Here is a 51,398-nt window from a genome sequence, read left to right on the forward strand (position 1 = left end):
AACCACCGGCTTAGCCGGTGGTTATGATTTAAAGGGAAGATTTTTATTTTTCTTTTGCTATAATTAGATTGAGGTGTTAAATGGTTTATTTTATTATTTTACTTATTTTAATAATTCTTTTGCTTCCGCAAATTCATTACAGAAAGTCAAACAATTTAAGTCAAAATGAAGGCGTGAATTTAAAATGTGATTTAATTTTTAAAGATGAAGAGGTCAGTGACCAAAGACAAAACCGTCAAAAATTTGGAAATGTAAAAGACTTTTATGAGCTTCCAAACTGCAAGAGCCTTAAGGTTAAGTCCTATGATGATTTTATTCTTAGTGCTGCATTTTTCCCAGTGGAAAATCCCAAGGCTCTTGTGCAAATTATTCACGGAGCCTTGGAGCACAAGGAAAGGTATTTTCATCTAATTAAATTTTTAAATGAAAATAATTACAGCGTCTTTATATCTGACAACAGAGGTCACGGGGCATCTCTTTCTGACAAGTACACCTTCGGCTACATTGACGGTGTTGAAAAAGTTGTTGACGATAATGTTGCAATTACAAGGGCTCTTAAAGAGAAGTTTCCAGACAAAGAAATTTATTTAGTGGGACATTCCCTTGGCACAGTTTTTGGAAGAATTTATCTTGAAGAGGCAGATGATTTAATTGATAAGCTAGTCTTGTCTGGTCCACCAAATTATATTCCAGAAGTTTCCCTTGCAATTTTTATTGGAAATTTTATAAATTTTTATTTTGGTGAAGAGAGAACAGTTTTTATCCTAAAAAAATTATACACTGGCGATAAATTAAATTGGGACTGGTTAAGTTACAGCCAAGATAACATTGATGATGCAAAGAGAGATCCCCTAATGCCAAAAGTTTTTAAAAATCGCGGCTATCTTGCAGTCTTTGAAGGTGTAAGGGAACTCAACAATTTAAAAAACTTTAAGTGCAAGAATCCAAGTCTTCAAATTTTATTCCTTGCTGGTAAGGATGACGTGGTAATCGGCGGAGAAAGTGGCTTTGAAAGTTCAATTGATGCCCTAAAAAAAGTTGGCTACAAGAATATTCAAGCAAAGCTTTATGAAAATATGAAGCATGAAATTTTTAGAGAAGAGGACAGGGACAAGGTATTTAAAGACCTTGTGGACTTTTTTGACAACTGAATAGAAAAAATTTTTATAAGACAAAAAAAGCTGACGCAAAAAAAATCTGCATCAGCTTTTATTTATTTTCATGAAAAGTTTTAAACAAAAATTATTAATCAAAATTTAGATCTTCTGTGTCGTCGTTGTCATTCATAAAATAAACTAAGAGTTCATTGGCCTTGTCAAAGTCATCTTCAGAGACATAGATGCCCTTTTCGTAAAGAGAAAAACCAGAGATTAGCCTCATATAATCGCCTTCGTCTTTAACAAAATATGGGATGGAATTGTCCTCTAGGAAGGCACAGATTTCATCAAATAAAAGTTTATTAGTTGAAGTAACAAGTTTTACATATTCAATGTCTTTATTCATATTATCACCTGCTAAAATTATACCCTTAATTGAAGAAAAATAAATTAAAAAATTTAGCTGGGAAAAACACTTTAGGACTTTTATCTATTTAAAAAAAACAAATTTTATGATACTATTTCTATTATATAAAAAAAAAGGAGGAGCGTATGTCAAAACAAAATGAAGGATTTTCATCAATCCTTGGATTTATTATGGTTGCCATTGGCCTTGCCCTTGGAATAGGAACTCTTTGGAGATTCCCCTATGTAGTTGGCGAAAACGGTGGAGCAATTTTTATATTTTTATATATTTTAATTATTTTAGTAATAGGCATTCCTCTTATGACTTGTGAAGTCACAATTGGTTATGCAACGGGGAATGCGGCAATAGATGCCTACAAGACTTTAAAACCTGGTACTAAGTGGTATTTAGCAGGCTATCTTCATACTCTAGCAGCAGTTATTATTGTAGGTTATACTTCACTTATATATGCCTGGATAATAAAATACATTGCAGGAGCTATTAGCGGAGATTTCGTAGGACTTACAAGCGAGGGAATACAAAATTATTTTGATACTTTTAATGCCAATAAGCCAATGGTATTTTTATTTTTCTTAATTAACTTTTTGCTCAATGATGCAGTAATTATTTTAGGAGTTCAAAAGGGAATAGAAAGAGTATCAAAAATTTTAATTCCAATCTTATTTGTAATTATGATTGTAATAATTATTTTTGGACTTAGACTTCCTGGTGCCAAGGAGGGACTTGCATTTTTATTTAAACCAGACCCTTCTAAATTCTCCATGAATTCAATAATAACTTGTCTAGGTCAAGCCTTCTTTGCCCTTGGACTAGCTATGCTTGGCTCCATGGTTTTTGGTTCCTACATCAAGGAAAAAGATGAAAACATCTTTAAGGATTCATCAGTAATTTGCCTTGCCCTTGTCTTTGCAGGAATTTTATCTGGACTTATGATTCTTCCAATTGTATTTGCAACAGGGCTTACACCAGGAGAAGGCGTTGGACTTACATTCTTGACTCTTCCACTTGCCTTTAATGTTGTGCCTTTTGGCAGAATCCTTTCAGTTTTATTTTACTTTGGATTTTACATTGCAGCCTTTACATCATCAGTTGGAGTATTAGAAGCAATAGTAGGACAATTTATGGAAAGATTTAAACTTGAAAGAATAAAAGCTCTTATGCTTGCAAGCATAATAATAATTGCAATTGCAGCTTTATCTATTTTCTATGATCCAGCCTTTGCCTTTATTGACAATGTAGAAAGTAATTACATCTTAGTAATAGGATGTCTATTAATTGCACTTTTCTCTGCCAGAGCTTGGAAGATGGAAAATTTGCTAGAAGCAGCAAACATTAAAAGTCCTTTTGTAAGAACATGGATGAATGTAAGTATAAAATATATTTCACCAATCGTAATTGTGATAATATTCTTTAGTCAATTTATAAAATAGTTTGTAGAAAATAAAAATCGCCTGGTTTTAAAAGCCAAGCGATTTTTTTAATATGTAATTAAAAATAGGCAAGAAAAAAGACCCATCTGGGTCTCTTTTTCTTTCATTACATGTTCTTTGAATAGAATTCAACGATTAATTGGTCTTCAATTTCTATTGGAACATCTTCTCTATTTGGTAGAGAAACTAAAGTTGCCTTAAAGTCTTCGTCCTTAGAAATGTAAGGATAGTTTACAACAATATTAGTGTTGTAATTTTCTTTAAATAGATCAACTTTTCTTCCTTTAGCAGATAATGCAATTACATCGCCAGCTTCACATCTGTAAGAAGGAATATTAACTTTCTTTCCATTTACAGTTAAGTGACCATGAGTAACCATTTGTCTTGCTTGTCTAATTGAAGATGCATAGCCCATTCTGTAACATAAACTGTCAAGTCTTCTTTCAAGGAATGTTACAAGGTTAGGACCAGTTTGACCTGGTGTCCTTTGAGCTTCTTTGAATAGATTAACAAATTGTCTTTCAAGTACACCGTAGTATGCTCTTAATCTTTGTTTTTCTAAAAGTTGCTTACCATATTCAGTAAGTTTTTTATCGCTTCTTGCAGTACCTCTTGTAGCTCTTTTCATAGCCTTTGGGTGACCGCATACATTTAGTCCAAGTCTTCTTGATTGCTTGAACTTTGGATCCATCATTTTTGCCATTTTTATCAAACTCCTATAAATTTTCGCCGCGATAATTTATAAGCCGATAGCATTATACTAGAAATAGCAAGCTTTGTAAAGGAAAAAATTTAAAAGGAGAAATTTTTACAGTCCAACAGTTATAATTTGTTTAGGAAGTATTTATTTGATGAATTTTTTTTAATAAATTATGTTATACTAAAAACATTAAAATTATCTTTTAATTAATAATTAGGAGGATTTATGAGAAAAATTGGATTTGTGGATACAATTCTTCGTGATGCTCACCAATCACTTATGGCAACACGAATGACTTATAAAGATATGGAACCTGCACTTGATAAGCTTGACAAAGTTGGATACAGGGCTCTCGAGTGTTGGGGCGGTGCAACTTTTGACTCATGTATTAGATTCTTAAATGAAGATCCATGGGAAAGGATTAGAAATATTAAGTCTCACCTTAAAAACACAAAGACTCAAATGCTTTTGAGAGGTCAAAACCTTTTGGGCTACAAAAATTATCCAGACGATGTGGTAGAAAAGTTCGTCGAATTATCTGTTAAAAACGGAGTTGACATAATTAGAATTTTTGATGCCCTAAATGATTTAAGAAACATTGAAACTTCACTTAGAGCTGCAAAAAAAGCTGGAGCAGAAGCACAAGTTGCAATTTGCTACACAACTTCAGAAGTTCACACAATCGAATACTTTACTGATCTTGCAAAAAAAGTTCAGGATATGGGCGCAGATTCAATTGCTATAAAGGACATGGCAGGAATTCTTACTCCACCTGTTTCAAGAGATTTAGTTAGGTCTCTTAGAAAGGCTGTAGACATTCCAATAGAACTTCACACTCACGAAACCACTGGCTGCGGTTCAATGACTTACCTCAAGGGAGTTGAGGAAGGCGCAGATATTTTAGACACTGCTCTTTCACCATTTTCTGGTGGAACAAGTCAACCTCCAACTGAAACTCTTGCCATAATCTTAAAGGAAGCTGGTTATAAAGTTGATTTGAATCTTGATATTTTAAATGAACTTGCACCTTACTTCCAAGAAGTTAAAAATAAATATTTAAACGACGGAACTTTGAGAGTAAAAATGCTTACTGTTGACCCTAAGGGACTTATATATCAAGTGCCTGGCGGCATGCTTTCAAACTTAAACTCACAACTTTCTGCTGCAAAGCAAGAGCATCTCTTTGATAAGGTTCTTGCAGAAGTGCCAAATGTTAGAAGAGACATGGGATTCCCACCACTAGTTACTCCAATGAGTCAAATGGTTGGTACTCAAGCCTCCTTTAATGTAATGACAGGCGCAAGATACAAGATGGTTCCAAATGAAATTAAGGATTACCTAAAGGGACTTTATGGAAAGACTCCTGTTGAAGTTGACGATGCTTTTAGAAAATCAATTATAGGCGATGCTGAAGTGATTAAAGATAGACCTGCAAATCACCTTGAGCCAGCCCTTGATAAATACAGAGCTGAAGTGGGAGACCTTGCAAGGACTGAAGAAGATGTGCTAACTTACGCACTATTCCCACAAGTTGCAAAGGACTTCTTAGTTAAAAAATATAACAAATAAATTTTTATACTATTGAAGATTATATGTCTTCAATAGTATTTTTTTGCAAATAAAAAATTTTTGTTGTATATTATTTTTTGTAACAAAAGATAAATGGAAAGGATGATAAAATGGAATACAAAGATTTTCGAGTTAATGATTATATAGAAAAATACGCAGAATTAATTTTAAAAGTTGGACTAAAAATAAAAGAGGGCGACAGACTTGTCATAAGATGCCCCATAGAAGCAAGGGACTTTGCCCTTACATCAACAAAAAAAGCCTATGAACTTGGAGCCTCTGAAGTAGTTGTAGATTATAGGGACCAAGAAATTTCAAGACTTAAATACGAAAATGAAAGCCTGGAAATTTTAACCGATGTGCCTAAGCACAAGGTGGACAAGGAAAATTACTACATGGAAAAGAAGGCTAAGTATCTTTCTGTAACAGGGTCTGATCCAGATGCCTTTAAGGGCGTAGATTCTGAAAAACTTTTTAAGGCAAATCTTGCAACATCAAAGGCACTAAAGGATTTCTCTGCAAAGATGATGGCAAATTATGTGTCATGGATAGTTGTGGGAGCCAGTATTCCTTCCTGGGCTACAAAAGTTTTTCCTGACTTAAGTGAAGATGAAGCTGTGAGAAAATTGTGGTACGAAATCTTTTCTTCAGTTAGACTTTTTGAAGATGACCCAGAAAAGGCACTTGAAGACCATGTAAACAACTTAAATAGATATAGCAAATTCTTAAACGAAAATAAATTTGAAAAGCTTCACTACAAGTCCGAAAAGGGAACTGACTTAAAAGTTTGCCTTCCAAAGGGATACATCTTTGCAGGAGCAGGCGATGTAAATAGTGACGGCGAAGAATTTATTGCCAATATGCCAAGCGAAGAAGTTTTTTCTGCCCCAAGACTAGATGGAGTAAATGGAAAAGTTTATTCAACTATGCCCCTAAATTACAACGGCAATTTAATTGAAGACTTCTATTTAGTTTTTAAAGATGGGGAAGTAATTGACTACGATGCAAAAAGTGGAAAAGAATATTTAAAAAATATTATTGAAACTGATGAAGGCTCAAAGAGACTTGGAGAAGTTGCCCTTGTGTCCCACAACACGCCAATTTCCATGAGGAAAGTTTTATTTTACAACACACTTTACGATGAAAATGCATCTTGCCACTTTGCCCTTGGCAAATCCTATCCATCCTGCATAGAAGGTGGAGAAAAACTTACAATAGAAGAATTAAAAGAAAGAGGCATGAACGATTCCTTAACTCATGTTGACTTTATGGTTGGCGATGCAAGGACAGAAATAATTGGCATAAAAGAAAATGGGGAAGAAGTCCAAATTTTTAAAGATGGAAACTTTGTAATTTAATAAATTTTTTAAAGTCAGACTTAGGTCTGGCTTTTTATTTTGCAAACGATTGATTAAAGGGATTAAAATTCTTATAATATAATTAAGAATAATATTATGAGATTTTTAAAATAGATGAGGAGGAATTATGTACTCTTGTACAAAAACTTGCACCTTGACTGGACTTAATGGCTATCCAGTAGATGTTGAAGTTGACCTTTCAAATGGAATGCCAAAAATTATACTGGTTGGACTTGCAGACACAGCAGTTAAAGAATCAACGGAGAGAGTAAAATCGGCTATAAAAAATTCTGGCTTTGACTTTCCAAAAAAGAGAATTACCATAAATTTAGCTCCTGCCAATTTAAGAAAGGATGGCACCCAACTTGACCTAGCCATAGCAGTGAGCCTTTTGAGCTGCGATGAAAGTTTGGAGCTTGACTACAGTCCCTATACATATATGGGCGAGCTTGCCCTAGACGGCAAGGTAAATAAAATTCAAGGCGCTCTTCCCATGGTAATATCCATGCGTGAAAAGGGCTACAGAAAGTTTATTGTGCCCTACGAAAACCGAAAGGAATGTGCCATAGTTAGCGATGTGGAAATTTATCCCGTAAAAACTTTAGAAGAAGTGATTTCTTTTATAAGAGGCGAAATTCAAATCGAAAGATGTATGGGATCTTTCACCAGGGAAAAGGTTTCTTATGATGTAGACTTCTCTGACATTAAGGGACAGGAAAATTTAAAGAGGGCTCTTGAAATTTCTGCCTGCGCCAAGTCAAATATTTTAATTTTAGGCTCACCTGGTTCTGGAAAGACCATGGCGGCAAAGAGATTTCCAACAATCCTACCAGAGCTTGACTTTGAAGAAGCAATTGAAGTGACAAAAATTTATTCCATTTCAGGACTCTTAGACGACAATGCTCTAATAACAAAGCCACCCTTTAGGGCACCCCATCACACAGCATCAGCTGTTTCACTAATTGGCGGAGGGCAAATACCAAAGCCAGGAGAAATTTCTCTTGCCAATAAGGGAGTATTATTTTTAGACGAGCTGCCAGAATTTTCAAAATCAGTCTTAGAAGTTTTGCGTCAACCCATGGAATCCAAGGATATAATAATTTCTCGTGCCAATGCAAGTGTAAGGTATCCTGCAGACTTCCAACTTATAGTTGCCCTTAATCCCTGCCCATGTGGCTATCACAATTCGAAGACTCACGAATGTAACTGCTCTCCTTATGAAATTCAAAGATATCTTTCAAGAATTTCTCATCCCCTTTTAGATAGAATCGACATTCACTTGGAAGTGCCTGAAGTTAACTACAAGGAAATTTCTTCTGAAAGGTCTGGGGAAAGCTCTGAAGTCATAAGGGAAAGGGTAAAAGCCATTAGGGAAGTTCAAAAGGATAGATTTAAGGATGAAATTTTTAAATACAATTCAGAAATTCCTGAGAAAAAATTAAAAAAATATTGTGCTCTTGATTCGAATTCTGAAAAAATATTGGAGCTTGCCTTTAGAAAATATGGCATGAGCGCAAGAACTTACAATAAAATTTTAAAAATCGCAAGGACTATTGCAGATATGGATGGCTGCGAAAATATTAAAGAAGATCATGTATTGGAAAGTATTCAATACAGGACTATGGACAAAAAGTTTTGGGGTAATTAAATGAAGGAAAGAGACTTACTAATTTTTTTAAATGGAATAAATTTTTCCAGTGAAAACTCCCTTAAAATTTTAAATTATCTTTTGGACAAAAATATTCCCCTTGAAGACTTTTCTCAGGTCGATTATTTGGAAGAAAATATCTTGTCAAAGAGAAGTTACGACAGGTTGATGGAAAAGGCAGGAGATTTTCAACTTATAATTGAAAAGATCAATGAAAAAATCACTTCAATTGGAGTTAAAATCCTTACGATTTTAGATGATGACTACCCAGAGTCCCTTAGATACATTGAGGACCCGCCTTCTCTCTTGTATGTCAAAGGCGACTTAAATATTTACAATCCCATTGCCTTTGTTGGGGCCAGGAGTCACTCTTCCTATGGCAATATGGCTGTAAATAAAATAATTGACGCCATAAGTTCCTTTGACTTTACTATTGTCAGTGGCATGGCCTATGGAATTGATTCTCTTTCCCACAAGAGGGCTCTTTTTAATAATTTAAACACAATTGCAGTTTTGGGAACGGGCATTGATGTAATTTATCCTAAGTCAAACAAGGCACTCTATGAAGAAATTTCAAATAAGGGCGCCATCATAAGTGAGTTTCCCCTTGGGACTGGTGCAAATAAGTTTACTTTTCCCATGAGAAATAGAATTATTTCTGGGCTTTCGAAGGTCGTTGTAGTAGTTGAAGCTAAAGACAAAAGCGGAAGTTTAATTACAGCAAGACTTGCTGCCGAACAGGGCAAGGAAGTTTTTGCAGTGCCTGGCAACATCACTTCAATTTATTCTGTGGGGACTAACAAATTAATTAGGGACGGAGCAATTCCTCTTGTTGAAGTAAAGGATATTTTTGATTATTATCCTGAGCTTTCTAAAAACAAAGTTTCTGAAGAGAAAATTCAAATGAATGGAGAGGAACTTTTGGTCTACAATTTGATAGAAAAGGGAATAAATAACACCAATGATATTTGCAATAATTTAAATAATGAGGTATTTTATATAAATAAGATACTGACGAAGTTGGAACTTAAGGGAATTATTGAAAGAATTTCTATGAATGAATTTCAAATTTTAAAATAGATTTTAGGAAGAAGGAGATGGTATTTTGGCAAAAAATCTTGTGATTGTGGAGTCGCCAACTAAGGCTAAGACAATAAAAAAGATGCTTGGCACTAATTACAATGTAATTGCTTCTGTTGGTCATGTTAGGGACCTACCAAAATCAAAACTTGGCATTGATATAGAAAAAGATTTTGAACCCCAGTATATGAATATATATGGCAAGGGACCTCTTATAAACGAGATTAAGGCTGAGGCTAAAAAAGCTGACAAAATTATTCTTGCAACCGACCCCGATAGGGAGGGAGAGGCAATTTCTTGGCACCTTTCATATATTTTGGGCATGGATCCAGAGGATAAAAACAGAGTTACTTTTAACGAAATTACAAAAGATACAGTTAAGAGAGAAATTAAAAATCCAAGGACAATTGATATGGACCTTGTAGATGCACAACAAGCCAGGCGTGAGCTAGATAGGCTTGCTGGCTACAAAATTTCTCCACTTTTATGGAAAAAAGTTAAGTCTGGTCTTTCTGCTGGTCGTGTTCAATCTGCTGTCTTAAAATTAATTTGCGACAGAGAAGAAGAGATAAATAATTTTATCCCTGAAGAGTATTGGACTATCCAAGCAGATCTCCGTGCAGGAAGGCGAAAACTTTTAGCCGATTATTATGGCGTAAAGGAAAAGGGCAAGGCAAAAAAAGTTGAACTAAAGTCAGAGGCAGACGCTGATGAGGTTTTAAATAATATTGACAGAGATAAATTTCTTGTTGATTCTGTTAAAAAAGGCAAGAGAGCTAGAAAGTCTCCTTTACCTTTTACAACTTCAACTATGCAACAAGAAGCTTCAAGGAGAATAAATTTTTCAACAAAGAAGACTATGATGGTTGCTCAAAGTCTTTACGAAGGCATAAAACTTCCAAAGGTAGGCTCTGTGGGTCTTATCACCTATATGAGAACTGACTCTACAAGAATTTCTGCTGAAGCGCAAAATGCCTGCCTCAATTTTATAGAAAAAAGTTACGGCAAAAATTTTATAGGAAAGAAAAAAGCAGCCAGCAAAAAGAAAAATGAAGGCGTGCAAGATGCTCACGAATCCATTAGACCAACAGATGTTACAAGAACTCCACATTCAATAAAGGATTCACTTTCAAGAGATGAGTTCAAGCTCTACTCACTTATATGGAATAGATTTGTGGCATCTCTTATGGCAGATGCAATTTATGACACAATTTCTGCTGACATAATATCTAAGACTGAACTTTTTAGAGTTTCAGGCTCCATGCTAGCCTTTGATGGATTTTTAAGAGTTTATGATTATTCAAATGAAAAAAATACTGAACTTCCACCTCTTAAAGAGGGACAAATTTTAAAATTAAAGGAAATAAATAAGGAACAACACTTTACAAATCCACCTCCAAGATACAACGAAGCTTCACTTATTAAAGAGCTTGAAGCCTTGGGCGTTGGAAGGCCTTCCACTTATGCACCAACTATTTCAACTCTTCAAAGCAGGTACTATGTAGTTCTTGAAGAGAAAAAATTTGTTCCAACTGAACTGGGACAAACTGTAAATGAAATTTTAGTGGAAAATTTTGACAACTTAGTTGACAAAAAATTTACTGCCCAAATGGAATTTGAATTAGATGAAATTGCTGCAGGCAAAAAACCATGGAAGGAACTTGTGAGAGCTTTTTATGGAGACCTCAAGAAAGATTTGGACAAGGCCTATGAAAATATAGAAAAGGTTCAAATAGAAGATCCAGTTACTGATGTCATCTGCGACAAGTGTGGCAGAAACATGGTTATAAAAATGGGAAGATATGGAAAGTTTTTAGCTTGTCCAGGTTTTCCAGAATGTAGAAATACAAAGCCTCTTGTAGAAAAAATTGGCGTAAAATGTCCAAAGTGTGGCAAGGGAGAAATTGTCGTCAAGAGAAGTAAAAAGGGCAGAATTTTTTACGGCTGCGACTCCTATCCTAAGTGCGAATTTGTTTCTTGGAACAAGCCAATTAATGAAAAATGCCCAAAGTGCGAAAGCATTTTGACAGAAATGAAGTCAAAAGGCAAAAAAATTATAAAGTGTAGCAACGACAAATGCGATTACAGGAGAGAGGAAAGTGAATAAATTTTCTTTTGAAATGAGAGATATTTTCGGCGAAAATTATTGCCGAAAGAATTTTATAGCTCCTGCTAGAGAAGAAGACGACAGCGTGGTCTTCTACTCTTTACATATTGATGAGATTTTAAAATATAATCTCGAGGATAGATTAGAGAAAAAAGTAATCTTAGAAAAAGCTTCTAAAGAAAAAATTTTAGAAGAATTAGATAAAATTTATAAGGATGAGGAAAATGATTTTCTCTTAGATGACATAGACACAAATTATGGGGAATTATTAATTAGTGAAAAGGGCGAAAGGGAAGACTCACCAGCAGTTAGACTTTTAGACTACATTTTAAGGGAAAGTATCGTGAAAAATGCCAGCGACATCCACATAGAGCCTGGCTTTCAAAAGGTTATTGTGAGAATAAGAATTGACGGAGCTCTAAATAAATTAATTGAGCTTCCAAAAAATATTTATCCTCAACTTGTGACCAGAATAAAAATTTTATCTGAACTGGATATTTCTGAAAAGAGACTTCCTCAAGATGGAAGATTTAGCTTTGATTTTAATGGCGACAAAATTGACATAAGAGTTGCTACTACGCCCACTGGAACTGGCGAAAAAATTGTCCTTAGAATTTTAGACATTCAAAGAATTTCCTACACTCCAGAGGGCATAGGTCTTGTGGGTGAAAATTATGAAAAAGTCATGAGTTTAATTAGCCAACCATCTGGCTTAATTCTTATTTGTGGACCAACTTCTTCAGGCAAGACTTCAACTCTTTATACACTTTTAAGAAAAATTCAAAGTGACGACATAAATATTATGACCATTGAAGATCCAATTGAATATAAAATTGACGGCATTAATCAAATTGAAGTAAATCCCAACACTGGTCTTTCCTTTGAAAAGGGATTAAAGGCAATTTTGAGAATGGACCCAGATAAGATTATGATTGGTGAAATTAGAAATGAAGACACAGCCCACATTGCCATTTCATCTTCTATTACTGGGCACTTAGTTTTATCAACTCTACATACAGAATCTTCACCTGCATCAATAGGAAGACTAATTGACATGGGAATCGAACCCTATTTAATTTCTGCTGGCTTGATTGGAGTAATTTCTCAAAGGCTTATAAGAAAATTATGTCCTCATTGTAGGGAAAAAATTAAAAACACAAACCCACTAATAGATAGGGAGTTTATTTATAGAGCCAAAGGCTGTGACAAGTGCAATGGGGGTTACAGTGGAAGAATTGCAGTATTTGAAATTATGATTGTAAATAGCGAAATACGCGACATGATTACGAGAAGAGAGAGCGTAAAAAACATAAAGAACTTTGCCATTGAAAGAGGAATGAAGACTTTATCTAATGAAATTTTAAACTTAATAGAAAAGGGCGAGACCACTTTTGAGGAGTACTATAAGAATATTCATACCGTTGGTGAATTATGATTTACAAGTATAAGGCCTTTAAGGGCAGCGAAAAAGTAAAGGGCAAGCTTGAAGCCACAAGCATTAAAGATGCCAAGGAAAAATTAAAGAGAGAGGGACTAAGACCAATAAAGATTGAAGAAAATATTGAGTCCTCTAATTCCTTTGATTTTAATAGAAAATTTAAAAATGAAGATTTGTATATTTTGTTTAGAGAACTCAGCCTACTTATAAATTCTGGCATAAATATAGAAAGTGCCTTTGAAATTTTAAGTACGGAATTTCCTAAGGACAAGGGCAAAATATTAAGCCAGGTGAGAGATAATCTCAGGAGCGGGATTTCTCTGTCCGAATCCATGAAAAAGACTCGTGCCTTTCCAAACCTTGTTATAAATATGGTCTTTGTTGGAGAAAACACATCTAGCCTTGGCAAAATTTTTAACTCCCTGTCAAACTATTACATAAAAAAGAGGGAGACAAACTCAAAAATCATTGAGGCCCTAGCTTATCCAATAATTCTCCTCATCACTTCAATTTTTGTAATTAATTTTTTAATTATAAATGTAATTCCAAGTTTTAGTGAAATTTTTGCTTCCAATGACAATTTGCTGCCATTGCCAACAAGAATCTTGATAAATTTTTCTAACTTTATCTATAAAAATTATATTTTCATAATTTTAGCAATACTTCTTGTGATAGCCATTATTTCTATTTACCACAGAAAAAATCCAAGGACTTTTCACAAGATACTCTTGAAATCAAAGTATTACAAGATGACTAAAAGTTTGAAATTTACTTTTAACATGGACCTACTCCTTGGGGCAGGCCTCACAGTTGATAAGAGTCTGGAAATAATTTCAAGTATGGAAGACAATGTGGTTTTAAAGAGTAAATTTTTAGAAGTTTTAAGGGATATTAAGTCGGGAGACTCCTTTTATATAAGCATAAATAAAATAAATGTATTTCCAAAAATTTTAGTTTCCATGATTCGCGTTGGCGAAGAATCGTCAAACCTAAAGGAAGTCTTTTCAATAATGTCTTCTTTTTATGACGAGGAATTAAATAACTACAACAAGAGATTTTTGGGAGTCTTGGGCCCGATTTTAATAATAATTATGGCTTTAATAATTGGCTTTATAGTGCTTTCAATTGCACTTCCAGTTTTCGATATGGTAAATCAATTTTAGGAGGTTTTTATGAAATTAAAAAAGAGACAAAGGGGCTTTACCCTTATTGAATTAGTTATTGTAATTGCCATTATTGCAATTTTAATTTCCATTGCAGCTATGAAGTACAGCACGACGAACCTAGCAGCTGAGGCAGCTGCCCACAATTCTAATGTTAAAGTTTTAAAGAGTGCAGGGATTTTATATTTAATTGACAATCCTGATGAAAAGGGAACAATAAGTGTAGACAAGTTGGCTCCTTATCTTGAAGGAGGAAAAATTCCTAAACCTGCAAAACACTTTAGTGGTGCAAGTGATTTTACAGTAACTTCAACTGACGACGGCGATGTGGAAGTTACACCAGGAATGTTAAAAGTTTCAGGAAAATCTTTAGTTGAAGATAATGGAAATTAAGATTTATAAAATTTTTATAGGCTTTTTGATTTTTATGCTGGGAGGATCTTTGGCATCCTTCTATGGTGTCTTCGTCAGCAGAAGAGAAAAAAATGAAAATTTTTTATGGGGGAGAAGTCACTGCGACTCCTGCCATAGGAATTTAAAGTTTTATGAATTAATACCAGTCTTTTCTTATATTTTTCTCGGAGGAAAGTGCAAAACTTGTGGAGAAAAAATAGGATCAGACAAATTTTTGGCAGAAATTTTTATTTCTATCCTCTCAGTCTTTGCTTTTTTAAAATATGACTTGTCCATCCAAAGTTTTTTAGTCATTGGAATAATTACAGTGGCAACTTTTATAGGAATAATAGATTACAAGACTGGGTTTATCTATAACCTAGACCTTTTTATAATTTTAATTTTTACAATAATTTTTAAATTATCTCAAGGAGAAAGTATTTTTAACTCACTAAAATTTTCCCTGGGCATGGGTCTGATTTTTTATATCTTATACAAATTTACAGGCATGATGGGCCTCGGAGATGTGCTCTATGCCTTTGTCATGGGAATTTTTGCAAATAATTTATTAGATGCCTTTGTTATATTTAAAGATGCCTTTGTAATTGCAGCAATTTTTTCTATAATTTTAATTTCCTTAAAGAAGAAGAATTTTAAAGATTCAATTGCCTTTGGACCCTTTATTAGCATAGCAATTATTATTTTCATATTGTACAGGTGAACTATGTTTCAAAAAAATATTACAAAATTTATAATTTCTGACGGTTTTATAAAAATTAATAAAAATGACAAAGAAGAGTTAAATATTTCCTTGCCCTATAGAATTTTTAGGGACGGGGAGATTTTAGATTATCATCATTTTTACTACAAGTGCAGTAAAATCTTGGAAAAAATTGATTTCCAAAAGAGTGATAAGATAATTTTAATATTTGACTCTTCTTCTTTTATTCACATAAATTATAAAATTCCTGAAATAGATGAAAGCGAGATAAGAGATTTTCTTGCCTTAGAGCTTGAAGACTATGGAGATTTTAATTTATCAGGCTATGAAATTTTTTACGACTTCCTGAAAGAAGATAAAATTTTAAATCTATCAATTGACCTAGTTCCTAGAAAATTAATTTCAAAATTAAGGGAAGTTTTCGAAAAATTAGAAGTTGAAAATCTTGAGATAATTCCAGAGCCAAAATCCATAAATAAGAAGGGGAAATTTATTGAAATCGCACCAACTTATTTAAAATTTATTGTTGTAAAAAATAATTTAGTAAATACTTACGAAAAAATTTACGATGACAATATTGAAAAATTAATTTTGGACAACAAATTGGAAGAAGAAAATGCAAGTAATATAATAAATCTTCGCTACGACCCAGAGGAAGATAAAATCGATGAAGACTTTTTATTTAGATTTAAAAATTATTTTATAAGTCACATAAGGGAAATGGAAAATTTTTCTAAGGGCGAAGAAGTCTATTTATTTGGAAATATTTGCGACTCCAAGGAAATTAAGGATGCCCTATCATCTTATAGCAATTTGAAATATAAAATACTTGAAGAAGACCTTCACAACAAGCTGCCAATAAAGAAGGAGAAAAAAGAAAAGAAGACTAGAAAAAAGAAAAGCCCTATTAATTTTATTCTTCCCCTTGCCATGGCTATTGTAATAATTTTTAATGTCCTTTATTATTTTAACCTCAAAAAAGAAAATGAAAGGGCTTTAGCTGATGTCAAAGAAGTAAAAACTGAAGAAGTGGAAGATATTGATGTATCCAGCGACAAATTTCAAGAGAGAAATAAAATTTTTATAGATAAAATTTCTGAAATTCAAAAGCTTGAAGATGAAAATTTAATTATAACAGACTATTATTTCGACAATGGAAAGATGACAGTTAGAGGTCTTGTCAAGGACGAAGACCATTTTAATAGAGTCTTTAAGGAAATAAATATTTTGAGCAAAAATTTTTATATGGAAAATGGATTTTATAAATTTGAAATGCAGATAAAATAATTGTAAAATTTTATGGGGTGTTAATTTTGGAAATTGGAAAATTAAAAACTGAATTATTGGAAAAATATATTTTCAACAATTTAAGTTCAAATAGAAAAGAAGTAATAATAAAAAGTGGAACAGGACTTGACAACGCAGTAATGGACTTTGGAGGCGACTTAATTGTAGCTTCAACAGACCCCATAACTGGTGCCTCAAAAAATATTGGATCTCTTGCCATAAATGTTTCAGTAAATGATGTTAGCTGCCAAGGGGCGGATCCCGTTGGAGTTTTAATGACAGTTCTAATTCCACCAAGTGCTACTCTTGAGGACTTAAAGGAAATTGTGGAAGATGCAAATAAAACTGCAAAAAAATTAAATGTGGACATAATAGGCGGTCACACAGAGATAACTGATGCTGTAAATAAAATTTTAATTTCAACGACGGTATTAGGAAGAGTTACTAGAAAAGTTATGCCAGACCCTAAGAGTATTAAGACAGGAGATGTAGTCGCTGTTTCAAAATATCTTGGCATTGAAGGCACAAGCATTATTGCTCACGATAAAGATGAAGTCAGTGAAATTTTAAGGGAAGAAGAATTAAAATTTGTCAAATCCCTAGCAGATGATATTTCAGTTTTAAGAGAAGCTAGGCTGGCGACAAAATACGGCGTAAAGCATATGCACGACATAACTGAAGGTGGACTTTACGGAGCTCTTTGGGAAACTGGAGTTGCTCTTGGTCATGGTTTGAGAGCCTATTATGACGAGATACCTCTACTTGATGAAACAAAAAAAATTGCAGAATTTTATGGTCTTGATCCCATGAGACTCATCTCAAGTGGAAGTATGCTTATGATTTTTGATAAGGATAAATTTATTGATTTTAAAGATGAGGCAGATAAAAGGGGAATAAAAATCACAAAAATTGGAGAAGTAATTGATGATGAGATTACAGAAGTAATAGTAGGGGATGAAGTAATAAGTCTATCTGAACCAGGTTCTGATGAGCTTTACAAGGTAGTTTAGCAAATATTACAATTCGATTACAATATTGACAAATTAATTAATCCTATATAAACTTTAATTAGGTGAATTAAATGAAAAGAATTATTAAATTATCAATTTTATTTGTAGCAATGCTAATCAGTCCTGTTTTTGCTGCAAATATTTTTAATGTAAGTATATCCAACAAGCCTTATAAAGTTAAGGAAGCAGGAGTTCTAGTAAATAATGAATCACTTAAGACTGAATTTTCTCCTTACATAAAAGAAGGAAGGACTTTTGTGCCAATTCGCGAAATTACAGAAAAACTAGGTGCCGATGTTAAGTGGAATGGAAAAGATAAAAGCATAAAAATCACCTTAAATGGCGATGTAATTAATATGCAAATAAATAGTCCCACAGTCACTGTGAACGACAAGGAAATTGAATTAGACAATGCTCAAGCACCACAACTTGCCCTATATAGTAGTCCAAGAAAAGAGACAAAGACTATGGTGCCACTAAGATTTATCTCTGAAACTTTTGGTTACAATGTGGATTGGAACAATGACAAGGTTAGAGCAGAAATTAGCACAACTGGTGCAAAATCAATCATGGAAGATGACAAGGACAATAATAAAAAGACAAGCGAAAATAAAAATTCTAAGAAAAACTCAAACACTAAGAAAAATACTAAAAAGAAAAAGTCTAATAGCGTAAAAAAATCTAAGGTTGATTCAAAATCAATTTTTGATGACAGCTTTTTCCAATCAAATACTGAAAGAAAAGAAACAAAAAATATAAAGAACCAAATCAATAGAGGAAACGAAGACAAAATTTTTGAAGAAGCAGATTTAGACATCAAAGAAAAGGAAAATAGAGTCATAAAAGATAAAATCGAAATTAATGACAAATTAAATATAGTTATAGATCCAGGCCACGGTGGCAAGGATTCTGGCGCAATTGGCATAGATGGTTACACTTATGAAAAAGATTTAAATTTATTAGTTGCTGAAAGTTTAATGGAAAAGTTAAGTGAAAACTCTGAAATCAATGCAATAATCACAAGAGATAGAGACGAATACATCAAATTATTAGATAGAGCCTCTGTGTCAAATGACAGCAATGCAGATTTGTTCCTATCAATTCACTTTAACAGCTCTGACAATTCTAGCGCACAGGGAATAGAAGTCCTCTATGCATCTGAAAAGAATGTTAAAATCAAAGACACAGTTCAAAAGCACTTCGCCTCTTGCCTACAAAAGGCATTAATAAGAGAAACTGGAGCAGTGGACCGTGGAATTAAAAACACACCAGCTATAATTGTTTTAAATAAAACTAAAAATGTTTCCGCCCTTGTTGAACTTGGATTTGTGTCCAATGAAAGTGATTTGGAAACTATAAAGGACCCTGATTACATTGATAAATTAGCTAGGGGCATCTATAATGGTATAGAAGACTATATGAATAGCTATGTTATTAAATGAGAAAGGGAATTATGAGAGAAGATAGACAAAACGATGAAATAAGACCAATTATAATAAAACCAAATTATTTGGAACATCCAGATGGTTCGGTCTTAATAGAATGTGGAGAGACAAAAGTTATTTGCACAGCAATGATTGAAAATAAGGTCCCAACATTTTTGAGGGGAAAGAACAAGGGCTGGCTTTCCAGTGAATACTCAATGCTACCTGGTTCCACTCCAACGAGAAAGGTAAGGGACATCTCCAAGGGAAAACTTGACGGAAGAAGCAGCGAGATTTCAAGATTAATAGGCAGGTCTCTCAGGTCTTGTATAGATTTAGATAAAATTGGCGAGAGAACAATTTGGATTGACTGCGATGTAATATCTGCCGATGGTGGAACAAGAACAGCTTCCATTACTGGTTCTTATATTGCCTTAAAAATTGCCGTAAAAAAAGCCTTAGAAAGTGGAAAATTTGAAGAAGACCCAATGAAAGCTAAGGTAGCAGCAGTTAGTGTTGGAAAAGTCGACGGCGTAAATTTAGTAGATTTAGATTTTAAAGAAGATTCCAATGCCGATGTAGACTTAAATGTTGTTATGAATGACAAATTTGACCTAATAGAAATTCAAGGCACAGGAGAGGGTGATTCCTTTTCCATTGATGAGTTAAATGAATTTTTAAGGGGCGCAAAAAGAGGAATAGAAGATATTTTTAAATATTTTGAAATTGTGGAGCAGTATATATGAGAGAGATAGTTTTATCCACTGATAATATTAATAAATTGAGAGAAATAAGAGAAATCTTAGATGATCTTGACATAAAAATTTATGGAAAGTCTGACATAGAAGGTTTGGATTTTGAAGTAATTGAAGATGGCGACACATTATATGATAATGCCCTAAAAAAAGCCTCTGCCATGGCAGAAAGAGTAGACTATGCAGTCCTAGCAGATGACACAGGTCTATTTGTAACGGCTTTAAATGGAGAGCCAGGAGTTCACTCTGCAAGATATGCCTCAGAGCATGACGACAAAAAAAATAGAGAAAAATTATTAAATAATCTCAAAGACAAAGAGGACAGAAGCGCCTACTTTAAGACAGAGATAATTTTAATCGACGAAGACAAAAATATTATTCCCATTGAAGGAGTTTGCCCTGGAAAAATTTCTCTTGAAGAAAGTGGCGACAATGGATTTGGCTATGACAGCATTTTTATTCCTGATGGCTTTGACAAAACTTTTGCTGAAATGAGCCACGAAGAAAAAAACCAAATTAGCCACAGGGCAAGGGCTTTAAAAAATCTTAGAGATAAACTTTCTAATTTGTAAAAAATTATTGACAATAAATATATAATTTGTTAATATATATTTATTGTATGTGGTGGGTATGGCCTAGCTGGTTAAGGCGTCAGATTGTGGTCCTGAAGATCGTGGGTTCGATTCCCACTATCCACCCCACAATATTAGAAGTGTCCTAGACACTTCTTTTTTTGCTAGAGTGGCGGAATTGGCAGACGCACCAGACTCAAAATCTGGCGGTCGCAAGATCGTGTGGGTTCAAGTCCCACCTTTAGCACCAAAATGTGTATCACTTTTAATCAATTCTATTTGCGATTAAGTGATACACTTTTTTTATTTTAAAACTATTATAGAAAAATCCTTATATTTTCATTTTACATTAATCTATTTTTGTCAAATATTTTAAAACTTTACAATATCTTAAAGTTTTTTTCGATTATTGATAAAAAATTATGGGTACAAAACTTGTAGCAAAGGAGGTCAAAGTGAAAAATCTTAAAAAATGTTTTTACATGCTTCCATTTTTTATGCTTATGACAAATTCTGTCTATGCAGCAAGTGGAAGTGATTTTATAGAAAAATTTTTTTCCAATGATTATATTTTCACAATTTTACTTATTGTAGCAATAGTTGGTGCTGTGTTTGAGATTTTAACTCCAGGCTTTGGACTTGGCGGAATTATTTCAATAGGAGCCTTTGTACTATTCTTTTGGGGAAATATTGCAAGGGGAAACACTAACTGGTTTGAAATTTTGCTGTTTGTCTTGGGACTCTTATTACTAGGTTTTGAAATATTGATACCAGGTTTTGGAGTGGCAGGCATTAGTGGAATACTTGCAATATCAGTTGCCATAGTTTTGTCAATGGAGGATATTTACTTTGCTATTTTCTCTTTGGCAATTGCCCTGGTAATTGCTATAGTTTTGGGTATTGCCCTTGTTAAGAGGGGAATTAACTCAGAGCTTATAAATAGGCTTAGACTTTTCACTGAAAGCTCAAGTGAAAAGGGCTATGTGGGAGTGAAAAGTGAAGAAGTAAAGCTTGGCGATGTACTTATAACAAAGACAGCTTTAAGACCAACTGGCTATGCAATTTTTCATGAGGAAAAAATTGAAGTTATTTCAGATGTTGGTTTCATAGGAAAAGATGAAGAAGTTAGAGTAGTTAGAATTTCCGGCGCAAGAGTTTTCGTCGAAAAAAATATTTAGGAGGATTTATGAATTTTTATCCCTTTGGAAGCATTATAGTTATTGTCTTAATTTTAATATTTATATCCATATTTTTGTCCTTTGTTCCTATTGGACTATGGGTGACAGCATTTTTCTCTGGTGTAAGAATAAAAATTTCAGAACTTATTGGTATGAAACTTAGAAGAGTTAAACCTTCAAGAATAGTTAGACCTGCTATTAAGGCAACTAAGGCTGGTTTAAATCTTGAAATTGCAAGTCTTGAAGCCCATTATCTTGCAGGTGGTAATGTAAATACTCTTGTAGATGCACTTATTGCAGCTCAAAGAGCAAATATTCCTCTACAATTTGAAAGAGCAGCTGCCATTGATCTTGCTGGTAGAGATGTACTTGAAGCTGTTCAAGTTTCAGTTAATCCAAAAGTTATTGAAACTCCAAATATTTCTGCAGTTGCCCAAGATGGTATTGAAGTCATTGTAAAAGCAAAGGTAACTGTTAGAGCAAATATTGAAAGACTTGTCGGTGGTGCAGGTGAACAAACTATTATAGCTAGAGTTGGAGAAGGTATTGTAACAACTGTTGGCTCATCTCAAAGCTATAAGGCTGTCTTGGAAAACCCAGATTCAATTTCAAGAGTTGTTCTCGACAAGGGTCTTGACTCTGGTACTGCCTATGAAATTTTATCAATTGACATTGCCGATGTCGACGTTGCAAGAAATATCGGTGCAAGACTTCAAACTGATCAAGCTGAAGCTGACAAGAGAATTTCTGAGGCTAAGGCAAGTGAAAGGCGAGCTATGGCTCTTGCTCGTGAACAAGAAATGAAGGCTGAAGTTGAAGCCATGAGGGCAAAAGTTGTTGAAGCTGAATCACAAGTTCCTATTGCCATGGCTGAAGCTTTAAAGAGCGGCAATTTAGGTGTCTTTGATTATTACAAAATGAAAAATATTAATTCTGATACTGATATGAGAAATTCTATCTCAAAAATTTCTGATAAAAATCACAAAAAGGACAATAAATAATGAATCCAATGCTTAGTTTTTTTATCGCAATAATTTCTCTTATGCCTGCAATTATTTTCGTAGTATTTTTTAAGATCTTGCTTACGATTTTAAATAGGGGCAAAAGGAAATTTAATGAAGATTTTCATGAGGAAGAAAGAAATTTAAACAAATCAAAAAATTTTCACGAGGATAGAAGATCAGATGCAGATAGCTTGGCAAATGAAATAAAAAGGATAATCAAAGAAGAGAAAGAAAAAGAAAAGAATAAAAAGATTTCTAAAGAAGAATCTAAGAAAAATAAGAAAAATATCTTAATTGACAAGGACCCGAGACTTGGTCAAAGAAAGCTAAAGGAAAAACTTTTAGAAAAGAAAGAAGAAGAGAAAGAAGAAATTCCTCAAGAGAATTTGTCAAATACTTACAATCTTGAAAACACCTACAACTTATCAGAAAGCTACAATCTTTCAAAAACTTATAATCTAGAAAATGATGGAAAGATAGTTGACAGTGAATTTATAAGGGAATGTGAGTCAGATCAAGTTTTTTATGAAGATGAAAATGGCGAAAGTTTGAGCCTTGATTTCTTAGATTTTGCTGAAGAAGATTTGCCGAAAATTATTGTCTACAAAGAAATTTTTGGTGAACCTTTAAGTCTTAGATAAATAGTGGCTTGCTTTTCATAATCTATGGAAAAGTAAGCCTTTTTGTGGTATTATAATAGTCTAGTTTAAGGGGGTATATATTTGGCAAAAGTGGAAAGTTCCATTGATATTAATGATATAAATTTATTGTCAATTGTCTTTGGCAAATTAGACGAAAACATTGGCCTCATTGAGAAGGAATTAGATGTATCTATTAAGTCAAAAAATGACAAGGTTTTAATTTGTGGCGATGAAGAAAAAGTTGAGGATGCCACACTTTTATTAAAAAATTTAATTGAAACTGCAAGAAAACAAGATAGCTTAAGTCTTTCTGATGTTAGATATTCTATTTCTCTAATTAAAAACAATGAGAAGAGACCAGTTTCTGAACTTTTAAAGGACACTGTAGTTTACACTTCTATGGGTAAGCCCATAAGGGCGAAGACACTTGGTCAAAAGAGATATATTGACGCTATAAACAACAACGACATTGTATTTGGAATTGGACCTGCAGGTACTGGTAAAACATATCTTGCCATGGCGGCAGCAGTTCGCGCCTTTAAGTCAAAGGAAGTTAATAGAATTATCTTAACAAGGCCTGCTGTTGAAGCTGGAGAAAATTTAGGATTTTTGCCAGGAGATTTGCAAAATAAAGTTGATCCATATTTGAGACCACTTTATGATGCTCTCTTTGAAATACTTGGACACGATACCTACAACAATTTATTTGAAAAGGGACTAATTGAAGTTGCTCCTCTTGCCTATATGAGAGGTAGGACCCTTGACTCTGCCTTTGTAATTCTCGACGAAGCACAAAATACAACTAACGAGCAGATGAAGATGTTCTTGACTCGTCTTGGTTACGGATCTAAGGCAATAATAACAGGTGATGTCACTCAAATAGACCTTCCTCGTGGCAAACAATCAGGACTTAAAACTGTTCTTAGAATCCTTGCTGGAGTTAAGGGAATTGGCATAACTTATTTAAATAAAAATGACATTGTAAGACATCCTCTAGTTCAAAGAATTATTGATGCCTATGAAAAATACGAAAAGACTAATGAAAAGGCAGCAGAAGTAATAAAGGCTAAAAAGTCAAAAAGTTGGGAAAAATAATGGAAATTTATTACGATGACAGACAAGATGATATAAAAATTACTGATGAAATAAAAAATTTAATTGAAAAATCCATTGCTGCAGTTTTAAAGGTTGAAAATCTCCATGAAAATGTTGAAGTTTCAGTGTCCTTTGTTGGCGATGAAGAGATTAGGGACTTAAATAGAGACTACAGGGGAGTGGATAAAAGCACTGATGTCCTATCTTTTCCCATGGATGATGAATTTATTATAGACAACAGAATTCTCGGAGATGTTATAATAAATACAAGAAGAGTCATGGAGCAAGCAGAAGAACTTGGCCACTCTGAGGAGAGAGAACTATCTTATTTGACAGTTCACAGCATCCTTCATCTTTTAGGTTACGACCACATGGAAGATGAGGACAAAAAAGAAATGAGAGAGAGAGAAAAGCTTGCAATGAAGGAGCTTTCTATATACAGGTGATTTTATGAAAAAAGGACGATTTATATCTTCATTTAATTATGCAGTCCAGGGGATAATTTCTGTCTTAAAGACAGAGAGAAACATGAAGTTTCACTACCTTGCTGCTCTTGGAATAATTATTTTATCTCTTTTTTTTGACATTTCATCTACAGAATTTTTGTTGATGCTCTTTGCCATAACTCTTGTAGTTTTTGCAGAGATGATTAATACGGCAATAGAAAGGACAATTGACTTAGTTGTTCAAGAGTACAATCCAATTGCAAAATATGTAAAGGATGTATCGGCTGGAGCAGTTTTAATCACTGCAATAAATGCAATTGTAGTTGCCTATTTAGTATTTTATGACAAATTTGCATCCTTTGGAGATTTACTCTTATTTAAGATAAAAAATATGCCAAATCATTTAGCATTTGTGTCCTTACTAATAATAATTATTGCCACAGTTGGGGCGAAACTTTTAATGGCAAAAAAAAGTGGAGGTACATATTTTCAAGGTGGAGGGCTTAGCGGTCACTCTGCAATATCCTTTTGTGCAGCAACAATTATAACGATGATAGCAGAAAATTCCCTTGTGACACTTTGCTCCTTTGGACTTGCCTTTTTAGTTGCAGAAAGTCGCGTGGAAGGAAAAATCCACAAGGTTTCTGAAGTTGTTGTTGGTGCAATACTTGGAGTATGTGTTGCAATATTTGTATTTAAGGTAGTTGGTTAAATGGAATATAATAAATTAATTGAACTTGCAATAAAGGCAAGAGACAATATGACATATACGCCTTACTCACACTTTAATGTGGGTTGTGCAGTGGAGATGGAAGATGGATCAGTTTATACTGGTGGCAATATAGAAATAGCATCTTATTCTCCAACGAACTGTGCAGAGAGGACAGCCATTTTTAAGGCAGTATCTGAAGGCAAGAGAGAAATTAAAAAAATTGCCATAGTTGGGGACAGTGATTTCACTTTTCCTTGTGGAGTCTGCAGACAAGTTATTCGTGAATTTTCAAAAAATCCTGAAATAATAATTGCAAATTCTACTGAAGATTATAAAATTTATGGGATGGAGGAAATTTTACCTCATTCCTTTGGTCCAGAGGACCTAATGGGAGATGAAAATGACGGAAAATAATTTTAAATCGGGCTATGTATCTGTAGTTGGAAGACCTAATGTTGGTAAATCTACTTTACTAAATGCAATAATTGGTGAAAAAATTTCAGCAATATCTTCAAAACCACAGACAACAAGACAAAATATTACTTTTATTCACACTGATGATGATTCACAAATCATATTTTTAGACACGCCAGGCATTCAAAGACCAAAAAATAAACTTGGCGAATTTATGTTAACTGAATCAAAGGAAAGTATTGATGAAGCTGATGTGATAACTTACATCGTTGACACATCAAAGAAAATTGGAAAAGCTGAAAGGTCAATAATAGACATTCTAAAGGAATACCAAGACAAATTGCCAATAATTTTACTTATAAATAAGGTTGACACTATAAAAAAAGATGAACTTCTTGAAATAATTTCCATGTATGCTGATGAAGGAATTTTTAATGAAATTATTCCAATTTCTGCCATGAAAAATGATGGCGTTGACATTTATATTGAAACTCTAAAGAAATACTTAAAGCCTGGTCCAATGTACTATCCAGAGGACATGATTACAGATAAAAATGAAAGATTTATCGTAGCTGAAATTATTAGAGAAAAGGGCCTTAGATATTTAAACGAAGAAGTTCCTCATGGACTTGCCATATCAATTGAAAAATTCAAAAAGAGAGAAGACAAAAACATCTACGATATAGAGGCAAATATTTATGTGGAAAGGGATTCTCACAAGGGAATTTTAATTGGAAAAGGCGGCTCCATGCTAAAGAGGATTGGCACTCAGGCTAGAGAAGATGCCGAAAGACTTTTGGATGCTAAGGTAAATTTACAAATCTGGGTTAAAGTTGAAAAAAATTGGAGAGAAAGAGACAATTTGGTAAAGAGATTTGGCTACGACAAATAATTACACTTTGGGTATTGTCTTAAATGAAATGGAATTTGGCGAAAGCTCAAAAATTATTAGAGTTTTTACTAGAAATTATGGAAAAATTTCCATTATGGTAAAGGGAGCCATGACGCCAAGGTCCAAAAATTTAAGTGTCTCACAAGTTTTTGGTTTAAATGAATATCTTTTAAAAAAGGGACAAAACTTTTACTATATTGGCGATGCAAAAATTGTAGAATCAAACTTTAAAATTAGAGAAAGTTATGATAATTTAATTTATGCATCACTCCTTCTTGAGATTTTAGAAAAATCTTCACTTGGAGGAGAGGCAAATAAAAAAGTTTTTGATCTCATGAGAAAGACTCTGAGCTTTTTCAACTCAAGCAAGGATCCTATTTCCTTAGCACTTGCCTTTGAGCTTAAATATCTTTCCTTTATAGGTTATAGACCAAAACTTGAAGCCAAAGAAAAAGCCTACTTTTCTATAAGAGAGGGAATAATTGACTTTCAAGATCCCTATTCCTTTTCTCTATCAAGAAGAGACTTACTTTACTTAAATAAAATTCTCTATGGCAAGCTTGAAGAGTTAGAAAATATTGAAGAAATCAAAGAACTTGATGTAAATAGAAAAAAATATTTGCACAATATTATTTTAAAATATATAAAATACAATTTAGATATAAGCAGTTTTAAGTCAGATAAGCTGTTTAATTAAGGAGGAAAAAATGTATTTCCAAGATTTAATTATGACATTGGAAAATTATTGGAAGGAAAAGGGAGCAATTATAATGCAACCTTACGACACTGAAAAGGGTGCAGGAACAATGAATCCCAACACTTTCTTGAGATCTCTTGGTCCTGAAGAGTGGAAGGTAGTTTATGTTGAACCTTCAAGAAGACCTGCCGACGGTAGATATGGTGAAAATCCAAACAGACTTTACCAACATCACCAATTGCAAGTTATTTTGAAACCATCTCCAGAAGATGTGCAACAATTATACCTTGATTCACTTTTTGCAATAGGAATTGACCCAAAGAAACACGACATTAGGTTCGTAGAAGACAACTGGGAATCTCCTACACTTGGTGCATGGGGACTTGGTTGGGAAGTTTGGCTTGATGGGATGGAAGTTACACAATTTACTTACTTCCAACAAGTTGGCGGCGTTAACCTAGACCTTGAAAGTGCAGAGCTTACTTATGGACTTGAAAGAATTGCCATGTATCTTCAAAATGTTGAATCCGTTTACGATATTCAGTACAACGAAAATATAACTTATGGCGAAGTATTTAAGAAAAATGAATACGAACATTCAAAATATGCTTTTGAACTTGCTGATGTAGATATGCTTAGAAAATTATTTGATATGTATGAAGCTGAAGCTAATAGAGTCATAGAAGATGGCATAGTAATTGATGCCTACGACTACACATTAAAATGTTCTCATGCCTTTAACTTACTAGATGCAAGAGGAGCTCTTTCTGTTTCTGAAAGAACAAGTTATATTCAAAGAGTTAGAAATCTTGCGAGAGTAGTGGCAAAGACACATTTAAAACATAGAGAAGAAATGAACTATCCCCTTATCAACAGAGGTGAAATAAATGAATAATTATTTACTTGAAATCGGTGTGGAAGAGTTGCCTTCAAGATTTGTCAACATGGCAATTGAGCAGCTTAATGAAAAATCTAAAAAATTATTAACTGAAAACGAAATTGGTTTTGAAAATGTAAAAGTTTATGCAACACCAAGAAGACTTAGCCTTATTGTTGAAGGTCTTGACGAAAAACAAAAGGACATTCAAAAGGAAGTTAAGGGACCTTCTCTAAAGATTGCTTACGATGATGACAAAAAACCAACGAAACCTCTTTTAGGTTTTATGAAGTCACAAAACATCAGTGAAAATGACTTAATAATAAAAGAATTAAAGGGAACGGATTATGTTTTTGCAAATATTTCCTCAATAGGCAGAAAATCATCTGAAATTTTAGCTGAAATTATGCCTTCACTTATTAAGGACATTAATTTCCCTAAAAATATGCGTTGGGGCGGCAAAAACATTAGATTTGCCAGACCAATTAGATGGGTAGTGTCACTTTTAAATGACCAAGTAGTTGACTTTGACTTTGAAGGTATTCCTGTTGGAAATAAAACTAAGGGTCACAGATTTTTAGGTTCTTCAGAAATTATTATTGACCAAGTTAATAATTATGAAAAATTGCTTGAAGAAAATTATGTAATTTTAGACCAAAATAAGAGACGTGACATTATTAAATACGAATCAACAAAAATTGCAAAAGCCCTTGGTGGAGAAATTCATGAAAATGAAGATTTGCTTGAAGAATTAACTTACATTGTTGAATATCCATCTCCTATTAAGGGAAGCATTAAGGAAAAATACTTAACTCTTCCAAAGGAAGTTGTAACTACTACAATGATTGACCACTTGAGATTTACTCCAATTTATTCACAAGATGGCGAACTTCTTCCTTATTTTATTACTGTTAGAAATGGTACAAGAGACTACGAAGACATTGTAATTGCAGGCAACGAAAAAGTTCTTGGAGCAAGACTTGAAGATGCCAAATTCTTTTACGAAGATGACATCTCAAAGCCTCTTGAAGACTATGTAGAAAATCTAAAGGGAGTTTTATTCCACGACAAATTAGGCTCTATGCTTGAAAAAGAAAAGAGAGATGGCGTTGTGGCAAAGAAAATTGCCAAGTCACTTTCCTTTGCCGATGAAGCAATTGAAGCTCTTGATAGAGTAGCTCATCTTTCAAAGGCTGACTTAACTACAAAAATGGTAATTGAATTTACTGAACTTCAAGGTGTAATGGGAGAAATTTATGCCCTTAAATCTGGAGAAAAGGAAATTGTGGCAACAGCAATTAGGGAACAATATCTTCCAAAATTTGCAGGCGATGCTCTTCCAAAATCTAGTGTTGGCTCAATCTTCTCTCTTGCAGATAAAATTGACACAATAGTTGGACTTTTTGCCATTGGAGAAATCCCTACAGGTTCTACAGATCCATTTGCACTAAGAAGATCTGCAATTGGAATAATTAATATAATAAGAAAAACTGGCTGGAAATTTAATTTAAATGAAGTAATAGAAACAAGTTTATATGAATACATCAACGATTTAGGTCTAACTTTTGATCATGAAGAAGTTATTGCCAACATAAGAGAATTTTTCTTTGGAAGAATTAAGACAATGCTTCAAGAAGAAGGCATTAGATACGATATTATTGATGCAGTTTTAATTCCTGAAAGTGAAATTTACAATATATTTGAAAAAGCTAAGGAATTAAATGGATGGTTTAAAGATGATAGGACAAACTTTGTTGACGCCTACAATAGAATTAACAACTTGACAAAAGACATTAATTTCACAGAAATAGATGAAGAACTTCTAAAAGAAGATGCAGAAAAAAATCTTTACAATAAATTTGTAGAAAATGACAAGAAATTTAAGGAAGGGCTTTCTTCTGAAAATTACAAGGATGCAATGGATGCACTAAATGACTTAGTTCCATCAATTGACGCTTTCTTTGACTCCGTAATGGTAATGGCAGAAGATGAAAACATAAGACACAATAGACTTGCGCTTATAAATAGCATTGAGGAAAATATTCAAAAAATATTAAAAATCGAAAATATTGTAGAATAGGTCGGTGAGCAAATGAAATTTAGCGAAAGACAAACTGAAATTATTGAAATTGTAAGAGATGAAGGTCCCATTACAGGCGATGAAATTGCAGAAAAATTAGGTTTGTCAAGAGCGACTATTAGATCAGACCTTTCAGTTCTCACTATGATCAATATTTTGGGAGCTAGACCAAAGTTTGGTTACTTTTATACAGGCAAATCTATTCTTTCACAGCTTTCCGATGACTTAAAAAAATTAAAACTTAGGGATTATATGTCCCTGCCCTTTTCTTGCGACCAAAAAACTTCTGTCTACGATGTAGTAGTGGGTCTCTTTATGGAGGACCTGTCTTCTATGTTTATAACCGATGGGGGTTATCTTGCTGGTATCGTCTCAAGAAAAGATTTGATTAGATTTATGATTGGTGATGCCGACATAAAGAAGACTCCCATAAGTGTTATTATGACTAGAATGCCCAATGTTTTTTATGTTGACATTGACGACACTGTCTATAAGGCTGCAAATTTAATTGTATCAAAGGGAATAGATTCTCTTCCCGTTGTGGAAGTTAAAAATAATAAAGATCTCGAAGTGGTTGGCAGATTTACAAAGACTAATGTAACAAGACTTTTTGTAGATGTCTGTGACGGAGAGATTATCTAGGAGGAGAAATGAATAAAGACGATAAACAACTTACTATTTTTGTCATCTCCGATTCAATTGGAGAAACTGGTGAATTAATTGCAAAAAGTTCAGCAAGACAATTTGAGTCAGAAAATTATGAAATTATTAGATATCCTTATCACAACAGCATTGAACAAATTAAACCAGTTCTCGAAAAAGCTTCAAAAATTCAAAATAGTTTAATAGTTTACACAAATGTTGTAAAGGAAACTAGAGAATTTATTGAGAGAAAAACTCATGAGCTAAAACTTCACACAGTTGATGTCATGGGCGAACCTATGCGTCAAATTCAAGACATTTTAGGTTATGAACCTCTTAGAGAACCTGGACTAATAAGAAGACTTGATGAAAATTATTTCAAGAAAGTTGAATGTGTTGAGTTTGCAGTTAAGTATGACGACGGAAAGGACCCTCGTGGTGCAAAGAAGGCTGACATATGTCTTGTTGGCATTTCAAGAACTTCTAAGACTCCACTTTCCATGTATCTTGCCAATAAATTATACAAGGTGGCAAATATTCCACTAGTTCCTGAAGTTCCTGTTCCTAAGGAAGTTTACGAAAAGGATGTTGACAGGGTAATTGGACTTATTGCCAATCCTGAAAAAATTATTTCTGTAAGAGAACAAAGACTTAAATCACTTGGACTTACTTCAGGTGCAAAATATGCCAACTACGACAGAATTAGAGAGGAACTAAATTATTCTAAGCAAGTTATGGAAGAGCTTGGCTGTTTTGTAATAGATGTTTCTGACAAGGCAATTGAAGAAACTGCAGAAATTATAATTAATCATATGGAATCTAGGATGTGATGAGATGAATCTTCGAGTTGAGAGAGAAAAACTTGAACACGAAATGCTCTTTGATTTTGCGACTTTTGCAGATTCAACTTTGGGAAGAAATGAAAGAGAAGAAAAATGTAATCTTAGAACTGAATTTCAAAGAGATAGGGATAGAATTATTCACTCAAAAAGTTTCAGGAGATTAAAACACAAGACCCAGGTCTTTATTTCTCCTGAAGGCGACCATTTTAGGACAAGACTCACTCACACTCTTGAAGTCAGTCAAATTGGAAGGACCATAGCTAGGGCACTTAGGTTAAATGAAGATTTAGTTGAGGCAATTGCACTGGGCCATGACTTGGGGCACACTCCCTTTGGCCACTCTGGCGAAACCGTTTTAAATGAATTAAAAAGTGATGGCTTTATTCATGGAGTCCAGTCTCTAAAAGTCGTAGATTTTTTAGAAAGGTCTGACAAGAGAATTGGATTAAATCTTACAGAAGAAGTGCGTGATGGAATTTTAAATCACTCTGGCTCGGGCCAGGCAAAGACCCTTGAAGGCAAAATAATAAAGTTTGCCGATAGGATTGCCTACATCAATCATGACATTGACGATGCCATAAGAGCTGGCATAATTTCTTCTGACTCACTGCCAAAGGATCTCACTGATATCCTTGGCAACACATCCTCAGAAAGAATAAATACAATGATTATTGGAATAGTTAAAAAGTCCTATGGTAATCCTATTGTTGAAATGGAAAAGGAAATTTATGAGGCAACCATGGAGCTTAGACAGTATATGTTTAAAACAGTTTACATGGATTCTGTTGTCAAAAGTGAAGAAGTTAAAATAAAGAGACTATTAACTGAGCTTTATAAATATTATATGGAAGATTTAAGAAGGATTCCTGAAAACCACTTGAGCCTTTATGAAGGAAGAGTTCACAGTGACGAAGATATTGTTTCAGATTACATTGCAGGAATGACAGACACCTATGCCATGAAACAAATTAAAAATATTTTTATACCGAAGGGATGGAGCATTTAATTGTATGTTATAAATGATAATGTTCTTGATGAAATAAGAGACAGAGCAGATATAGTAGATTTAATTGGAGAATATGTTGACTTAAAAAGGTCAGGCTCTAACTATATGGGGCTCTGTCCTTTTCATTCTGAAAAGACTCCTTCCTTTTCTGTTTCTCCATCAAAATCTATTTTCAAGTGTTTTGGCTGTGGAGTTGGAGGAGATGTAATTACCTTTATTATGAAAAGGGAGAACTTAAATTTTCCTGAAGCTGTAGAATTTTTGGCAGAAAAATATAATGTAAGGCTATCTGAATATAAAGATGAAAACAAAGAAGCCCGCGACAAGAGAAATAGACTTTATGACATAAATAGAGAAGCGGCAATGCACTTTTTAAATAATCTTTCATCCTCACTAAAGGCGCAAAAGTATTTAAGGGACAGGGGACTAAGTGATAAGACAATAAGGGCTTATGGACTTGGCTATTCTAAAGATTCTTGGACAGACTTATACGACCACTTGACTAAATTAGGTTACAAGGAAGAGGAACTTTTAAACTTGAATTTAATTTCCAAGAGCAAAAATGGGAATTACATTGACAGATTTCGCGACAGGGTTATGTTTCCAATTATAAATAAAAATAATAAGGTAATTGCCTTTGGTGCGAGAGGATTTGGAGATGCCAAGCCAAAATATTTAAATTCAAGGGAAACACCTATATTTCACAAGGGAAGCAACCTCTTTAATATGAATATCATCTCAAGAGAATCCAGTCGCCAGAGAATAATATTAGTTGAAGGTTATATGGATGTTATTTCTTTATACAATAGTGGTATAAATTATAGTGTAGCAAGCCTTGGTACATCTCTTACTGAAGACCAGGCAGCAATTATTAAAAAGATGGCGAAAGATATATACATCTGTTATGACAGCGACAAGGCTGGAATTAACGCGACTTCAAGGGCAATAGATATATTTTTATCTAAGTCTTGCAAGCCTAAAATCATTGAACTAGAAGGTGGACTAGATCCCGACGACTTTATAAAAAAATATGGAATGGAAGGCTTTGAAAATAAAATCAAGTCAGCAATTTCTTATATTGACTTTAAAATAAAAATACTAAGGGAAAATTTTAATTTAGAAGACCCAGAAGGGCTTAGCAATTTTACTCTTGAATCTGCGAAAATTTTATCTAGCATTAAAAATCCAATTGAGAGAGATATTTTTGTAAAAGAATTTTCTAAAAAATATAATATTTCTTACAAGGCAATTGAAAATTATATAAATTATTTAAACAGAAATAAAATTAAAAGTGAGAAAAAAGAAAAGTTCAAGCTGAAGAAAAATACAAATGTTGTGAAAAGTACAAAAACTAGAGCACAAGAGGAATTATTATCATATTCTTTGCTTGACAATGATATTTACAATTATATCAAAAATAAAATTCAGATTTTTTATTTTACCAATGCAATGACTAGGGCAAGCTTTGAAGAAATTCCTAAAATGTTTGAAGAAGAAATGGAAGTTTCTGAATTTTTAAATTTATTAGAGAAAAACAGGCTAATAGATTCTAATTTTAAAGATAATATTTTAGGAATTATAAAAAATATCCACGTCAATGAAAAAATTGTAGATGAGTTAATTAAAACTCTAGAGAGAAATTATCTCCAAAAGGAAAGGGAAAGAATCCTCGAAAACATTGATAAACTTCAAGGGGAAGAAGACAAAAATCTTTTACTCGATGCTTTAAAGAATCTTAAAGAGATTAATTTAAAGTTAAGTGAGTTGAAAGAGGAGGGCAATTATGAGTGAAAATTTAAAAAATAAGGATTCGATTGAATCAATAACAAAGCAGCTTTTAAAAGATGGCAAAAAAGATGGGAATCTTAGCTATGATGAAATAGGTGATGCCTTTGAAAAGTTTCAAATTGATTCTGACGATATAGATGAATTATACAAGACCTTTGAAAAGGAAGGTATCAATTTAGTTGACAAAAAAGATTTAAAAGATGATGATGAAGAAGAAGTTGATGTTACTAAAGAGGACTTGTCAGTTCCTAAGGGCGTCACTGTAGATGATCCTGTCAGGATGTACTTAAAGGAAATTGGAAAAATTTCTCTACTTACTGCTGAAGAAGAAGTTGAAATTGCAAAGAGAATGGAAGCAGGAGATGAGTCAGCGAAAAAAGAACTTGCTGAAGCCAATTTAAGGCTTGTAGTTTCCATTGCAAAGAGATATGTTGGTAGGGGAATGAGCTTTTTGGATTTAATTCAAGAGGGAAATCTTGGACTTATGAAAGCTGTTGACAAGTTCGATTACACTAAGGGCTTTAAATTTTCAACTTACGCTACTTGGTGGATTAGGCAGGCAATCACAAGGGCAATTGCAGACCAAGCTAGGACTATAAGAATTCCTGTGCACATGGTTGAGACTATTAATAAACTTGTGAGAGTTCAAAGACAACTTGTTCAAGACCTTGGACGAGATCCACTTCCAGAAGAAATCGCTGCTGAAATGAATTTAGATGTAGAAAGAGTTCGCGAAATTCAAAAAATTGCACAAGAGCCAGTGTCTCTTGAGACTCCAATTGGTGAAGAAGAGGACTCACATCTTGGAGATTTTATACCAGATGATGAAATCCTATCTCCACAAGATGCAGCTACTTTTACACTTCTAAAGGAACAACTTAACTCTGTTCTTGAAACTTTAACTGAGAGAGAAAAAAAGGTTTTAACTTTAAGGTTTGGACTTGACGATGGAAGGGCAAGGACTCTTGAAGAAGTTGGAAAAGAGTTTGATGTAACTCGTGAAAGAATTAGACAAATAGAAGCCAAGGCGCTAAGAAAATTGCGCCATCCATCTAGATCAAAGAAATTAAAGGATTATTTAGAATGATAAAATTATCGAACAGGCTAAAAAAAATTGCAGAACTTGTAGATTTTGGCGCAACGGTAATTGATGTGGGCACAGATCACGGATATGTGCCCAATTTTTTATGCGAAAAAAAGATCTCAAGGGACATTATTGCAACAGATATCTCAAAAAATTCTCTGGAAAAGTCAATTGAACTGACAAGAGAAAGGGACAATGAAAAATATATTAGAAATATTCTTGCCAATGGAATTGTAAAGGAAAATCGGGACAACATAATTATTGCAGGACTTGGTGGGATTCAAATTGCAGAAATTATTTTAAATTCAATTGAAATTGCTAGGTCCGCAAAAAAATTAATTTTGCAGCCTATGCAAAAGACAAATATTTTGCGCCGAGAATTAAACAATATGGGCTTTGAAATAATTGATGAAGAGATTATTTTTGAAGATGACAGGTACTTTGAAATTATCCTTGCAAGATACTTTGGAGAGATAAAAAATTTAGAGGAAGTAGATTTTTACTTTTCAAAAAGTTTAATCGAGAAAAAGGACAAAGTTTACTTAGATTTTTTGAGAGAAAGGCAAAGAGAACTTGAAAAGATTTTAAGTAATATTAATAATGACAGTGACAGGACAAAAAAGAGAAGTGGTGAACTTAAAAGTTTATTAATAAGAACCAAGGAGGCAATAGATGAAATATCAAATAAGTGAAATTAAAAATTATATGGAAGATTGGGCAAGAGAAGACTTCCAACTTACTTGGGACAACTCTGGCAGTCAAATTGAATTTAATGGCGAAACAGATTCCCTTGTTCTTGGCTTAGATGTCACTGATAAGTTAATTAATAAGGCAATAGAAATGAATTCAAAGCTAATTATAAGTCATCATCCCATGTTTTTTGGCGGGGAGAAAAGCATAATTGAGGGAACTTACAGGGGAGACAATATTATTGCCCTAATTAAAAACAACATTTCAGTTTTTTCCTACCACACTTCCATGGATATTGCAGAGGATGGAGTTAATGACACTCTCTTTGAAAAATTAAATTTAAAAAATAAAAAAACTTTTACTTTTGAAGAAGAAAAAGCCATGGGTTTAATCGGTGAACTTGAAAAAAATTATTCTTTGGAAGAACTTTTAAACTTTTTAGAAGAAAAATTGGAAGTAAAAAAGATAAAAGCTTATGGAAGAGACAAAAGAGAGATAAAAAAACTTGCAATCCTTGGAGGTTCTGGGGCTGATTTTATTTCTGCTGCCAAAAATGCTGGCGTAGACGCCTATATTACAGGAGATGTAAAATACCACGATGGACAAAGAGCCTATGAAGAGGACATTCTTTTAATAGATGTTGGACATTTTTATTCAGAAAAAATTATTCTTCCAAAAATAAAAAAGAGGCTAAGTGAAAAGTTTAGTGATTTAGATTTTTATATAGAAGAAGAAAGTAGCTTTGAGCTTGATATTTAACGCTTAAAGTGTTAAACTATTTTAGTAAGTAAATTGGTCAACTGCACATATGTGAGGAAAGTCCGCGCTCCACAGAGCAGGGATGCTGGCTAACGGCCAGTGGGGGCGACCCCAAGGCAAGTGCAACAGAAATATACCGCCCTAGGGTAAGGTTGGAAAGGCGAGGTAAGAGCTCACCAGATCATTAGTGATAATGATGCTATGTAAACCCCATTCGGAGCAAGACCAAATAGGAATAACAGATGCTGCTCGTATCTGCCGGTAGGTAGGTTGCTAGAGATTATAGGTAACTGTAATCCAAGATTGATAGTTGACAAAACAGAACGCGGCTTATAGATTTGCTTACTACATAATTTAAAATTTTTTAAGACAAAAGTTACAAAGAAGTTAAAATAAATTTAACTATTTTGTAACTTTTTGTTGTTTTTTTGTAACAACTTTGCTATACTTAAATAGCAATAAAAAATGTACGCATATAATTATTTTTAGAAATATCAAATTCAGAGTATAGGAGTTGTTAGTATTGGTTTCCTTTAAGAATAAATTGCCACTTGGTCTATTTGCACTATGCGCAGTTTCAATAGTTGGCATGAAAGATACAGGAGTATTTATTAACGAACATGTACAAAGGACATATAGTGGAAATGAAATTGAATTCTCTATTGGTGAAAAAGTAGAAATCCTTGAAAATAAGGGCAGTGAATACTATGTCCAAAAGGGAAAGGCAAAAGTTACTATTCCACAAGAAAAAATTTTACTTACAGAAGTTAATGTTCCTACATATCAAATTGTAAAAGCAAGCCCAATCTTAGATGATAATGGAAAAATTATTAGAAGCTTGTTTATCGATGAATATGCAGTTGGAATTTCAGTAGACACTACTACAGCAAAAATTAAGTGCAACGACGGAACTATAGGCAATGTTAGCAGAAGTGCACTTAAAAAAGTTGCTGACAAGAGAAATAATGTAACAGAAGTTCAAGTTAAGAATAACACTGTTGCCAGAAGTGACAATGGAAAAAAACTAAATTTAAACAAAAATCAAACTGTAAATGTAGTTGATTTTGACAATGGACTTTTTATCATTGAAGATAAAGGAATTTCTTACAGCGTTGACGGCAAAGATTTAAATATTCTTTCTGGATTAAAGGTAGAAAAACCAGTAGCAGTAAAAGTTGATGAAAAAGCATTACTTTCTGCTGATGAAAAAGAAATTCAAGAAGTAATAAAATATAAAGAAGTAAAAGAATTCAAAAAAGTTGCAGCACCTGATTCTTCAACAGCTGCTAAAGTAATATCTTCTGCAGAAAATAAACTTGGATCTACTTATGTATATGGAGATACAGGTAAAGAAGGATATGATTGCTCAGGTCTTGTTTATTCAATTTATTGCAATGAACTAGGAATTTCACTTCCAAGATCTTCAGCATCACAATCAACTTTTGGAAAACAAGTTTCAAAATCTGATTTGCAAGAAGGAGACCTAGTATTCTTTAACACAACAGGCAATGGAGTTAGTCATGTTGGAATCTATGTTGGAGATGGAAAATTTATCCACGCTTCATCTGGACAAGGAAAAGTTATGACTTCATCCCTTACTGAAGGATACTACCAAGATAGATTTGTTAACGCAACACGCGTGCTATAAATAATTTTTCATTTAGAGCCTTAGGGCTCTTTTTTTTATGCCTTGAAGTAGGACTTTGTTGGCGTAAATATTTTTTAATTATAATTAGCTTTTTAGAAAATGCTTAGTTTTAAAATTAAATTTGACAAAAATAAATGATAAAACAAAAAATTTCAAAAATTAAAATAAAAGGTTCATAAGAAGAAATTAACAATATTACCGAAAAACATTTAATACAAGAATATTTTTAAGTTAATATTTTTAAAACTTATATAAATTTGTAAAGACAGTTAGGTTATTAAAAGAATTTTATAAACCACAGAAATAATAATATTTTTAATTAAATTGTTTTGTTAAAAATACAATAGTTTTATTAAAGAAATGAATATTGAAAAAGTATTTTTATGGTGCTAAACTCTATTAGGTAAAAAATGATGATAATTATTATCGTTATAAAATCTATTTGGAGGAATTATGAATAAGAATTTAAGAAATTTTTCATCGTTGACTTTGTCGATGATATTTGTGATGAGTTCTTTTAATGGAGTTTTTGCTGAAAATAATATAGGCAATAATTCTTTAACTGAGACTCAAAAGATTGTTAGAGATAAAAAAGAATTTGATTCAAAGAAAAGTAAAATACTTGAAGACTTTGAAAAAGAAGAGCCAAGTGTAAAAGTTAAAAGAGATAAAGTTGTTTATTTTGTAGAATTTGAAGATAAGGCAAATAAAAATGAAATTTTGCAGACTTTAAATAAGATAAAAAATTTAAAGGTTTTATATGAGTATAATATTATTTTTAACGCTGTCTCCGTTGAAACTTACCCTGAAGAATTAGATAATTTAAAAAGTATTAAGGGTGTTAAAAATGTTGAAAGGGCAGGCAAATTAGTTCCACTTATGGAAAATGCAAGAAAGCTTGTAGGGGCTGATAGTGCCAGCGATTATCTAAAAGAGTTAAATGCAATAAATGCAAATCTTGGAAAAAATTATGATGGTCGTGGTATGGTAATTGCAAATATTGATACTGGAATGGATGCAAGTCACAAGGCTATGCGAATTGATGATGACGCGAAGAGTTCTTTAAAGATTAAAAAGGAAAATTTAAAAGGTTCTGATAAGGAATTCTGGTTATCAGATAAAGTCCCTCATTCTTTTAATTACTTAAATGGTGGTAAGATTACCACAGAAAAATATGACGATGGTTCTGATTATTATGATCCACACGGAATGCACATAGCTGGTATTTTGGCAGCAAATGATACTTTAGAAGATGTAAAAGCAAATAAAGGGATAAGAGGTATTGCACCTAATGCACAAATTTTTTCTTACAAGATGTACTCTGATGCCAGTGACGGCTTTGCTGGAGATGAGACTATGTTTCATGCCTTTGAAGATTGCATTAAGCATGATGTAGATGTTATTTCTGTTTCTTCTGGTTTTACGGGAACTGGTTTAGTAGGAGAAAAATATTGGTATGGAATTAGAGCTCTTAGAAAAGCTGGTATTCCTATTTGTGTTGCCACTGGTAATTATGCAACTTCATCTTCTAGTTCATCTTGGGATAGATATGCAAATAATTCTTTGAAAATGACAGATACAGGAAATGTAACGAGAACTGCTGCTCACGAAGATGCAATCGCTGTTGCATCATCTCGTAATACTAAAATTGATTATGAAGGCGTGAACATTGGCGGAAGAGATTTTAGATATTCTCAAATTGGTGCTTTCTTTGATAAAAATAATTTTCCTCAAGGCAAATATAATTTTATTTACTTGGGACAATGTCAAGATGAAGATATAGCTGGAAAAGATTTGAAAGATAAAATTGTTGTAATGGATAGAATTTATACTAAGGATCTGAAATTTGCCTTTAAAAAAGTTTTTGACAAAGGAGCAAAGGGATTAATAGTAGTAAATACAGTTTCTTATTACAATAGAGATGATTGGGAAAGTATTCCTGCTATGGGATATGAGCAAGATGAAAATACAAGAGTTCCAGTATTTTCTGTATCAGGCATGGATGGAAAATTAATCTGGGATATGATTTGTGATAGAAAAGTTGATGATAAGGAAGACTTTAAAGCAAAAGATTCAGATTACAGAATTGATATGGCAAAATACAATTCAAAGAAACCAAAAGTTGGAGACGAAAAAGAACTTAGCCTTAAATTTTTAAATCATAAAATTGCCTGGGAAGATACTAATGTTCCAGCTGGCTCAACTTCATGGGGTCCAAGGATTGATTTGATGTTAAAGCCTGATGTTTCTGCTCCTGGTAAAAATATTTATTCAACTTTAAATAAGATAAATGGTGTCGACACTTATCAATATATGTCAGGAACATCAATGGCTGCTCCAGTGGTATCAGCTTCAACTGTTTTAATAAGACCGAGAGTTAAGGAGCTTGTAAATGAACCAGTTATAAAATCAAGAGGTATAGATATAACTTCTCTTACAAAGATTATGCTCCAAAACACATCAACGCCAATGATTGATCCAACAACTGATGATGGAAATGGAAATTATTTATTTGCTTCGCCAAGACAACAAGGATCAGGCTTAATAAATGTTGAAAAAGCCTTAAAGAACAATTTAATTGTTTCTTACAAAGTTGAAGATTCTAAGGGAGAAATGAATTCTTATGGAGCTGTCTCATTAAAGGAAATTAAATCTGATAAAAAAGATTTTACAATTAACATAGACAATCCATCTGATAAAGACATAACTGTAAAAGTAAGTTCATCAAAAATCACAACAGATGGAGAAGTAACGAAGAAAAAATTAGACGAAGAGTATAAAGATGAAAATAGCAAAGATGGAAAACAAGTAGTTGCAGAAATTCATCCTAAAGAAATTTCTGGAGCAAGCATAACTTTTGCACAAGATGAAATAACAATACCAAAAAGAGGCTCTTATGATTTGGGCGCTACCTTACATGTGGGCGAAGCAATGAATAAGGACCAATTTGTCGAAGGCTATATAAAATTTGAATCTAAAGAAGAAAAAACTGATGCAAAAGATCCTCAGCCATCACTTTCAATGCCTGTAATGGGATTTGCTGGTGATTGGAACAAAGAACCAATTGTTGATAAATGGGCTTGGGAAGAAGGTTCAAGGTCAAAGGGTATTGTAGGTTATGATGATGAAGGAAATCCTAAAATTCCAGGAACATTAAATAAAGGCCGTGGTGGAGAGCATGGTATAGATTTATTTAAGCCGGCAGGAGTAATTCAAAATAGGGAAACTGAAAACAAAACTTTAGACCAAGACCCTGAATTATTTGCTTTTAATAACTCACAAGACTTCAATATGAATTCTAGTGGAGATAGTAAAATTATTTCTGGAAATGAAATTGATAGAGGTCTTACACCTAGTCCATTGATTTTAAGATCAGCATCTGACTGCAAAATTTCTATTGTAAATACAATGGATGAAAATAATCAAAAGCCACTTAAAGTTATTACAGTGGATCATTTTATAAAGGGAATTTTAAATTCAAAGAGAAGTGACGCAAAGGGAATTAAGGGCTCAAAGTTAAAAGTTTATGGCGATTTGAGATGGGACGGATTAATTTATAATCCTCATGCAGAAGATAAAACTGATCCAAATTATATTGAAGGAAAATTTGATCCAATTGCAGAAGGTCAATATTATTATAAATTTGAGTATAGACTTTCTCCAAAATATCCTTATCAAGTTTCATACATTCCTGTAAAAATAGATAGAACTGCACCAAAAATTGTTAGCCTAAATGCAGAAAATCCTGATGAAATTATTTTAAAGGTTAAAGATACTTATCATCTTCAAAAAGACAAGACAAAAACTCTTTTTGAAAGAGACCAAGAAAAAAATCCAGCTGATTTTAACGAAGTAAACAATAAAGTTTGGTTTGCAGGGGCAGCCTTTGTAAATGAAGATGGAGATATAGAAGAAAACTTAAAGGTAGTTAACACTGGAAAAGTTGACAAATATGGAAGCTTTGAAATGGATAGCGAAGGAAATTCTGTTTATAAAATCCTTGGTGCAAATAAAAATCTTCTTGGCAAGACTTTAGAAGTTGCAGCTCTTGATGGTGCTTCAAACTTTACAAATTTATATAGAATTAAGTTTGATAAAGAAGTTAAAAATGGGAAATTAGAATATTTCCTAGAAACTGAAGATGGTCAAGCTAATGAGAAACTTGGAGAAATTGATGCATCTAAGCTTAAAAATGTAGAAGTAAAAGAAGATAAAAAAGAAGAAGATAAGTCAAGAGATAATAAAAAGAAGGATTATGGAAATCCTGAAATAAGCATAGAAAAGAATAGTTCTTATATAAAAGAACTTACAGAAGAAGATACCAAGAGAATCATAGAGCCAAAGGAAATAAAGAAAACTAATGAGTTTACAGGAGAAGATAGCATAGATTATGACTATGGCGATATTAAATCAATAGATGAATTCGGTATTCCTTCAAGATATTCTGATGGTTCTGCTATGGAATTTAAAGATAAAGATTTAGATACATTAAAGGATATGGGATATATTGGAAAAATTATTCCAGATTCAAATGGTGGCTTTGACATAAAGGGAGAAGTTAAAAATGTTTCTCCAGAGGCAAAAATTTATTTTGTATCCACTACAATGTCAAAGACAAATAAGAGAGAAGAGGTAAAGAAAGTTCCTGGTTCTTATGATGAAAATACTCACAGTCTAAAGTTTAATTTATGGGCAAATAAGGATGATATAGACAATAATAAGGGAATTGACTACAAAGGAGATATCGAATTATTTGTAGTAGACAGTGGTAAAACAAGTAAGAGCATTTTCCTTAGAATGCCAAAAGAAAAAAATACTAGCATAGAAAAAAATGAATCGTCTAAGCTATTAACTTCAGAGCATAGCATTGTAGAACTTGGTGGAGAAGATCTTGGCGGGAAATTGAAAGAAGACAAAGATGAAAATGGAAAGACTTTTTATAGAGTGAGAGATGAACTTAGAATAAAAAAGGGTTATGGAGTTAGAGTCATTTCAAGAAATCCAGGCAAGACAAACCTAGACGCAAATTACATGGAAGATTTTATAAATAATGATGAAGATGTAAAGACTTTTGAAGCTAATATAAAAGTTTTAGATGGATTTAATGTAGTTAGATACGAAATCTATAAATTAGATGGTAGCAAAGACCATAAAGAGGAAAATCTAATTGAAGAAATGGGCAAGTGCTTCTATGTTGATAGAGATAAAGTTCAATTGAATATGGATCCAGATACTTTTTATCCATATACTGATGGAAATAAGGGAGAACTTTATTTTAGAAATAGTCCTCACACATTGAGAGGTAAAATTGGAGATAAGGGTGGATTTAATTGGCATCTTAGAATAAATGAATCAATGATTGACCAATATTTAATTTATGGCGATTTAAAATCTGATAATTCAAAAGATTTTGAAGTTAAATTAGATGTTAGAGATAATGATGTAATGGATTGGTCAGCAAAGGATTATAAATTAAATGGACCTGAAGGCGGAATTTTATCACAATACAGAATTTACATGGACAGTGTTAAGCCAGAAATAAAATTATCTAAAGATGATAATTCAGAAAACCCAATTACTTTAAACTATGGGGATAAAAAAGTTTATTTAAAGGTTTCAGATAAGAGAGATGCGGATAAACCTGGTCGTATAGAAAAAATTAATATTTTTGCAAATGGCATAGAGTTTGACCAAAGTAAAAATTTAAAAGATTTTGCTCAAGATGATAGAATTGAAATAAAAGTAATAGCCTCAGACTATGCAAGAAATACAAGTGTAAAAATATTTAATTTAGATTTAGATAAGGATGAAATTAGAGAAATCGAAAACGAAGATGTAAAAGTAACAGTAAATGGAAATGAAGAAAATGTAAAACAAGGAGAAGATTTGGTCCTTCCAGAATACAATGGAAATGTAGAGACAAATAAAAAATTCATTGGCTGGAATGTAAGAGGTATTACTCAAAAGCCGGGACATATATTCCTTGCTAAAGATGATATTGAAATTGAACCAGTATTTGAAGAAGTTAGCCAAAAGAAATATACTGTAACTTTTGAGACAAATGGAGGAAGTGGAAAAATTCCATCTCAAACTGTTACAGAGAAGGAAGAAATTGAATTGCCACAAAACACATTTGTAGCACCTGAGGGTAAAGTTTTTGATGCTTGGATTGTTTCAGGAGATAGAAACAAGAAAAATGCTGGAGAAAAAATTAAAGTTAATTCAGATATAACAATTACAGCGTCTTGGAAAGATATTAAGGAAGAAAAACCAGCAGATGAGAACAAAAAACCATCTGAAGATAATTATCCTGACAAAAAAGAAAATGAATCAAATAATAATTCAAATAAAGAAAATAATTATCCATTAATAAAAAATAGAAATCACGAGAAAACAAGTCCTGTCTTTACAAATAGTGTAATGAAAAATAATACAGGAAGTATATTTTCAACTAATGATGATAATACAAATGGACTTGAAAATCATTGGGCAAAAGATGCAATTAATAATGCAGTAAATAAAGGTTACTTTAAAGATATTGCAGAGTTAAATAATTTTATGCCAGACAAAAATCTTACTAGAGCAGAATTTGTAACAATTCTTGGAAGAGTCGCAAATGTTGACACAAGTAAGTATAAAAATAAAGTATTTTCAGATGTAGATGAAAATAAATACTATGCTGCTTATGTTGATTGGGCATACAAAAATAAAATAGCATGTGGATTTGGTGATGATACTTTTATGCCGGATAAAGAGCTTACTAGAGAAGAAATGTGTGCCTTCCTATCAAGATTTAATAAAGTAAATAAATTAAATAATAAGGTAGAAAATACAAATATTGATTTTAAAGATGAAAAAGATATTTCGTCTTGGGCAAAAGATTCTGTAAAAGAAATGGTTAAACTTGGTTTAATTAAGGGAATGGATGACGGAAAGTTTGCACCAAAAGAAAAGTTAACAAGAGCACAAATTGCACAAGTTGTATTTAGCATGAAATAAATTTTCTGCTATGGCTTTTTTGCTAGCTAAGAATGAAATTAGATATATTTTAGTAGGTGAAGAAAATAGAAACAGAAAATCTTTAGACTTTATAACAAAAAGTTGAATAGGAGAAGGAAGATAGACTGTTTACAAGTTAAGATATAATTAAAATATTACGGAGATTCATTAAATTGAATCTCTTTTTTAATTTTAGATGGGATATTTACAAATGAGATAAGAGGAATTTAAAAACTATAATTTTTTTAGTAAAATATAAAATCAAATAAACTATATGAAGAGAAATTATTTTATAAAGATTAAAAAAATTAATACTTTTATTTTTCTAACATGGTAAAATGATAGAAGAAGTAATACTTCAAATTTATAAAATTTTAAGGAGGAGAAATGAAAAAGAATAGTTTTTTTAATTCCTTAGTTTTTAAACTAATCTTAGGAATTATTATAGGAATTTTTGTAGGAAGAATTTCCAGCGAATCAGCAATCATTGTAATCAATACTATTAAGAGAGTTATGGGAGACCTAATTGGCTATGTAGTTCCACTAATAATCTTGGGATTTATCACTCCTGCCATAGTTTCTTTAAAGGAAAGTGCAGGCAAGATTTTAAGTGTAACTCTTGCAATTTGCTACATATCATCTGTTGGAGCTGCCACAATGTCTTTCTTAGCAGGTAGGGCCATTATTCCAAAGCTTAACATTGCGTCAAATGTTGGTGCTGGCAATGCCATTCCCGAATCAATTTTTAAGTTATCAATTGATCCAATTATGCCTGTTATGACAGCACTGGTAACTTCAATTTTATTTGGAATCGCAGTAATAGTTACAAAATCAGAACATTGGGAAAATTTGCTAATGGAACTAAACAAAATTGTTTTATCAATTGTAAATAATTTTGTAATTAAGATTCTTCCAGTTTACATCGCGACTACATTTGCAACTTTATCCTATGAAGGAGCAATTATTTCTGAATTGCCAGTTTTTATAAAGATAATTTTAATTGTAATAGTTGGACATTTTATTTGGATGACTCTTATGTATTCAATAGCCGGGGCTATTTCAAAGACAAATCCAAAGGAAGTCTTCAAACATTATCTACCTGCATATTTAACAGCTGTAGGAACAATGTCCTCTGCGGCAACTCTACCAGTTGCCTTAGAATGTGCTAGAAAATCTGAGACACTTGATCCAAAAATCAGAGACTTTGCAATTCCACTTTGCTCAAACACTCACTTATGCGGTTCAGTTTTGACAGAAGTTTTCTTCGTAATGACAGTTTCACAAATTTTAGATGGAAAGCTTCCAGAAACTTCTAACATGATTGTCTTTATAGTTTTGCTTGGAATTTTTGCAATAGCGGCACCAGGAGTTCCTGGAGGAACTGTAGTGGCATCTCTTGGACTTATCACATCAATTCTAGGATTTAACGACACAGGAACAGCCCTAATGCTTTCAATTTTTGCTCTTCAAGACAGTTTTGGAACTGCTTGTAACGTAACATCTGACGGTGCAATTGCCCTAATGGTTACTGGAATATTTAAAAAAGTTCCAGGAAGGGGAGAGGGAAAAAAGCTAAAGGAAGCTTAATTTTATAAAATATTTGACCAAGGATTCGTCCTTGGTTTTTTTATGTTTAAGAACTTGTTTTCTAAATTAATTCAAAAATTTTTCTATTTTTTTAAAAAATATTACTCTCAATTAAAATTTTTATAAATCCTTTGAGAGCTTTTTGATAATAAAATTTCATTAAACCTTACTTTTGAAGTTATAAAATCCACTTTTGAATTTGTTTGAACTCTGCTTTTGAAATTATAAATATTAAGATAATAAATATATTTAAAAAATTCTTATAATTTTATATAAAAAATCAAAAAAATATTTATTAAAATTAAATTAAATGATAATAAATTTCAAAAATGGAGGAAATACAATGAGTAAAGTAAATGTAATTTATTGGTCAGGCACTGGCAATACAGAAAAAATGGCAGAGGCAATAGTTAAGGGTGCTGAAGGAGCAGGCGCTGAAGTAAAACTAATCCAAGTTGCTTCCGCTACAGAAGATGATGTAAAAGATGTAGATAGAATTGCCTTTGGTTGTCCTGCCATGGGAGCAGAAGAGCTAGAAGAAACAGATATGAGACCTTTTATGGATAAGGTAAATCCACTTCTTTCTGGGAAAAATGTTGTTTTATTTGGCTCTTATGAATGGGCTGATGGCGAGTGGATGAAACTTTGGCAAGAAGAAGTTGAAGGCACAGGTGCAAAATTAGTTGATGATGGCTTTGCTGCCTATGATAATCCTGACGAAGATGCACTAGAAGAGTGTGAAGCTCTTGGAAAGGAACTTGCAAGGTCCTAAGCATGATTAATAATTCTATTTTCATTGAATTTTTTGATCAAATAAGAAATTTTAAAGATTTTGAATATCTTCACGCTCTAATTAAGTCCACAGTAGCTCCAACTTATAAGGATTTAAAATTGGGTACAATGATGAATTTGAGAAATGGAAATAGACCCTTAAAGGACTTATGGTTAAAAAATAAATTTTTAATTGGAGATGCACTAGGGCTTGATTTTTTTGAATTAAAGGAAGGGGAAGATTTCATTTTAGTTTATTTTTTCAAAAAAGATAAATTGATGAAAAAATTATCCAACAAAAAAATTTCAGAATTTTTAGATCTCATGGGCTATGAAAATTGTAATCTAGTTGTTGACTATCTCAGATTTTTAAAAAGTAGGTTCAATGACAGCTGTCCTGATGAGATAGGAGTTTTTTTGGGCTATCCTTTAAAGGATGTAATTGATTTTAAGGATCGCCACAAAAAAATTTGCAAGTGCACAGGTTATTGGAAGTGCTTCAACGATGAAGAAAGTTCCAGAAGGGCTTTCGAAAAATTTGACCAAGTAAAAATTGTAGAAATGAAAAGTATTTTAGAAGGGATTTGAGACTGCTTAGGCAGTCTATTTTTATGCTTTATAAAATTATAAATTTTGTCATTCTAGATAAAATAAGCTAGATTATTATGAATTTTTATTATACAATAATATGAAAGCATTATTTATGCTAATGCGTTAAAGAAAAATATACTTATTTTTTACACAGATTATATTTTAAAAAGAAATTTTAGGATTAATATAGAGGTACTATGAAAAAATTAATTTTTAAGTTTTTAGGAAAAGAGCATATAGATGAGATATATGAGCTCACTTCAGAAGTCTATGAAGGCATTGAGAATAAGGAAATTTTTTCTCACGACTCAAAGAGGGACTTGGAACACTTAATTGACAATGGAGGAGCCTTTATAGGTGTCTATGATGGGGACAGACTCGTTGCTTATAGGAGTTTAAAAGTCCCTGACAGAGAAGATAATTTGGCTTATGATGTGGATTTTTTTGTGGATCCTGACAAGGTCATTATCAACGATACTGTCGTCGTCTTAAAGGAATATAGGGGAAGAAATTTACAAAATCTAACTAGAGAAAAGTTGGAAGAAAAGTATAAAGATTCTAAATTTTCTCACAAGATGTCCACAATATCTCCCAAGAATCACAGGTCTTACAAAAATACTTTGGACTCGGGCTACATGCTTGTGGCATTAAAAAAGAAATATCCCGATGAATTTTCAGAAGAGGGTTATGATAGATTTATTTTACTAAAATCAGAAGACATAAATTTTGATTTTACTGGCGAAGAAATAACTATTCACTCAAGTGAAACTGAAAAGTTAAAGGAAGCTTTTGAGGCAAATTATGTAGGTGTAGCTGTAGATGATGATGGTAATATTTTATTTAAAGAGGCAAAGATAGTTTGATTTTTTATTTTAGCAGGTAAAATTAATAAATTTATAAAATGTTAATAATAAAAGAGCTTAGGGTATAATAAAATTACAAGGATATAGTATAAACATAAAATAATATAGTTTAACCATAAGAGGAGGAATTAATTTGGATAAAGGATACAATTTTTTTGAAGATTATATGAATTCACAACAAAAGATGATGAATATGTGGCAAGACTATGCAAAGTCTTTTGGCGGAAGTAACTTCAACCCTTTTAGTGAAGAATATTTGTCAAGTTTTAATAAAATTTTTGGAGATTTAGGAAGTGCAGATTTTTTAAATTACAGAGGTACACCTAGTGAACTTGCACAAAAAATAAAAGATACATCTAAACTTTATTACAGCATTTATGAACTTTATAAAAATATTTATGACAAGAACATTGAGCCAACTAAGGAAAATATGGAAAGAATAATGAAAGAGTATAAGGAAGGCTCACTTCAATACATCAACAATTATCTTTTTCCTTATATTCCTGTAGATCTTCAAAATTTAATCAAGCAATGTATAGGCGCTTGTGAAAGCTATAGAGACACACTTTTGACAGTTTATGGTCCTTGGATGGATACTTCTTCTGACTTAATGGATTCTGTCATGAAGGGAGCTTTTGCTGATCCTAAGGCTTTCCTTGAATTTTTCAAACTTTGGAAGAAAAATTATGGGGAAACTTTTGGAAAGATGTTAAACTCTCCACAATTTGGTATAGACAGAAATTCTTATGAAAGAAATATGAAGACAATAGATAAGTTAATTACATTTATGGGCAATTATCTAGAACTTACCATTATGCTTTCAAATTTAGTTAACGAATCTACTGAAAATGTTGTAAAAGATAGCTTTGAAATGATCAAGAAGGGCGAAGCTCCTAAGACTTATGAAGAGTTTTACAATTATTGGAGAAAGAAAACTTCTGATGAGTTCGATAAATTATTCTATTCTGATGAATTTTCTAAATTTTTAGGCAATTTTGTAGATTCTCTAATGCTACTTAAAATTGACTTAGACCAAGTAATAGAAGAATCACTTAAGTGGTATCCAATTCCAACAAATTCTGATATGGATTCACTTTATAAGACTGTTTACGAACTCAAAAAAGAAGTTAGAACTCTTAGAAAACATATTAGAGACAAAGAATACGAAGAAGAAAAAAAGGACAATAAATAATAGGAGGTTATTGATTTGAAAAATGTTTTTGGAATAGATTATGTTAAGTCAATGTCAGATATGGTCGACTCATACGAAAAACTAATCAAGGGTGTAGATACTCTTATGAATGTTGACTACAGTGGCTTTGACGCAACTCCTAAGGAGCTAATTTTTCAAGAAGACAAGATGAAACTCTACCACTATGAGCCAAAGGTAAAGGATCCAAACAAAATTCCTACCCTAATTGTCTATGCTCTTGTTAACAAACAATATATGATGGACTTGCAAGAAGACAGGTCTCTTATTAAAAACCTATTAGAAGGTGGACAAGATATTTACATCATTGACTGGGGCTATCCAACAATGGATGATAAATATATTGGACTTGAAGACTATATTAACGGCTACATCGACGACTGTGTTGACATAATTAGAAGAAAACACAAGATTGAAAAAGTTAATATTACTGGAATTTGTCAAGGTGGTACTTTCTCCTTTATTTACACTGCAACTCATGGAGAAAAAATTAATGCACTTGTATCACTAGTAACACCAATTGATTTCTCTACAGATGATGGACTTCTATTTAAATGGGGACCATATCTAAATCCTGAAAATATGGTAAAGGCCTTTGGAAATGTGCCAGGAGAATTTATGAATGCAGGTTTTGTATTCTTAAAGCCAATTGACCTAATGATGGACAAGTATGTTGGTGTAATTGATTCTCTTGACGATCCAG

The 51,398-nt window shown here is 32.7% G+C and carries 44 protein-coding genes, 2 tRNA genes and 1 other RNA gene; 45 read left to right on the forward strand and 2 right to left on the reverse strand.

Annotated elements, in window-relative coordinates; genetic code table 11:
- The first annotated feature begins 80 nt into the window (after positions 1-80).
- A complete protein-coding gene (locus HMPREF2801_RS00265; RefSeq protein ID WP_070609907.1) occupies positions 81-1,151 on the forward strand; it encodes an alpha/beta fold hydrolase in 1,071 nt (356 codons plus the stop codon).
- 94 nt (positions 1,152-1,245) lie between these two features.
- Here HMPREF2801_RS00265 and HMPREF2801_RS00270 read toward each other — a convergent pair whose 3' ends face one another.
- Positions 1,246-1,503: a putative signal transducing protein gene (locus tag HMPREF2801_RS00270; protein WP_019124740.1), complete on the reverse strand. Its 258-nt coding sequence runs from the start codon at positions 1,501-1,503 to the stop codon at positions 1,246-1,248.
- Positions 1,504-1,649: 146 nt separating this feature from the next.
- Between HMPREF2801_RS00270 and HMPREF2801_RS00275 the strand changes: the two genes are divergently transcribed.
- The gene (locus tag HMPREF2801_RS00275; protein WP_070609909.1) at positions 1,650-2,954 is read left to right on the forward strand and encodes a sodium-dependent transporter; all 1,305 of its coding nucleotides are present in this window, start codon (positions 1,650-1,652) and stop codon (positions 2,952-2,954) included.
- Positions 2,955-3,060: 106 nt separating this feature from the next.
- On the opposite strand, the gene rpsD is transcribed toward HMPREF2801_RS00275, so the two are convergent.
- Positions 3,061-3,657: a 30S ribosomal protein S4 gene (rpsD, locus tag HMPREF2801_RS00280; RefSeq protein ID WP_019124738.1), complete on the reverse strand. Its 597-nt coding sequence runs from the start codon at positions 3,655-3,657 to the stop codon at positions 3,061-3,063.
- Between the two features lie 222 nt (positions 3,658-3,879).
- On the opposite strand from rpsD, the gene HMPREF2801_RS00285 reads away from it, so the two are divergent.
- The 43 genes from HMPREF2801_RS00285 to HMPREF2801_RS00495 form a co-directional block, all read left to right on the forward strand.
- Entirely contained in the window at positions 3,880-5,223 is a 1,344-nt protein-coding gene (locus HMPREF2801_RS00285) for an oxaloacetate decarboxylase subunit alpha (protein WP_070609911.1), read from the forward strand.
- Positions 5,224-5,333: 110 nt separating this feature from the next.
- Positions 5,334-6,581, forward strand: a complete 1,248-nt coding sequence (locus HMPREF2801_RS00290; protein ID WP_070609913.1) for an aminopeptidase — start codon at positions 5,334-5,336, stop codon at positions 6,579-6,581.
- Between the two features lie 127 nt (positions 6,582-6,708).
- Positions 6,709-8,229, forward strand: coding sequence for a YifB family Mg chelatase-like AAA ATPase (locus tag HMPREF2801_RS00295; RefSeq protein WP_070609915.1), 1,521 nt, complete (start codon positions 6,709-6,711; stop codon positions 8,227-8,229).
- On the forward strand, positions 8,230-9,309 hold the full coding sequence (gene dprA, locus HMPREF2801_RS00300; RefSeq protein WP_070609917.1) for a DNA-processing protein DprA: 1,080 nt from the start codon (positions 8,230-8,232) through the stop codon (positions 9,307-9,309).
- A gap of 25 nt (positions 9,310-9,334) precedes the next feature.
- Positions 9,335-11,416 (forward strand): type I DNA topoisomerase, encoded by a 2,082-nt coding sequence (gene topA / locus HMPREF2801_RS00305; RefSeq protein WP_070609919.1) that lies wholly within the window; start codon positions 9,335-9,337, stop codon positions 11,414-11,416.
- Entirely contained in the window at positions 11,409-12,851 is a 1,443-nt protein-coding gene (locus tag HMPREF2801_RS00310) for a GspE/PulE family protein (RefSeq protein ID WP_070609921.1), read from the forward strand. The genes topA and HMPREF2801_RS00310 overlap by 8 nt, the downstream gene beginning before the upstream one ends.
- Positions 12,848-14,017 (forward strand): type II secretion system F family protein, encoded by a 1,170-nt coding sequence (locus HMPREF2801_RS00315; RefSeq protein WP_070609922.1) that lies wholly within the window; start codon positions 12,848-12,850, stop codon positions 14,015-14,017. Before HMPREF2801_RS00310 ends, HMPREF2801_RS00315 begins: the two co-directional genes overlap by 4 nt.
- 9 nt (positions 14,018-14,026) lie before the next feature.
- The gene (locus HMPREF2801_RS00320; RefSeq protein WP_070609924.1) at positions 14,027-14,410 is read left to right on the forward strand and encodes a prepilin-type N-terminal cleavage/methylation domain-containing protein; all 384 of its coding nucleotides are present in this window, start codon (positions 14,027-14,029) and stop codon (positions 14,408-14,410) included.
- Positions 14,411-14,459: 49 nt separating this feature from the next.
- Entirely contained in the window at positions 14,460-15,131 is a 672-nt protein-coding gene (locus HMPREF2801_RS00325) for a prepilin peptidase (RefSeq protein WP_246829948.1), read from the forward strand.
- Between the two features lie 3 nt (positions 15,132-15,134).
- Complete coding sequence (locus HMPREF2801_RS00330) at positions 15,135-16,418, forward strand: hypothetical protein (protein WP_070609927.1); 1,284 nt, start codon at positions 15,135-15,137, stop codon at positions 16,416-16,418.
- Between the two features lie 17 nt (positions 16,419-16,435).
- A complete protein-coding gene (locus HMPREF2801_RS00335) occupies positions 16,436-17,428 on the forward strand; it encodes an AIR synthase family protein (RefSeq protein WP_246829949.1) in 993 nt (330 codons plus the stop codon).
- A gap of 71 nt (positions 17,429-17,499) precedes the next feature.
- Positions 17,500-18,870 carry an N-acetylmuramoyl-L-alanine amidase gene (locus HMPREF2801_RS00340; RefSeq protein WP_070609931.1) on the forward strand — a complete coding sequence of 457 codons (1,371 nt, stop codon included), beginning with the start codon at positions 17,500-17,502 and terminating at the stop codon, positions 18,868-18,870.
- Between the two features lie 11 nt (positions 18,871-18,881).
- Entirely contained in the window at positions 18,882-19,598 is a 717-nt protein-coding gene (rph, locus tag HMPREF2801_RS00345; RefSeq protein WP_070610184.1) for a ribonuclease PH, read from the forward strand.
- A complete protein-coding gene (gene rdgB / locus HMPREF2801_RS00350) occupies positions 19,595-20,179 on the forward strand; it encodes an RdgB/HAM1 family non-canonical purine NTP pyrophosphatase (RefSeq protein ID WP_070609933.1) in 585 nt (194 codons plus the stop codon). Before rph ends, rdgB begins: the two co-directional genes overlap by 4 nt.
- A 52-nt stretch (positions 20,180-20,231) precedes the next feature.
- A tRNA-His gene (locus HMPREF2801_RS00355) sits at positions 20,232-20,308 on the forward strand.
- Between the two features lie 34 nt (positions 20,309-20,342).
- Positions 20,343-20,429, forward strand: a tRNA-Leu gene (locus tag HMPREF2801_RS00360).
- A gap of 205 nt (positions 20,430-20,634) precedes the next feature.
- Positions 20,635-21,357, forward strand: coding sequence for an NfeD family protein (locus tag HMPREF2801_RS00365; RefSeq protein WP_070609935.1), 723 nt, complete (start codon positions 20,635-20,637; stop codon positions 21,355-21,357).
- Positions 21,358-21,365: 8 nt separating this feature from the next.
- A complete protein-coding gene (gene floA / locus HMPREF2801_RS00370; protein WP_019124713.1) occupies positions 21,366-22,358 on the forward strand; it encodes a flotillin-like protein FloA in 993 nt (330 codons plus the stop codon).
- Positions 22,358-23,002, forward strand: coding sequence for a hypothetical protein (locus HMPREF2801_RS00375; protein WP_070609937.1), 645 nt, complete (start codon positions 22,358-22,360; stop codon positions 23,000-23,002). The genes floA and HMPREF2801_RS00375 overlap by 1 nt, the downstream gene beginning before the upstream one ends.
- A gap of 81 nt (positions 23,003-23,083) precedes the next feature.
- Positions 23,084-24,097, forward strand: coding sequence for a PhoH family protein (locus HMPREF2801_RS00380; protein ID WP_019124711.1), 1,014 nt, complete (start codon positions 23,084-23,086; stop codon positions 24,095-24,097).
- Positions 24,097-24,543 (forward strand): rRNA maturation RNase YbeY, encoded by a 447-nt coding sequence (gene ybeY, locus HMPREF2801_RS00385; RefSeq protein WP_070609939.1) that lies wholly within the window; start codon positions 24,097-24,099, stop codon positions 24,541-24,543. The genes HMPREF2801_RS00380 and ybeY overlap by 1 nt, the downstream gene beginning before the upstream one ends.
- A gap of 4 nt (positions 24,544-24,547) precedes the next feature.
- Positions 24,548-25,255: a diacylglycerol kinase gene (locus HMPREF2801_RS00390; RefSeq protein ID WP_019124709.1), complete on the forward strand. Its 708-nt coding sequence runs from the start codon at positions 24,548-24,550 to the stop codon at positions 25,253-25,255.
- Positions 25,256-25,669: a cytidine deaminase gene (cdd, locus tag HMPREF2801_RS00395; RefSeq protein ID WP_070609941.1), complete on the forward strand. Its 414-nt coding sequence runs from the start codon at positions 25,256-25,258 to the stop codon at positions 25,667-25,669.
- Positions 25,656-26,561 carry a GTPase Era gene (gene era / locus HMPREF2801_RS00400; RefSeq protein WP_070609943.1) on the forward strand — a complete coding sequence of 302 codons (906 nt, stop codon included), beginning with the start codon at positions 25,656-25,658 and terminating at the stop codon, positions 26,559-26,561. Before cdd ends, era begins: the two co-directional genes overlap by 14 nt.
- Positions 26,545-27,258 carry a DNA repair protein RecO gene (recO, locus tag HMPREF2801_RS00405; protein ID WP_019124706.1) on the forward strand — a complete coding sequence of 238 codons (714 nt, stop codon included), beginning with the start codon at positions 26,545-26,547 and terminating at the stop codon, positions 27,256-27,258. The genes era and recO overlap by 17 nt, the downstream gene beginning before the upstream one ends.
- Positions 27,259-27,268: 10 nt before the next feature.
- On the forward strand, positions 27,269-28,153 hold the full coding sequence (locus HMPREF2801_RS00410) for a glycine--tRNA ligase subunit alpha (RefSeq protein WP_019124705.1): 885 nt from the start codon (positions 27,269-27,271) through the stop codon (positions 28,151-28,153).
- The gene (gene glyS, locus HMPREF2801_RS00415; protein WP_070609946.1) at positions 28,146-30,215 is read left to right on the forward strand and encodes a glycine--tRNA ligase subunit beta; all 2,070 of its coding nucleotides are present in this window, start codon (positions 28,146-28,148) and stop codon (positions 30,213-30,215) included. The genes HMPREF2801_RS00410 and glyS overlap by 8 nt, the downstream gene beginning before the upstream one ends.
- Before the next feature lie 12 nt (positions 30,216-30,227).
- Complete coding sequence (locus HMPREF2801_RS00420) at positions 30,228-30,857, forward strand: transcriptional regulator CcpN (RefSeq protein ID WP_019124703.1); 630 nt, start codon at positions 30,228-30,230, stop codon at positions 30,855-30,857.
- A gap of 8 nt (positions 30,858-30,865) precedes the next feature.
- Positions 30,866-31,687 (forward strand): pyruvate, water dikinase regulatory protein, encoded by an 822-nt coding sequence (locus HMPREF2801_RS00425; protein ID WP_070609948.1) that lies wholly within the window; start codon positions 30,866-30,868, stop codon positions 31,685-31,687.
- Positions 31,688-31,691: 4 nt separating this feature from the next.
- Positions 31,692-32,705 (forward strand): deoxyguanosinetriphosphate triphosphohydrolase, encoded by a 1,014-nt coding sequence (locus tag HMPREF2801_RS00430; RefSeq protein ID WP_070609950.1) that lies wholly within the window; start codon positions 31,692-31,694, stop codon positions 32,703-32,705.
- Positions 32,706-34,496, forward strand: a complete 1,791-nt coding sequence (gene dnaG, locus HMPREF2801_RS00435) for a DNA primase (protein WP_070609952.1) — start codon at positions 32,706-32,708, stop codon at positions 34,494-34,496.
- Positions 34,489-35,580, forward strand: coding sequence for an RNA polymerase sigma factor RpoD (gene rpoD, locus HMPREF2801_RS00440; protein WP_070609954.1), 1,092 nt, complete (start codon positions 34,489-34,491; stop codon positions 35,578-35,580). The genes dnaG and rpoD overlap by 8 nt, the downstream gene beginning before the upstream one ends.
- A complete protein-coding gene (locus tag HMPREF2801_RS00445) occupies positions 35,577-36,269 on the forward strand; it encodes a tRNA (adenine(22)-N(1))-methyltransferase (protein WP_070609956.1) in 693 nt (230 codons plus the stop codon). The genes rpoD and HMPREF2801_RS00445 overlap by 4 nt, the downstream gene beginning before the upstream one ends.
- Positions 36,250-37,026 (forward strand): Nif3-like dinuclear metal center hexameric protein, encoded by a 777-nt coding sequence (locus tag HMPREF2801_RS00450; protein ID WP_070609958.1) that lies wholly within the window; start codon positions 36,250-36,252, stop codon positions 37,024-37,026. The genes HMPREF2801_RS00445 and HMPREF2801_RS00450 overlap by 20 nt, the downstream gene beginning before the upstream one ends.
- Before the next feature lie 25 nt (positions 37,027-37,051).
- An RNA gene (rnpB, locus tag HMPREF2801_RS00455) (RNase P RNA component class A) lies at positions 37,052-37,375 on the forward strand.
- Between the two features lie 174 nt (positions 37,376-37,549).
- Positions 37,550-38,674, forward strand: coding sequence for a C40 family peptidase (locus HMPREF2801_RS00460; protein ID WP_070609960.1), 1,125 nt, complete (start codon positions 37,550-37,552; stop codon positions 38,672-38,674).
- A gap of 453 nt (positions 38,675-39,127) precedes the next feature.
- Entirely contained in the window at positions 39,128-45,673 is a 6,546-nt protein-coding gene (locus HMPREF2801_RS00465) for a S8 family serine peptidase (protein ID WP_070609962.1), read from the forward strand.
- Positions 45,674-46,060: 387 nt separating this feature from the next.
- Entirely contained in the window at positions 46,061-47,260 is a 1,200-nt protein-coding gene (locus HMPREF2801_RS00470; protein WP_070609965.1) for a dicarboxylate/amino acid:cation symporter, read from the forward strand.
- Positions 47,261-47,603: 343 nt separating this feature from the next.
- Positions 47,604-48,032 carry a flavodoxin gene (locus HMPREF2801_RS00475; RefSeq protein ID WP_070609967.1) on the forward strand — a complete coding sequence of 143 codons (429 nt, stop codon included), beginning with the start codon at positions 47,604-47,606 and terminating at the stop codon, positions 48,030-48,032.
- Between the two features lie 2 nt (positions 48,033-48,034).
- A complete protein-coding gene (locus HMPREF2801_RS00480) occupies positions 48,035-48,619 on the forward strand; it encodes a DUF3793 family protein (RefSeq protein WP_070609969.1) in 585 nt (194 codons plus the stop codon).
- 200 nt (positions 48,620-48,819) lie between these two features.
- Positions 48,820-49,485 carry a GNAT family N-acetyltransferase gene (locus HMPREF2801_RS00485; RefSeq protein ID WP_070609971.1) on the forward strand — a complete coding sequence of 222 codons (666 nt, stop codon included), beginning with the start codon at positions 48,820-48,822 and terminating at the stop codon, positions 49,483-49,485.
- A gap of 133 nt (positions 49,486-49,618) precedes the next feature.
- Positions 49,619-50,677, forward strand: a complete 1,059-nt coding sequence (locus HMPREF2801_RS00490) for a poly(R)-hydroxyalkanoic acid synthase subunit PhaE (RefSeq protein ID WP_070609973.1) — start codon at positions 49,619-49,621, stop codon at positions 50,675-50,677.
- 15 nt (positions 50,678-50,692) lie between these two features.
- Positions 50,693-51,398, forward strand: a 706-nt coding sequence (locus tag HMPREF2801_RS00495; RefSeq protein WP_070609975.1) for an alpha/beta fold hydrolase, incomplete at its 3' end; no start/stop codon positions are given.

Source organism: Peptoniphilus sp. HMSC062D09 (genome assembly GCF_001811425.1).
Taxonomy (GTDB): Bacteria; Bacillota; Clostridia; order Tissierellales; family Peptoniphilaceae; genus Peptoniphilus_A.

What these genes read in the sequence shown, in the direction of transcription:
- HMPREF2801_RS00265 (WP_070609907.1), top strand. Translation starts at nt 81, where the DNA reads ATGGTTTATTTTATTATTTTACTTATTTTAATAATTCTTTTGCTTCCG.
- HMPREF2801_RS00270 (WP_019124740.1), bottom strand. Translation starts at nt 1,503, where the DNA reads ATGAATAAAGACATTGAATATGTAAAACTTGTTACTTCAACTAATAAA.
- HMPREF2801_RS00275 (WP_070609909.1), top strand. Translation starts at nt 1,650, where the DNA reads ATGTCAAAACAAAATGAAGGATTTTCATCAATCCTTGGATTTATTATG.
- rpsD (WP_019124738.1), bottom strand. Translation starts at nt 3,657, where the DNA reads ATGGCAAAAATGATGGATCCAAAGTTCAAGCAATCAAGAAGACTTGGA.
- HMPREF2801_RS00285 (WP_070609911.1), top strand. Translation starts at nt 3,880, where the DNA reads ATGAGAAAAATTGGATTTGTGGATACAATTCTTCGTGATGCTCACCAA.
- HMPREF2801_RS00290 (WP_070609913.1), top strand. Translation starts at nt 5,334, where the DNA reads ATGGAATACAAAGATTTTCGAGTTAATGATTATATAGAAAAATACGCA.
- HMPREF2801_RS00295 (WP_070609915.1), top strand. Translation starts at nt 6,709, where the DNA reads ATGTACTCTTGTACAAAAACTTGCACCTTGACTGGACTTAATGGCTAT.
- dprA (WP_070609917.1), top strand. Translation starts at nt 8,230, where the DNA reads ATGAAGGAAAGAGACTTACTAATTTTTTTAAATGGAATAAATTTTTCC.
- HMPREF2801_RS00315 (WP_070609922.1), top strand. Translation starts at nt 12,848, where the DNA reads ATGATTTACAAGTATAAGGCCTTTAAGGGCAGCGAAAAAGTAAAGGGC.
- HMPREF2801_RS00320 (WP_070609924.1), top strand. Translation starts at nt 14,027, where the DNA reads ATGAAATTAAAAAAGAGACAAAGGGGCTTTACCCTTATTGAATTAGTT.
- HMPREF2801_RS00330 (WP_070609927.1), top strand. Translation starts at nt 15,135, where the DNA reads ATGTTTCAAAAAAATATTACAAAATTTATAATTTCTGACGGTTTTATA.
- HMPREF2801_RS00340 (WP_070609931.1), top strand. Translation starts at nt 17,500, where the DNA reads ATGAAAAGAATTATTAAATTATCAATTTTATTTGTAGCAATGCTAATC.
- rph (WP_070610184.1), top strand. Translation starts at nt 18,882, where the DNA reads ATGAGAGAAGATAGACAAAACGATGAAATAAGACCAATTATAATAAAA.
- rdgB (WP_070609933.1), top strand. Translation starts at nt 19,595, where the DNA reads ATGAGAGAGATAGTTTTATCCACTGATAATATTAATAAATTGAGAGAA.
- floA (WP_019124713.1), top strand. Translation starts at nt 21,366, where the DNA reads ATGAATTTTTATCCCTTTGGAAGCATTATAGTTATTGTCTTAATTTTA.
- HMPREF2801_RS00375 (WP_070609937.1), top strand. Translation starts at nt 22,358, where the DNA reads ATGAATCCAATGCTTAGTTTTTTTATCGCAATAATTTCTCTTATGCCT.
- ybeY (WP_070609939.1), top strand. Translation starts at nt 24,097, where the DNA reads ATGGAAATTTATTACGATGACAGACAAGATGATATAAAAATTACTGAT.
- HMPREF2801_RS00390 (WP_019124709.1), top strand. Translation starts at nt 24,548, where the DNA reads ATGAAAAAAGGACGATTTATATCTTCATTTAATTATGCAGTCCAGGGG.
- cdd (WP_070609941.1), top strand. Translation starts at nt 25,256, where the DNA reads ATGGAATATAATAAATTAATTGAACTTGCAATAAAGGCAAGAGACAAT.
- era (WP_070609943.1), top strand. Translation starts at nt 25,656, where the DNA reads ATGACGGAAAATAATTTTAAATCGGGCTATGTATCTGTAGTTGGAAGA.
- HMPREF2801_RS00410 (WP_019124705.1), top strand. Translation starts at nt 27,269, where the DNA reads ATGTATTTCCAAGATTTAATTATGACATTGGAAAATTATTGGAAGGAA.
- glyS (WP_070609946.1), top strand. Translation starts at nt 28,146, where the DNA reads ATGAATAATTATTTACTTGAAATCGGTGTGGAAGAGTTGCCTTCAAGA.
- HMPREF2801_RS00420 (WP_019124703.1), top strand. Translation starts at nt 30,228, where the DNA reads ATGAAATTTAGCGAAAGACAAACTGAAATTATTGAAATTGTAAGAGAT.
- HMPREF2801_RS00425 (WP_070609948.1), top strand. Translation starts at nt 30,866, where the DNA reads ATGAATAAAGACGATAAACAACTTACTATTTTTGTCATCTCCGATTCA.
- HMPREF2801_RS00430 (WP_070609950.1), top strand. Translation starts at nt 31,692, where the DNA reads ATGAATCTTCGAGTTGAGAGAGAAAAACTTGAACACGAAATGCTCTTT.
- rpoD (WP_070609954.1), top strand. Translation starts at nt 34,489, where the DNA reads ATGAGTGAAAATTTAAAAAATAAGGATTCGATTGAATCAATAACAAAG.
- HMPREF2801_RS00445 (WP_070609956.1), top strand. Translation starts at nt 35,577, where the DNA reads ATGATAAAATTATCGAACAGGCTAAAAAAAATTGCAGAACTTGTAGAT.
- HMPREF2801_RS00450 (WP_070609958.1), top strand. Translation starts at nt 36,250, where the DNA reads ATGAAATATCAAATAAGTGAAATTAAAAATTATATGGAAGATTGGGCA.
- HMPREF2801_RS00465 (WP_070609962.1), top strand. Translation starts at nt 39,128, where the DNA reads ATGAATAAGAATTTAAGAAATTTTTCATCGTTGACTTTGTCGATGATA.
- HMPREF2801_RS00470 (WP_070609965.1), top strand. Translation starts at nt 46,061, where the DNA reads ATGAAAAAGAATAGTTTTTTTAATTCCTTAGTTTTTAAACTAATCTTA.
- HMPREF2801_RS00475 (WP_070609967.1), top strand. Translation starts at nt 47,604, where the DNA reads ATGAGTAAAGTAAATGTAATTTATTGGTCAGGCACTGGCAATACAGAA.
- HMPREF2801_RS00480 (WP_070609969.1), top strand. Translation starts at nt 48,035, where the DNA reads ATGATTAATAATTCTATTTTCATTGAATTTTTTGATCAAATAAGAAAT.
- HMPREF2801_RS00485 (WP_070609971.1), top strand. Translation starts at nt 48,820, where the DNA reads ATGAAAAAATTAATTTTTAAGTTTTTAGGAAAAGAGCATATAGATGAG.